Origin of the sequence: Amycolatopsis sp. CB00013 (genome assembly GCF_001905755.1) — a bacterium.
GTDB lineage: Bacteria > Actinomycetota > Actinomycetes > Mycobacteriales > Pseudonocardiaceae > Amycolatopsis > Amycolatopsis japonica.
This window is the reverse complement of the sequence record NZ_LIWC01000006.1, coordinates 618,070-675,512: the sequence shown is the minus strand read 5'-3', so window position 1 is coordinate 675,512 and position 57,443 is coordinate 618,070. Positions and strand designations below refer to the sequence as shown.

The window sequence follows — 57,443 nt, the reverse complement described above, 5'->3', positions numbered from 1 at the left end:
ACTGTCCTTTTGGTTCGGCCTTTTTCGAATTCCGGTCTTCGCGGTGCTGCGGGCGCTCGCGTTCCTGCTGCTGCGGCGCACCGGCGAGGCGAGCGCGGAACTCGCGGCCGCCTGGCACCTGCTGCGTGGTCGCGCCGGACTGCGCGCCGCCCGCGCGGAACGCCGGAAGACCGGTCGGCCCGGCAAGGTCGGCGGTCTGTTCACCGGACGGATGACGCGGGTGCGCAACGCCGTGCGCGCCGGTGTCGTCGGCCTCGTACGGCGTGGTGTGGAACGGGATTTCGCCCTCGGGACGGTGCCGGAGGGCGTGGATCAGGAAGGCGCCTGGATCCCGCCGGAGGCGTTGAAGGCCGGGCAAGATCGTCCGGTCGGTCCCGGCGCGCTTCCCGCGGGGGCGATGCGCGGTGTCGGCTCGCGCGGCACGGGCCTTCGGCGGCCCAGCGCGGTCGTCGCGGTCGCGGTTCCCGAAAAGCCCGCGACCGAGGGGCCGAAGCCGTCGCCGGTGCCGCGGGACGGCGGGCAGGAACCGGAACTCGTCTTCGTCGAGGTCGACCGGAAGCGGGTACTCGGCGCGACCGTGTTCGCCCCGCCGGTGATCGTGCTCGTCGTGCTGACGGCGCTCGCGTTCGTGGTCAACGGATCCCGGCTCGGGCTCGATCTCTTCGGCGGGAAACTGCTGCCGGTCGGCGGGCTCGGCGAGATCTGGTCGTCCTATCTCGCGCCGTGGCACGCGATCGCCGGCGGGACGGCGAGCCCCGCACCCGCGACGCTGCCGGTGCTGGGCACGATCGGCGCGATCTTCACACCGATCGGCGGTCCCGCGGCGCTCGTCGCGATCCTGCTGATCGGCGACATCCCGCTCGCCGCCCTGAGCGCGTACGTGGCCACTCGGCACCTTCGCGTGCGTCGCTGGGTGCGCGCCGTCGCGGCGGCTGCGTACGGCGTGCTTCCCGCGGCCACGGCTTCGGTCGCGCAGGGACGGCTCGACGTCGTCGTCGTGCATCTGCTGCTGCCTTTGGTGATCGCGGGGATCGTGGGGCTGCTGGTCCGCGCGGACTCGCGCTGGCTGCACGTTTCCGCGCTGAGCGCGATCGGGCTGGCGCTGATCGGCGCCTTCTCCCCGCTGGCGCACGCGCTGGCGTTGGTCGGGCTGGTGATCGGGTTCGTGGTGCTGCCTTCGCCGACCGGGCTCGCGCGGCGGATCGCGTCGGTCGGCATCGTGGTCTTCCTGCCGCTGGCGTTGTTGCTGCCGTGGCCGAGTGTGCTGCTGCGGCATCCGGAACTGCTGCTGCACGGGCTCGGCGGTGGCGCCACGGCCGCGTCCGGCGCCGATCTCGCCGGGCTGGACCCGGGCGGCCCCGGCGCTTGGCCGATCGGGGTGGCGCTGGTCGCGGCCGCGATCGTCGCGCTGGTGGTGCGGCCGACGAAGAGCGCGGGCGCCGGTGTGGCGGTCGTCGTGCTGGGCGCGCTCGGGCTCGCCGCGGTGCGGTTCGTGGCGGTGACGCCGATGTCGGGCGGCGCGCACGCGACCGGGTACGCCGGGGTGCCGCTGCTGGTGATCGGCGCGGGTCTGTTGTGGACGGTGCTGGCGACCTGGCAGCGGGGTGGATCCGGGGTCGAGCCCGCGCCGTGGCTGGCGAAGGTCACGGCCGTGGCCGGGGTGCTCGTGCTGCTGGCGCTGGCGACCGGCGCGGTCGTCGCCGGGCGGGAAGGGCCTCTGCGGGCGGGCGAGCGTCCCTCGCTGGCGCCGGAGATCTCGGCGGAACTGGCTGCGAGTGGCCGCTCGGTGCTGGTGATCGGTGACGTCGCCCGGCAGACCGGCGGTCGGTTGCCGAGTTTCGGCGACGACGAGTTCGCGCCGACGCCGGGGAGCGCAGACCGGCTGGCTTCGTGGCGCCGGGACCTCCTGCAAGGCTCACCGGATGCGGTGAAGCAGGCCTTCGCGGCGGCTCTGGCGTCGGGTGTCTCGTATGTGGTGTTGCCGAGCGGTGCCGACGGCGGCGCTTTCGTCGAACTCGCGCGAGACCTCGTGGTTTTAGCCGCGCCGACCTCGGACGGGCGTCCGGTGCTGCGGCTGCTGCCCGCCGGTGGGCAGGTGGCGCTGATCTCGCCGGAACTGGCGCAGGCCGCCGTGACCGGGAAGGGCGCGCCGGGGGCTTCACCCGGCGTCGCGCCGGTGCAGGCCGGGCTGCCGGACGTGCGGGTGCGCGTCTCGGAAGGCCCGACCGGGCGGCTGCTCGTGCTGGCCGCGGAGTTCGAGGCGGGCTGGCAGGCGAGCGTGGACGGGAAGGCCGTGCCGATCGTGCGGGCTTGGGGGCACCAGGTGGCGGTCTCGGTGCCGGCCACGCCTTCGGAGGTCGTGGTGGAGCATCAGGGGACGACGCGGAATCTGCTGCTGCTGGCGCAGGTGGCGGCGGTGCTGTTCACGCTGCTGACGGCTGTTCCCACGCGGCGGCGTCCCTCGGCTTCTTGAGCTTGGTCCTGAAGGCCCCCTTCCCTGCGGCGGGGTGCCCCCAATGTGGCATTGGGGACGCTCGGTGACCCCAATGCCACATTGGGGGCGACTCCGGGGTTCGCTTTGGGGGCCTTTCGTCGCATGTGACGTGGTGAAAGCTCCCTTCGCTGCATGGCATGCGGTGAAGGGCCCCTTCAGCCCTCATAGGACCTGTGCCGCATCGAGAGGTGTCGCGAAAGCCACTTTCGGGGCGTCAGATGTCCTGAAAGTGGCTTTCGCACACGATCTGGGAGGGCAAGGGCTCAGCGGTTCCCAATGTCGCATTTGAGACGCTGAGCGACCCAAATGCGACATTGGGAACCGTCGAACCCCACCCGGACCTAGCGTCCCTTGAGTTGTCCACAGCCCCTTCCCCTTGTGGACAACTTCGCCCTCCGACGTCGTTTCCGCAGGTCCCGTCGGTACCTCGCGATACGCTGGGCTGGGGACGCCCCCCGGGGAAGGGCGGGGGCTGGGTACGGAGTGGAGGGGTGCGGAGAGGGGTTAGTCGCCTTCGATGACGTCGGGTTCGACGCCCAGGTAGCCCGCCACCTGTTCCACGAGGACGTCGTGGACGAGTTCCGCGAGTTCGCCGGGGTCCTTCGCGCGGGCTTCGAGGGGGCGCCGGTAGAGGACGATGCGGGCGCGCGTCGGGAGGCCGGCGCGGTCGACGCCGGCCGGTACGAGCCGCGAGAGCGGGACGGCGCCGTCGTGCAGCACGCCGTCGACTCCGGCCGGTGCGCCATCCGAGCGAACTTCGGGAACGTCGTCGACGGCGACGTCGAGCTTCGTCAGCTCGTGCCGCCACCGCGCTTCGATCGGTTCGAGCGCGTCCAAAACCAGCGCGTCGAACCTTTCCGCCCTGCTAGCGGCGGCGGGAAGGGTCGACGGATACAGCGCTCCGCGCAGGCCCCGGCCGTGCCGGTCCCGTCGCATCCGCCGTCGCTGTCGGGAATCACGAGCCGTCGCCACGAACCGAAGGGTACGCGCTCGGCGATTCAAAGCGCGTGTCGCCGGTACGCCGGGCTCGTGACGCGCTATCGTTCTCGATCGTGCGGAGCGTACGAAAGTGTTCGCGAACGGGTTGTCTCGAACCCGCTGTCGCCACGCTCACGTATGCCTACAGCGATTCGACGGCCGTGGTGGGCCCGTTGGCCACCGCGAGCGAGCCGCACTCCTATGACCTCTGCGAGGCCCACGCCCTCCGGCTGACCGTGCCCAAGGGCTGGGAAGTCGTCCGGCACGAAGGCGCCTTCGCCGCCCCGGATCCCTCCGCCGACGAGCTGACCGCGCTGGCCGAGGCCGTGCGCGAAGCAGGCCGCTCCGACAAGCCCGCACCCGAGCCCGAACCCGAGGGACCCTCGGGCAGGCGCGGCCACCTGCGCGTCCTGCCCGGCCGCGCCTGACGCGAGGGCTCGCCGGTAGGCTTTCGAGCGCGCCAGAGGGCGTTGTAACGAGACTATTGGCGGGGAGCAGGCGTGCCAGACCTTTCGGGCATCGTGAAGGCCTACGACATTCGCGGCGTGGTCGGTGAGCAGCTGGACGCGGCACTCGTCCGCGACCTCGGATCGGCGTTCGCCCTGTTGATCAAGCCGGAGTCCGACTCCGTGGTGATCGGCCACGACATGCGCGACTCCTCGCCCGAGCTCGCCACCGCCTTCGCCGACGGCGTGACCTCGCAGGGCCTCGACGTCGTGTCGATCGGCCTCGCCAGCACCGACCAGCTGTACTTCGCGTCCGGCTCGCTCAACCTGCCGGGCGCCATGTTCACGGCCAGCCACAACCCGGCGAAGTACAACGGCATCAAGCTGTGCCGTTCCGGCGCCGCCCCCGTCGGCCAGGACTCCGGTCTCGCGGAGATCCGCGACACCGTCGAGCAGGGCGTACCCGCCTTCGCGGGCCAGCGCGGTTCGGTGACCGAGCAGGACGTCCTCGCGGACTACGCGGCGTACCTGCGCAAGCTCGTCGACCTGTCGGGCAGCCGTCCGCTGAAGGTCGTCGTCGACGCGGGCAACGGCATGGGCGGCTACACCGTCCCCACGGTCTTCGCGGGCCTGCCCCTCGAGGTCGTCCCGATGTACTTCGAACTCGACGGCAACTTCCCGAACCACGAGGCCAACCCGCTCGACCCGAAGAACATCGTCGACCTCCAGGCGAAGGTGCGCGAGGAAGGCGCCGACGCGGGTCTCGCCTTCGACGGCGACGCCGACCGGTGCTTCGTCGTCGACGAGCGCGGCGAGCCCGTCTCGCCGAGCGCCATCACCGCCCTGGTCGCCATCCGCGAGCTGGAGAAGGAGCCGGGCGGCACCATCATCCACAACCTGATCACGTCGAAGGGGGTCCCGGAGATCGTCGCCGAGCACGGCGGCAAGCCGGTGCGCACCCGGGTCGGGCACTCGTTCATCAAGGCCGAGATGGCCAAGACCGGCGCGATCTTCGGCGGCGAGCACTCCGCGCACTACTACTTCCGCGACTTCTGGCGCGCCGACACCGGCATGCTGGCCGCGCTGCACGTCCTCGCCGCCCTCGGCGAGCAGGCGGGCCCGCTGTCCGAGCTGACGGCGGAGTACTCGCGCTACGCGGCGTCCGGTGAGATCAACTCGACCGTCGACGACCAGGTCGCCCGCATGATCGCGGTCAAGGACGCCTTCGGCGCGCGTGACGGCGTCGAGATCGACGAACTGGACGGGCTCACCGTGCAGCTCCCCGGCGGTGGCTGGTTCAACCTGCGCCCGTCCAACACCGAGCCGCTGCTCCGCCTGAACGTCGAGGCCGCCGACGCCGAGGCCGTCCGGGCGCTGACCGAAGACGTATTGACGATAGTCCGTGGGTAACGAATGTGTCGTGAAAACACACATAGAGATGTCCCACAGGTAGGGAGTAACCATGGCCGTCACGTTCGACGCACAGTTGCTGGAGATCCTGGCCTGCCCGTCCCCCGATCACGCGCCGCTGCGGCCGGGGACGCCGGCCGATCCGGAGGCCGATTCGCTGACCTGCACGGAATGCGGTCGCGTGTATCCGGTCCGTGATGGAATCCCGGTACTGTTGCTGGACGAAGCCACCGAGCCGACGACCCCGGATGGCGCCCATGCCGACGGTCCCTGACGATTCCCTGCTCGACGATCCCGCGAGGCTGGCCGAGGCCGACACCGCGGGGCTTCTCCGTGCCGCCGCGATGGCGGGCGCCCAGGTCCGGGCGACCGCCGAAGCAGCGGCAGAACTCGAGCTGAGCGATCGCCTGGACGTCGGGCGCCCGCGCTCGCTCGTGCTGATCGACCGGCCGGGGGTCAGCCGGACACTGACCCGGCTGGTCGCCGCGCTCCTGACCCCGTCGTGCCCGGTGCCGGTCGTCGTCGCCGAGGTGGTGCCGAGCTGGATCGGCGCGCTCGACGTGGTCTTCGCGCACACCGATGACGCCGGTGACCGCGAGCTGGCCGCGTCACTGGAACGCGCCGCCCGGTTCGGCGCGACCGTCGTGCTGTCCGCGCCCGCCGAAGGCCCGGTCGCGGCCTCCGTCGCGGGCAAGGGGCTGCTGCTCGCGCCGAGGCTCCCGGTTCCGCCGGAGATGGCCTTCCCGCGCGGGCTCGCCGCCGCCCTGCTCACCGCGAACGCCCTTGGCCTGCTGGTGGCCGACCTCGAGCAGCTCGCGGACCACCTCGACGCGGAAGCCGAGAAGGATTACCTGGCCAGGGACTCGTTCGCGAACCCGGCCAAGGCGATGGCGCTGAAGCTGGCCGAGCGCCAGCCGCTGTTGTGGGGGCTGGACCCGGTCGCGGTCGCCGTCGGCGAGCACGCGGCCCACGCGTTCGCCGCGCACGCCGCCGTCGTCTGTGACGTGGAGGACTACCGCCAGGCACTGGCCAGGCCCGCTTTGCGGCGGGCGGCGTTGTCCGGCGGCGTGGATCGCGATATCTTCGCGGACCCTGAGGAGGGGGCAGGCGCGACGCCGAGGGTGCTGCTCCTCTCGGTCCGGACCGGGCCCGCCGCGGAGGCGGCCCGCTATCAGGCGGAAGACCTGCTGCCCGGCGGCGACGTGATCGCCCCGGCCGAAGAGATCGAAACGGACGAGATCGTGCGTGCGGCCGTTCTCGCCCTGCGTTTCGAGCTGGCCGCGGTGTACCTGGGGCTGGCCGTCGGCAGCATCGGCGGCGCCGGGAGGTACACGCCTGCAACGGCGTGAGTCCCGAGCGCGACGTAAGCAATGAGGGCCGGCACCACCCGTGCCCGGCGAGGAGTTGAGGTGACAGTGGAGCTGCTGCGCAATGCCGTGCGGCCCTACGCGTGGGGGTCCAGAACGACGATCCCCGAGCTGCTGGGGCGTCCGGTGCCGGCGCCGCATCCGGAGGCGGAACTGTGGATGGGCGCCCACCCCGGTGACCCGTCCCACGTCATCGGCCCGGACGGCGCCGAGCGGAGCCTGCTGGAGCTCGTCGAAGCCGATCCCGTCGGCCAGCTCGGCACGACCTGCGCCGGCCGCTGGGGCGGCAGGCTGCCGTTCCTGCTGAAGATCCTCGCCGCCGAAGAGCCGCTTTCGATGCAGGCGCACCCGTCGGCCGCGCAGGCGGCGGAAGGGTACGCGCGCGAGGAGTCGGCGGGCATCCCGCGCGACGCCTCGAACCGCAACTACCCGGACCCGACGGCCAAACCGGAACTGGTCTGCGCGCTGACGGAGTTCCACGCGCTGGCGGGCTTCCGCGACCCGGAACGCACGATCGCGCTGCTGAAGGCGATCGAGACGCCCGGGCTGGCGAAGTACGCGGTGCTGCTGGAGGCCCAGCCGGATCCGGCCGGGCTGCGCGCGCTGTTCACCACGTGGATCACGCTGCCGCAGGCCGCGCTCGACGAACTGCTGCCCGAGGTCCTCGATTCGTGCGTGAAGCACGTCCAGGAACGCGGTGAGTTCGACGTCGAATGCCGGACCATCCTCGAACTCGGCGAAGCGCATCCACGCGACGCGGGGGTGCTCGCGGCGCTGCTGCTCAACCGGCTCACCCTCAGCGCGGGCGAGGCGATCTACCTACCCGCCGGCAACCTGCACCTGTACCTGCACGGCACCGCCGTCGAGATCCTGGCGAACTCGGACAACATCCTGCGCTGCGGGCTGACCCCGAAGCACGTCGACGTGCCGGAGCTGCTGCGCGTCGTCGACTTCGCGTGCGGGGAGATGCCTGTCCAGAGCGGAGAGCGCGAAGAGCGGCTGTCGGTGTACCGCACCGACGCGCCGGAGTTCGAGCTGTCGCGGATCGAATGGGAGGCCGGGGACGACGGCGAGGTCGCCGTCCACGACGTCGGCCCCCAGATCCTGCTGTGCACCGCCGGTGGCCTGCTGGTGACGGCCGACGACGGCGAGCAGGTCGAACTCCGCCGCGGCCAGTCGGTGTGGCTCCCGGCCGCCGACCCGGCGGTCCGCGTGCGGCCGTTGTCCGGTGAACGCACCCAGGTGTTCCGCGCCACCGCCGGCACCTGCTGATCCTCCTCCCGCGTTTCGTCCTCTGAATGCGGTCCTTGCGCGCGCAAGGACCGCATTCAGAGGACGAAACGCGGGCTTGGCCGAAGTGTGTGCGTTCCGTGTGGCGGCTTCCGCGACCATCGACCGAAGGGGTGACCCGGCGCTTGGCGTCGGCTCGTCCCGGACATCGACGGCCAAGGAGCGACAGCAGTGACTTCCCATCCCGGCGCGGCGAGCGGACGTGCCTTCCGGGTGCCGGTTCCCGTGCGCCCCACCGTCCTGCTCGCCGCGCTCGGATTCGCTGTCGTCACCGCGCTCGTCCCGGTCGTCGACCTGGTCCTCCCGGTACCGAGCGGCCAGGAGCTGGTCGGCTCGGCGCAGGCGATGGCGGGGCTCGCCGGTGACGCGATCGAGTCGGTCAAGGCCGCGGGGAGCGGCCTGCAGGAGCTCGCGGCGGGCGCGGAGAGCAGGCTGAACCTCCCGCTGGTCGTGCTCGTCTCGCTCGGCGCGCAGGTGCTGCTCACCGCCGCACTGGTGGTGACGGGCACCCAGCCCGTCCGCGTGATGCTGACCGTCGCCGGGTTGATCACCATGTTCGCGGTCTCGCGGCTCGGGGCCGCTTCGCCGCCGGTGTGGGACGCCGTGGCCAACGGCGTGCTGGCGATCACGCTGGCCTGGTTCTCCGCCGGACGGCGGGAACCACGGCACGCCGCCCTGTGAAGTGCGGGTGACTTCCGGGTGGTGCCCGTCTGAGGGGTCGGGCACCACTCGGTCAGGCCGGGGCGGGTTCGGTGAGCGACAACAGCAACCGGACGAGGGTCGAAGCGTTGGCGTCGTGGGGGACTTCCAATCGCTTCGCCTCTTCACCCGCCGCCTCGGCCGCTTCTGTTTCCCCGACGGCCTCGTACGCCCTGCGCAGCACGTGCAGGGTGAGGCCCGTCGCCGGTTTCCCGCCCATGGCGCGGAATTCGTCGAGACATCGGCGCAGTACGGGGATCGCGCGGTCGGCCCGGCCGTCGCCGATCCAGCTCGCCGCGATCGCGCGGGTGCAGGAAAGCTCTCGCGGTCGTTCTTCGAGTGCTCCGGCCAGGCGCCGCGCGTTCTCGTAGGCCTTCACCGCACCTTCGCGCCGCCCGGCGCCCGCGAGGATCGCGCCCTGGGTGCGCAAAGACTTCGCCAACGCCGATTTCGCCGTCGTCCGGCGAAGGACGCGGACCGATTCCTCGATCGTCGACAGGGCCTCCTCCTGGCGGCCGTCGAGCATCAGCGACCACGAAAGCCCTTGCAGGGCAACGCCGAGCTGCCGGTCGTCGGCGGATTCCCGCGCCTGGGAGAGGATCCGGCGATCGATTTCCAGCGCTTCGGAGATCTTGCCCAGCCGGTGCAGGGCGGCGGATTCCGCCCGTCTCGCGTGTGTCCCGGAATCCTCCACAGTGGACATTTCGCGGGCCTGGGTGGCGGCGTGCAGCGATTCCCCGGCCCGGCCGAGCCCGACCAGGCAATGCGCCAGATTGGTCTCCACCCACGCCCGGGTGGCGAGGTCGCCCAGCTCCGCCAATTCCTTCGAGCACGCGCGATAACCCTCGGCCGCGCGTTCGTACTCGCCGCGAACATGCAGCAGTACCGCCAAATTCGCGTCCGCGATGACGGCGATGTGCCGGTCTTCCGCCTCGCGGGCGGCGTCGCGCAACGTCTCGTACGACGTCCGCATGTCGGTGTAATGACTGTGCAGGTACAGGTACGCGCTCAGTCTTTCCAGTATCCGCAACGCTTTCCGCCGCCAGCCCACGGCGCACAGCGACGAGACGGCGGAGACCAGGTTCGCCCGCTCCACGGAGAACCAGGTGCCGGGATCACTCAGCAGCCGCTCGACCAGCTCGGCTTCCAGCGGCTGCGCGGGGATGTCGTGATCCGACAACGGCATCGGCACCGTCCTCGGCAGGCGGCGGGCCGCCGTGTCGGCGAGGCACAGCGCCGCGTCCGACACCTTCGCGACGGTGGCCACCCGCTCGGCGCGGGTTTCCAGCTCCCGGCCGAGCTCCGTGGCGTACACGCGGACGAGGTCGTGCACGCGGAATCTCTGCTCGCCCGTCGCATCGAGTCCGGTGGCTTCGAGCAGGCTGGCTTCGACGAGTTCGTCGATGGCCTCGTCCGCGTCTTCGTCATCGATCAGCGTCGTCACCGCCCACGCCGGCAGGTCGAGGGTGCGGCAGCGGCCGATCAGCCGGAACGCGCGCCGAGCCGCCGGGCTCAGCGCCTGATAGCTCAACGCGATGCTGCCGCGGACCTGGAGATCGCTGACCTGGAGCTCGTCGAGGCGCGAGACCTCGTCCTCCAGCCGCCCGGCGAGCTTCCCCAGCGGCAGGCCCGGCCGCATCGCGAGCCTGCTGCCCGCGATCCGCAACGCCAGCGGGAGATTGCCGCAGGCCTTGGCGATCCGTTCCGCGTCCGCACGTTCGGCACCCACGCGATCCGGTCCGGCGAGGCGGGCGAGCAGGGTCATCGCCTCGGTGCCCGACAGCGGCGCGAGGGGGAGACGATCCGCCCCGGCGAGCCCGGAAAGCCGCCGCCTGCTGGTGATCAGGACGGCGGTGCCCGGCGTGCCCGGCAGCAGTGCGCGGACCTGTTCGGGGCTGGCGGCGTCGTCGAGCACCACGAGGACCCGGCGATCGGCGAGACGGCCCCGATAGACCGCCGCCCTGGCTTCGACGTCGTCCGGGATGGCGGGCCCGGTGACGCCCAGAGCGCGCAACAGGTCGCCGAGGACGTCGGAGAGGTCGCGAGGGTCGGAAGCGCCAGCCAGCGGGACGAACAGCTGTCCGTCCGGAAAGGACCGGCGGAGCCTGTGCGCGGTGGCGACCGCGAGCGTGGACTTGCCCGCGCCCGGCTCGCCGGTGATCACCGCGACCGGGACGCCCGTGCCGTCGCCGAGCAGCCCGGAGAGCTTCGCGATCTCGCTCTCGCGGCCCGCGAGATCCGCGATGTCCGGCGGCAGCTGGCAGATCGGGAAGATCGGCGTGGCCTTCGCCGAGGGCACCGGATCCTCACCGCGCAGCACGGCGGCGTGCACCCGGCGGACCTCGGCGCCGGGCTCCACACCGAGCTCCTCGACGAGCGTGGCGCGCAGCTCGCGGTGGACGGCCAGCGAATCGGCCTGCCGTCCGGCGCGGTGCAACGCGATCATCAGCTGCGCGGCCAGCCGCTCGCGCAACGGATGTTCGGTGATCATCGCCTGGAGTTCACCGGTGAGCTCGCCGTGCCTGCCGTCGGACAGCTCGGCGTCGACACAGTCTTCGAAGGCGGCCAGGCGCTCCGACTCGAGCCGGGCGACGTCGGCGTCGAGCCGGGGGACGTGCAGCCCGGACAGGACCGGCCCGCGCCATTCCGCCAGGGCCCGGCGGTAATGCCCCGCGGCCGACGCCGGATCGCCCGCCCGCGCCGCGGCCTTTCCCGCCGCGGCGGCTTCGCGGAAAGACAGCAGATCGAGGTCGGCGGGCGCGACGACCAGCCGGTAGCCGTGCGGATCCCGCTCGATCTCCAGCCCCTCGAACCTGGCCCGCAGACGGGAGACGTACGTGTGCAGATTCGAGGAGTACGACTTCGGCGGCGTATCCGGCCAGAGCGTCTCGACCAGGGCGTCGACCGGGACGGACGAGTTCGCGTTCAGCAGCAGGACGGCGAGGAGGGCACGCTGATGATCGCCGCGCGGCGTCGTGCGCCGCCCGGGCGGGTCCTCGATCGTCAACGGTCCGAGCACGCCGAATCGCGGCACGGGCACCTCCCCAGGTCATGAGAGGGGCGAGACTAGCGAGGGGCCCCGACAATTCTGTGACCTGTCCCGCCCGGCGCGTACCGGCTCATCTGCGCTGCTAGCCTTCGAACCCGGCATATCGGGACACCATTTGGGGAGTTGCAAGTGTCTGCAGGTGGCGGAACCAAGGCGATCATCGCCGCGCTCGTGGCGAACGCCGGAATCGCGGCCGCGAAGTTCACCGGCTTCCTCATCACGGGGTCGTCCTCGATGCTGGCCGAGTCCGTGCACTCGCTCGCGGACACCTCGAACCAGGGCCTCCTGCTGCTCGGCCAGAAGACCTCGCAGCGGAAGGCGACCCGCGCCCACCCGTTCGGCTTCGGGCGGGACCGGTACTTCTACTCGTTCATCGTCGCGCTGATGCTCTTCAGCCTCGGCTCGGTGTTCGCGCTGTACGAGGGCATCCACAAGATCTCGCATCCCGAGGACCTGACCTCGCCGCTGGTGGCGGTCGGCATCCTCGTGGTCGCGATCGGGCTGGAGTCGTACTCCTTCTACACCGCGATCCAGGAGTCGAAGAAGATCAAGGGCGACGCGGGCTGGTGGGCCTTCATCCGCCAGGCCAAGACCCCCGAACTCCCGGTGGTGCTGCTCGAAGACGCGGGTGCGCTGCTCGGCCTCGTGTTCGCGCTCGCGGGCGTCGGGCTCTCCGTCGTCACCGGCGACCCGGTGTGGGACGGCATCGGCACCGTGACGATCGGCCTGCTGCTCGGCGTCATCGCGATCATCCTGATCATCGAGATGAAGAGCCTGCTGATCGGCGAGGGCGCCTCCGAGGCCGACCTCGACGTGATCGTCGACGAACTCGCCGCGGGCAAGGTCGAGCGGGTCATCCACATCCGGACGCTGTACATCGGGCCGGACGAGATGCTGGTGGCCGCGAAGCTCGCGCTGGTGCCGGGGCTGGAGACCGCTGATATCGCGCAGGCCATCGACGACGCCGAAGCGCGTGTGCGGGCGAAGGTGCCGACGGCGAAGCTGATCTACCTGGAGCCGGACCTGGACCGCGCGCTGGCGTGAGCCGGTCTCCGCTCGCTTCACGGATGCCATGAAAGGTCCTTTCCTTGCGAAATTTGCGAGGAAAGGACCTTTCATGGCGTCGGCGGGGGCGCGACCGCCATCCGGAGCAACTCTCCGTACTCCGCCGATTACCGCCGCGACCTCCGGGTACTTCGTTGCTCTCCCACCGCGCTGCCGTCACGACCGGGCGATAGGGTCCGTTGAACCGCAGTCAGGTGTAGGAGGTCAAGGGTGCCCGGAAACGGTCTGTGGCGTACGAAATCCATCGAGCAGTCCATCGCTGACACCGACGAACCGGGGACGAAGCTCAGGCGGAACCTGAGCGCGTGGGACCTGACCGTCTTCGGCGTCGCCGTCGTCATCGGTGCCGGTATCTTCACGCTCACCGCGCGCACGGCCGGCGACTACGCGGGCCCGTCGGTGTCGCTTTCGTTCGTCTTCGCCGCCATCGCCTGCGCGCTGGCGGCTCTCTGTTACGCGGAATTCGCGTCGACCGTCCCGGTGGCCGGGAGTGCGTACACGTTCTCCTACGCCACCTTCGGCGAGTTCATGGCGTGGATCATCGGCTGGGACCTCATCCTGGAACTCGCGGTCGGTGCGGCCGCGGTGTCGAAGGGCTGGTCCGCCTACCTCGAAACCGTGCTCTCCTACATCTTCGGCAAGGGCACGAAGACGACGTTCGAGATCGGCGGTGTCCCCGTCGACTGGGGCGCCCTGATCGTGGTGCTGGTGCTGGCGACCTTGCTCGCCCTCGGCACGAAGCTGTCTTCACGGTTCTCGATGGTGATCACCGGGATCAAGGTCGCGGTGGTGCTGTTCGTGATCGTGCTCGGCATCTTCTACATCAAGGGCTCCAACTACAGCCCGTTCATCCCGGAGGCCCAGTCCGGCGCCGAATCGTCGGCCACCGGGGTCGACCAGTCGCTGTTCTCGGTGTTCGCGGGCAGCAGCAGTAGCTCGTTCGGCGTCTTCGGTCTGCTGGCCGCGGCGTCGCTGGTGTTCTTCGCGTTCATCGGTTTCGACATCGTCGCGACCACCGCCGAGGAGACCCGCAACCCGCAGAAGGCCGTGCCCCGCGGCATCTTCGGCTCGCTCGCCATCGTCACGGTGCTCTACGTCGCCGTGTCGCTCGTGGTCGTCGGCATGGTGAACTACAAGGAACTCGCCACCTCGGCGGGTGACGGCGGCAAGAAGACGCTCGCGTCCGCGTTCGCGGCCAACGGCGTCGACTGGGCGGCCAACATCATCTCGGTCGGCGCCCTCGCCGGTCTGACGACCGTCGTCATGGTGCTGATGCTGGGCCAGATCCGGATCATCTTCGCGATGTCGCGCGACGGCCTCATGCCGCGTTCGCTGGCGAAGACCGGCGCGAACGGTACGCCGAAGCGGGCGACCATCGTCGTCGGCGGCTTGGTCGCCGTCGCCGCGACCTTCTTCCCGGCCGACAAGCTGGAAGAGATGGTCAACGTCGGCACGCTGTTCGCCTTCATCCTCGTTTCCGCGGGTGTCATGGTGCTGCGCAAGACGCGACCGGATCTGCCCCGCGCCTTCCGGGTGCCGTGGGTGCCGGTGGTCCCGATCCTGGCGATCCTCGCCTGCCTGTGGCTGATGCTGAACCTGACCGTTTTGACCTGGTTGCGGTTCATCGCGTGGATGGTGCTGGGCGTCCTCATCTACTTCGTCTACAGCCGCCGTCATTCGCTGCTCGGCAAGCAGAAGAAGGACGAGGTCCCGACGTCCGTTTCGGACTGATCATTCTCGTTTCGACGGCCCACCATTCCTTTGTGGATGGTGGGCCGTTTTCGTGCGCGGGCAGTCCGGTCTCGGAGCGATAACACCTGGGGGTCCCGATGTCGCCGTAAAATCCGTGTGCGATACCGTCCGGGACCTGCTTCCCCCTGACGGGTTAACGCGACTCCTGCAGAAGTACCGCGAGTTGACCGCGTTCCCTCGGAGGTGGCACCACGCTTTGCTCGTTTGTCCCCCGATCGGTACAGGAGAGCTCTGAATGCAGATCATTTCCGCGCGGCGTGTCCGCTCCGCCGCCACCGTCGTCGCGCTGGCGACGGCCGCCCTGCTCGGCGTCACGGGCACCGCGCTCGCGTGCCACACCGACGACCCCCGCGCCATCCCGACCCCGAAGAACGTCAGCACCTGTGAGAAGGCGAAGCTGCCGGGCACCGAGATCTCGACGAAGGACCTGACCTTCACCGGTGGCCCGGAGAACGACAAGTACCTCAACATCACCGCGGTCGGTGAAGGCGTCACCGTCACCGCGATCGTGGTGAAGGGCGGCGACGGCTACAACATCTACGAGCCCGGCAAGCGCGGCCTCGCGGAAACCCCGCCGTGGGAGAAGCTGCGTTCGCCGATGAACGGCGGCGGCAAGCAGGCCGACATCAGCCACTGGTTCGCCTGTGGCGAGAAGAAGACCAAGCCGACCGAGCCGACGAAGCCGAGCGAGCCGACGAAGACGACGACGGCCAAGCCGCCGACGAGCGCGCCGACCACCACGGACAAGCCGTCCGAGACCTCCGCGCCGTCGAGCACCGCGGTTCCCGCCCCGAACGTCGGCGGTAACGGCGGCAACGGTGGCGGCCTCGCGGACACCGGTTTCGACAACGCCTGGCTGCTGTGGGCCGGTGGCCTGCTGGTCCTGGCCGGTGCCGGCGTCCTGGTCCTGCTGCGCGTGCGCCGCGGGAAGACCGACTGAAAACCAGCTGACGCCTGAAGGCCCTCTTCCTCGCGAAGGGGGCCTTCAGCGCATCTGCGGGAAGTCCCCGAACAGCGAACCCTGCTCGCCCCAAGGATTCGTCGGGCGGGGGCGGCCGAGACCGGCGGCCATCGCGACGGCGTTGTCCCATTCGGCGTCGACGACGTAGTCCGTGTGCTTGAGGACGCCGGGCGCCCAGCGGTGCCGTCCGGTGGGCCCGCGCATCGGGTCGGGCAGCCAGTGATCGCCGCCGAGCACGAGGACACCCTGCTCGTCGGGTTCGGCGGCCAGCGGTCCGGTGCCGCCGCCGGGCAGGTAGCCGTCGCCCAGCAGCTTCCCGGCCACCACGCGATGCCGCCACGTCGTGACGCCGCCGCCGAAGATGTCCGTGCCGCGGCACAGCGCGCGCCAGCGGCCGTCGAGACCTTCGTAGAGCCCGGCCAGCTGCGTCTGCGGCAGCATCGCGGGGAACGCGCGCTGATAGCCCCATTGCAGTGGTGAGCCCGCGGTCAGCAGCCCGACGCGGTCACGGTCCTCCGGCGGGAGGTCCGCGATGACGCGCGCGGCGGCGAGCACGGTCAGCAGGCTGCCGAGGTTGTAGCCGGACAGCACGACCCGCGTGCCGGGGTCGGCCAGATGTTCCTTGACACGGTCCGCGAGTTCCGGGACGACCCTGAGCGCGTAACTCGGCGGCACGGTCGGATGGGCGGCACGCGGCCAGAAGCACACGAGATCCGCCAGCGCGCCGAGGTGACGGCTGCGTTTCGGGGTCGTCGCGGCGGCGAACACGACACGCAGCAGCCCCGCCGCCATGGCGCCGAGCGCGAACACGCCGATCGCGGAGATCGGCTTGGACCAGGCGCCCAGCGGGCCGAAACCGAAGCGCAGCACCAAGAGCACGCCGCCACCCGCCGCCATCGCGAGCGCCACCGTGAGCGCGAGATGGTGCAGATGCTTGCGTTCCCACGAGGCGCGGGCCCACACCCGGGCGGCCTCCTCTTCCTGCGCCTTGCTGATCTCCATGAGCGCGACGATCTTCGGGATGCCCCGGCGCAGCCGTCGCAACGGGACGGCGACCGCGAAGCCCAGCACGCCGAGCACGACGGCGAGCGCGAGACCGGCACCCCACAGCACGGTCACCAGGGAGTAGGTGTCGGGCAGCCGGAGTTCGCTCGCGCCGACCAGTTGCCGCAGCGCGACCGCGAGCCCCGCGCCGAACCCGCCGCCGAGCAGCCCGGCCAGCGCGACGACCGGCGCCGCGGCCCAGCCGCCGAGCCACGGCCGCAGCCGGTGCGGCAGGTGTTTCCACGTCGATCGGCCGAGCAGGGCCGCCGGGACGAGCATCAGCGCGAACAGCACGGTCACCGTGACCATCGCCGCACCCAGTGCTTCGACCGTCCCGTCCGCTCCGCCGAGCCCGCCGCCCGGAAGTCCCGCGGGCAGCGGTGTCCGGCGCACGACGGCGATCCCGACCAGCACGACGGCGAATGCGATCAGCCCGCCCCGGATCACCGGCCCGGCCGAGAAACCGACCGTCGAGGCCACCAGCGCGGCGAGGACGAGTGCCAGCGCGCAGATCCAGACCACCAGGTCGAAGGTCGCGGACGGCAGCCGGAACGGCCCGCCGAGCAACGGAAGCGCGACACAGGTCAAGGCGGCGACGGTGTGCAGCGTGCGCAGCCCCGGCGTCCGCGGCAGGTCCTGTGGCTGCAGGGGGCTCGAACTGTGCTCGCGGTGGACCCGGTTCCGCGAGCGCCAGTCCGACGACGGGATCCGGTCGAGCACGAAGATCAGCGCCAGCAACGGCACCACGCCGATCGCCGTCCGCAGTGGCGCGAAGTCGCGCAGGAACGACGGCGCTCCTTCGAGACAGGTCGAACCCGGCGCGAGGCACTGCGCGGCGAACAGGTCGAGCGAGACCACCGCGAGCTGGCTGATCAGCAACATCGTCAGCAGCAGCGAGGCCACCCGCAGCAGCCCCCGGCAGGCGCCGCCGAGCAGCGCCGCGGACCGCCTGCCTTCCGGGACCGGCGGCAGCATCCAATGCGCGACGTTCGCCAGCGAGAACGGGAACAGCAGCGCCCAGGTCGCCTTCGCCGCGCCACCGGAGGTCATGCCGCTCCACAGGTAGCCTTCGAGGATGCGCGGGATCGAACGGCCGAGCGCGGGCAGCACCGGACCGGGAGCGGGACGGCGCAGCCGGTCCGACGGCCGGATCAACCTGCCGACGCCGTCGCCCGCGACGTCGACCACCGACGTCGAATCCAGCAGGCTTTCACCGCTCGTGCCCACTAGCCCGGGTACGCGTATTTCGACGACGCGGGTATCGGGACCCGGCATGACCACGGTGAAGCCTCCAAACCGTTCCAGTGGGGACTGAACCGACAACGGTACTGTTCAGATGTCATCCAACCTTGGAGGAAGCGCGCATATGACCCCCGAAAGCGTTGCCAAGCGGCACGACACCCGCAACGGCATCGAGTTCGCCGTCGCCGATCTCGAGGCCGCCGAGTTCGGCCGCAAGGAGATCCGCCTCGCCGAGCACGAGATGCCGGGCCTGATGGCGCTGCGCCGCGAATACGCCGAGGTGTATCCCTTGCGGGGAGCCCGCGTTTCGGGCTCGCTGCACATGACCGTACAGACCGCGGTGCTGATCGAGACCCTCGTCGCGCTGGGTGCCGAGGTGCGCTGGGCCTCCTGCAACATCTTCTCCACCCAGGACCACGCCGCCGCGGCGATCGTCGTCGGCCCGCACGGCACCCCCGAGGAACCCAAGGGTGTCCCGGTGTTCGCCTGGAAGGGCGAGTCGCTGGAGGAGTACTGGTGGTGCACCGAGCGGATGCTGACCTGGGACGGCGAAGGTCCCAACATGATCCTCGACGACGGCGGCGACGCCACCATGCTGGTGCACAAGGGAACCGAGTTCGAGAAGGCGGGCGTCGTCCCCTCGCCGGACGAGGACACTTCCGACGAGTTCCGCGTGTTCCTCGAACTGCTTCGGGCCTCGGTCGCGGCGGACACCGGCAAGTGGACCAAGATCGGCGAAGGCGTCCGCGGGGTCACCGAGGAGACCACCACCGGCGTGTTGCGGCTCTACCAGCTCGCCGCCGCCGGTGAGCTGCTGTTCCCGGCGATCAACGTGAACGACGCGGTGACCAAGTCGAAGTTCGACAACCGCTACGGCATCCGGCATTCGCTGATCGACGGCATCAACCGCGGCACCGACGTCCTCATCGGCGGCAAGGTCGCGGTCGTCTGCGGTTACGGCGACGTCGGCAAGGGCGCCGCGGAATCGCTGCGCGGCCAGGGCGCGCGGGTGATCGTCACCGAGATCGACCCGATCTGCGCGCTGCAGGCGGCGATGGACGGCTACCAGGTCAAGAAGCTGGAGAACGTCCTCGGCGAGGCCGACATCATCATCACGACCACCGGGAACAAGGACGTCGTGCTCGTCGAGCACATGGCGCGCATGAAGCACCAGGCGATCCTGGGCAACATCGGCCACTTCGACAACGAGCTCGACATGGCGGGCCTGCAGCGTTACCCGGGCATCCGGCGCATCACCATCAAGCCGCAGGTCGACGAGTGGGTCTTCCCTGACGGCAAGAGCATCATCGTGCTGTCCGAGGGCCGCCTGCTGAACCTGGGCAACGCGACCGGGCACCCGTCGTTCGTGATGTCGAACAGCTTCTCCAACCAGGTGATCGCGCAGATCGAGCTGTTCACCAAGCACGAGGAGTACGACAAGGAGGTCTTCCGCCTCCCGAAGAAGCTCGACGAGAAGGTCGCGAAGATCCACCTCGACGCGCTCGGCGGTGAGCTCACGAAGCTGACCAAGGAGCAGGCGGAGTACATCGACGTGGACGTCGAAGGTCCGTTCAAGACCGACCACTACCGGTACTGACCGCTGCAATGAAAGGTCCTTTCCTCGCAAATTTTGCGAGGAAAGGACCTTTCATTGCATGGGGACGCTACTGCCACTCCACCTCGATGCCGGCCAGGCCCGGACCGGCGTCGCTGAAGAAACCGCTGGTCACGCCGCCCATGTCGAGCGGCAGCTCCTCGGACTCGACGGGCACGGCGTCGTCGCGGGTGCGGAACTGCCGGGTGCAGCGGGCGGGCAGCGCGCCGAGCGCGAACTTCAGCTGCACCAGGTAGCTGGCGCACTGGTCCCGCAGCATCCGGAAGTAGCCGGGCGAAGCGGTGCCGGAGTCGTCGCGGACCTCGAAGCAGAACACGTGGATCTCGCCCTCGGCGAGCTTCCGGTCGAAGAGCAGCTCGGTGGCCATCGTCTCGGCTTCGGCGTTGCGCCGGATCCGGCCGACGCGGCAGCCCTCGGCGGTGATCAGCTCGACGTCGCCGATGTTGCAGCCGGGGTCGCCGTTGTAGACGGTGACGTACCGGTCCGGGCCGTGCCGCCGGGCCCGGCACACCAGCCGGGTCTGGAGGCCGACCTGCCGGTGCGCGGCGTCGAAGGTGATCGTGTCGTGCACCGCGAGCATCTCGAGGTCGGCGTTGTACCGGTTGGAAGACGGGTACGCGCCCAGTTCGGCCAGCAGCTGGTCGACGATCGAGCCCATGTCACCGGAACGGATGTCGTGGAACGACGCGGCCATCTGGTGCCCGCGCGCCCGCGCCGTCCGCGGTCCGATCAGCACCACCAGCGCGTCCGCGGGCAGCTGCAGCACCGATTCCAGCGCACGTACGGCCGGGAGCGCCTTGGGTACCTCCGGCTGGCGCAATCCGCGCTGCCAGTAGCTCAACGTCGACTGTCCGATTTGGACACCGCGGAGCCCGAGGTGGGCGCGGAGCCGGGCGAGGGACAGGCCGCGATAGGCGATCGCCTGGCGGAGCGCGTGGTGAAATTCGCCGCTGCGGAGTGCCTCGACGAGCTCCTTGGGCAAGGCTTCGAGCGGTTGACGGCGCGTGCCGTCGATGATCGTCGGGGTGTCCCCGTCTCGTGTCACCGCTCGTCCCTTCACCAGACCAGTGTGTGCGCTGAGCGTGAACACCGCGGAACGTTCACGTTAGCAGCGCACTGTGAACACTACGTCCCCCGTTCGGGGTTGTTGACCCCGGAAGAGTGACCGTTCCGGGGTGTGGAAACGCCCCGGAACGGTCCGTTCCGCCGAGTGCCCATCTTGCTCTGTGTGAGCCTGCTGTTCACCGTTGTGACCACATTGGTTCGCCATGGTGACCAGGAGGCCCGTCGTGCCTGTGTTCTCGAGGAGGGTTTGCGCCGCCGGCGCCGCGAGTCTCGTGGCGTGGCTGGCGATCCAGACCCCGGCGAGCGCGCTGCCGTCGGCGCCTGCCCGCCAGCACCCCATCGCCATGCAGGCGCAGGAAAAGTCCCAGTGGTGCTGGGTGGCTTCCGGCAACACCATCGCGGCACACCACGGCGTGGCCGTCACCCAGAACGAATTCTGCCGGATCGCCCACGACGAGCGACGCCGGGAGTGCGCCGACAAGCCCGGAACGCTGGGCGACGTCCGGCGCGCGTTCGGCAAGCTCGGCTTCTCGGCCCCGGGGAACTACCTCAAGGGCCGCATCCCCTTCGCCGCCGTCCAGGCGCAGACCGGCGACGGCAAGCCCGTCCAGACGCGGGTCGGCTGGGCCTCGGGCGGCGGCCACATGCACGTCCTCTACGGGGCGGACGCCGGCCGGAAGTGGGTCTCGTGGGGGGATCCACTGCCCACCGGCAACCGGTACAACTGGTCGACCTACGACTTCTACTCGGCAAACAAGTCCTTCACCTGGACCCACACCCTCACCGGGATCCGGCGATGAGCGCCCGGCGGTTCCTCGGGCTGGCCGGGCTGGTCGCGGTCGCGCTGCTGATCTCGGCGCCCGGAGCGCGCGCGGATCAGCTGTCGGGTGAAGATCTCGCGGCCGCGAAGGCGGCTGCCGACGACCCCACGCTCCGTGCGGAGCTCGGCCGCTTCTTCACACAGATGGGTGGCTCGAGCCACGCGCCGTCGGTGAGCGTCATCGACGAATCCTTCCCGGTTTACGAGCTTTCGAGGGATTTCGTCGCCGGTGACGGTGCGATCGCCGGACGGCTCGCCTACGTGGCGGTGCCGGTGACGGCGTCCGACGGGCAGACCGCGACCGTGTGGTCGGTCCGCGGTGACGACGGTGCCTGGCGCGTCGGCAACATCGCGTCGGGCGACCGGGAAAGCGTGCTGGCGCGGCGGTTGCCCGCCGGTGCGACGCTGCTCCACGAACCCCAGGTCGACGCCTGGTACGCGCTGCGCGACGGTCAGGTGACGATGCTCGACGCGGGCGCCAGTGGCTCGGCGACCGGTGCTTCGGCCACCCTCGCGGAGTATCAGAAGACCGTCTCCGGCCGCTACGGCGACATGCTCGCGAGCTCGCCGTACGCCCAAGAGGGCAAGGCCGGCGGCTACAACGCCCAAGTGATGCCCCGCGGCGACGGCGGCCCCGCACCCGACGCGCAGGACACCGGCTTCGTCCCGCTGCTGATCTTCGGCGGCTTGCTCCTCATCGGTGTCGCCGGCTTCTTCCTGCACTCGAAGAGGCGCGTCCCCTAGCGGACCGGTGGGCCGGACGTGAGCTGACCCGTCTGGCCCGCCGGTCGACCACGGCACTCTAAAGTAGGCCCGTGGGACGTCTCGTGGTGATCGAAGGTCTGGACGGCGCGGGCAAGCGCACGCTCGCCGACGCGCTGACCGGCGCGCTGAACGCGGCCGGGGCGAGCGTCACGTCCATCGCGTTCCCACGTTACGGCGAAAGCGTGCACGCCGACCTCGTGAAGGAAGCGCTGCACCGCGGGCACGGCGACCTCGCCGACTCCGTCTACGGCATGGCGATGCTCTACGCGCTCGACCGACGGGGCGCGGCCGACGAGATCCGCGCGCGTCTCGGCGATCACGACGTCGTGCTGCTCGACCGGTACGTCGCGTCGAACGCCGCGTACGGCGCCGCGCGCCTCCACCAGGGCGCGGACGGCGAGTTCGTGCGCTGGCTCAAGGAACTGGAGATCGACCGGTTCGGCCTGCCGGTGCCCGTCGCGCATCTGCTGCTCCGGGTCACCGCCGACGTCGCCGCCGACCGCGCGCAGCGCCGCGCGGAGAGCGACGCGGACCGCGCGCGGGATTCCTTCGAGACCGACGACGCGCTCCAGAAGCGGTGCTCGGTGGTCTACGACGAACTCGCCGCGACGGGCTGGCTCGCGCCCTGGCACGTTCTCGACGGCGTCGCCGGTGTCGACACCCCGGCCCTCGCGACCTCCCTCCTCCGCACTTAGTCCTCTGGATGCGGTCCTTGCGCGTGCAACTACCGCGTTTCGTCCTCTAAATGCGTGAGCAGCCAGGTGTGGAACTCGCCGATGTGGTGTTCCGAGGGCATGAGCACGCCGCCCCCGCGGTAGGCACGGGACGCCATCGCGGGCTGGCAGCGTTCGCAGGCGTCGAAGTCCTGCTCGTTGACGCGGTGGAACAACTCCACCGACCGTGACACGTCCCGTCCCGACGCCACGACCTCCTCCGAATAGAGCCAGTCGCATTCGACGACCGTCCGGTCCGGCGCGAGCGGGTACATCCGGTGGAAGATCACGTGGTCCGGCACCAGGTTCACGAACACCTGCGGCCGGATGGTGATCGCGTAGTACCGCCTGTCCTGGTCGTTCGCGACGCCGTCCAGCCGGTCGAAACCCGAACCGCCGTCGATGGTGAACCCCTCCACGTCCTCGCCGAATTCGGCGCCGTGCCCGACGTAGTACTGCGCCGCGTACCCGTCGGCGAACTCCGGCAGCACCTCGGTCAGCTCCGGATGGATGGTCGCGCAGTGGTAGCACTCCATGAAGTTCTCGACGATGAGCTTCCAGTTCGCCTTGACGTCGTAGGTGATCCGGCGCCCGACCGACAGTTTGTCGAGGCGGTACCGCTCGATCGACTCCAGATCGCCCAGCCGTTCGCGCACCGCGCCTTCGACGTCGGCCTCGAACGACGGCGGGTTCGCGGCGAGGCAGACCCACGCGTAACCCAGCCACTCCCGAAGGTGCACGGTGTGCAGCCCGTACTCGGCCCGGTCGATGTCGGGGAGGTTCGCCAGGTTCGGCGCCGCGATCAGCTTGCCGTCGAGCCCGTACGTCCACGCGTGGTACGGACACTGGAACGCGCGTTTCACCGTGCCCGATTCCTCCGTGCACAACCGGGCGCCGCGATGGCGGCAGACGTTGAGGAACGCCCGCAGCCCGCCGTCCCGGCCCCGGCTGACGAGCACGCTCTCCCGTCCTATTCGGACAGTGCGGAAGTCGCCGGCCGACGGCAGGTCCGCCGACCGGACCGCGCAGAACCACCGGCGCTCGAAGATCTTCTCCTGCTCGGCCGCGAAGATGGCGGCGTCGGTGTAGTAGCCGCCGCCCAGCGTGGGGATGAGACTCGTCATCTCGCGACTCCGGCGAACCGGGCGGGGTCGAACAGGCCGATCGGATGCGCGGTGCTGCCGTCCACGACCAGGTCGGCGAGTATCTCACCGACCACCGGGACGAATTTGAAGCCGTGCCCGGAGAAACCGCAGGCGACCACCACCCGCTCGTGCTCGGGATGGCGGGAGATGACGAAATGCTCGTCGGGCGTGTTCGTGTACATGCAGGTCGCCCCGCGCAGGAACGTGCCGGGCAGCGCCGGCATCTTCCGCCCGACGAACTCCGAGATCTCGGCGACCTCTTCGGCGTGCACCGTCCGGTCGATGGTCTCGGGCGTGCAGGGCCTGCCGCCGCGGAAGAACGCGACCTTCACGCTTCCGGCGTCGTCGTGGGAGGGGAAACCGTAGAACTGGCGGCCGCCCTCGCCTTCCCAGACGTAGATCGGATGCCGTTCGGCACGGAACGGCGTCACTCCGCCCGACGGTGCGAACCAGTACTGGACCTGCCGTTCGATGGTGAACTCGATCCCGAGTTCGGTGAGCAGGCCGGGAGCCCAGGCGCCGGGGCAGATCACCAGCTGTTCGGCGGTGTAGAAGTTCTGCGACGTGCCCACCCGGACTCCGGTGGACGTCTCCCGCCAGGAAAGGACCTCCTCCTCGTGGTGCAGCTCCGCCCCGGCCCGCGCGGCGAGCTGGAGATGCGCCGCCACACTGCCTTCCGGCACCACGAAGCCGGCGTTCTCCTCGTACAGCGCGATTTCGTGGTCCGCCGGGTTCATCGTCGGGAACCGGCGGCGGATCTCGGCCGCGTCGAGGAGTTCGTGCGGCAGATCCCAGGTCCGCGCGCTCGCCAGGCTGCCCGACACCGTGCGCGAATCGGGACCGCCGAGCATGATCCCGCCGCAGCGGGTGAAGATCGTCCGCCCGGAATCGCGTTCGACGCCCTCCCACAGTTCGTGCGCCCGCAGCAGGAGCGGGACGTACGCGGGATCCTCGAAGTACGCCTGCCGGGTGATCCGCGAGCCGCCGTGGCTGGACCCGAGGTTGTGCACGGGTGCGAAGCGGTCGATGCCCAGCACGCGGCGTCCTCGCCGGGCGAGCCGGTACGCCGCGGCACTGCCCATCCCGCCGAGGCCGATGACGATGACGTCGTAATGACTCATGCGGCGCTCCTGATCCGGGCCATGGCGGGGTCGAACAACGGCTCGGTCGCGACGACGGCGGGGATCCGCTCGCCGAAGTACTCGATCTCCAGCGGCCTTCCCGGCCGGCTGAACTCGACCGGAAGCCAGGCGTAGGCGATGTTCTTGCCGACGGTGTAGCCGTACGCGGCACTCGTGACGTACCCGGCGGGACGGCCGTCGGCGTACACCGGTTCCTTGCCGAGCACGACGGAGTACGGATCGTCGACGGTGAGACAGGTCAGCTTCCTGGTCACCGTTTCCTCCGAGCGACCGGCCAGCGCGTCCCGGCCGACGAAGTAGCCCTTGTCCATCCGCACGGCGAACCCGAGACCGGCCTCGTACGGATCGTGCTCGGTGGTGACGTCCGTGCCCCACAGCCGATACCCCTTCTCCAGCCGCATACTGGAGAAGGCGTCCCGTCCGGCGGCGATGATCCCGTGCGCCTGCCCCGCCTCCCAGATCGTGTCCCAGAGTTCGCGGCCGAGGTCGGCGCTCGTGTACAGCTCCCAGCCGAGCTCGCCCACATAGGACAGTCGCATCGCGGTCACCGGAACATGGCCGATGTACGCCTGTTTCGTCTTGAAGTAGCCCATGGCCTGATGCGAGAAGTCCGTTGTGGACAGTGGCTGCAGTACGGCTCTCGCGAGCGGGCCCCAGAGCCCGATACAGCAGGTGCCCGGGGTGGTCTCGTGGATCTGCGCGGCGCCGTCGCCGGGGAGATGCCGCCGGAGCCAGTCGATGTCGATGGCGCTGTTGACGCCGACCTGGAACCGTTCGGGCCCGAGCCGGGCGACGGTCAGGTCGCTGCGCACGCCGCCGTCCTCGTCGAGCAGCAGGGTGTAGGTGACCGAGCCGGGTTTCTTGCCGAGCTGGTTCGTGGTCATCGTCTGCAGGAACGGCAGCGCGCCGGGGCCGGTGACCTCCACCCGTTTCAACGACGTCATGTCGAACATCGCGACCCGCTGCCGCGCGACCAGTGCCTCGGCGCCGCCGATCGGCGACCAGTACCGGGCGGCCCAGTCGTTGCGCGCGGGGACGCGGTCGACCTCGGGAAGGTTCGCGTTCGCCTCGTACCAGTGCGGACGTTCCCAGCCGCCCGCTTCGAGGAAGAAGGCGCCGAGCTCGGCTTGCCGTTCGTAGAAGGGACTCGTCCGCAGCGGCCGTGGTTCTTCCATGGGCTGCAAGGGATGGACGATGTCGTAGACCTCGACGAAGCTCTGGCAGCTGCGAGCCATGACGTGGTCCGGGGCCAGCTGCACCCGCTCGAACCGGGCGAGATCGCAGCCGTGCAGATCCGTTTCGGGCCTGCCGTCGACCAGCCACTGCGCCATGGCGCGCGCGACCCCGGCCGAATGCGTGATCCAGACCGCTTCGGCGACCCAGAACCCGTCGAGACCGGGGTGTTCGCCCAGCAGCGGCATGCCGTCCGGGGTGAAGGAGAACAGGCCGTTGATGCCCTCCTCGACCTTGGTCTCGCCGAGTGTGGGCAGCAGGTCGACGGCGGCGGTCCACGACGCTTCGAAGTCCGCGGGGGTGAACGTGAGCTCCGAGGGCATTCCCTCGCCGGAGCCGATCTCCTTGGCGGGCAACGGCATCGGCCGGTGACCGTACGCGCCGATACCGATCCGGTCGACGTGTTCGCGGAAGTAGAGGTCGGCGTCCTGATGTCGCAGGATCGGCCTCGTGGCCTCCTCGGTCACGCCGGCGAGTGACGGCAGGGGACTGGTGCGCGCGTACTGATGCGCCATCGGGACCAGCGGGATCGTGAGGTCCACCAGTTCGCCGAGCACCGGCCCCCACATCCCGGCGCACGAGAGCACGATGTCCGCGCGGAAGCTCCCGGTCTCGGTGGTCACGCCGGTGACCCGGCCGGCCGACCGTTCGACGCCGACGACCTTCTGCCGCGCGATGAACCTCGCGCCGCGTCCGATCGCGCGGCGGGCCTGTGCCTCGGCCGCCCGGAGGGGATGGGCCAGACCGTCGGAGGGGATGTGGAATCCGCCGAGCACCTTGGCCGGATCGAGCAACGGATGCAGCGCCGCGCATTCGCCGGGATCGATCAGCCTGCTTTCGACCCCCGACGCGGTGGCCCAGCCGTGCCGCCGCGCCAGGTCGGCGTGCCGTTCCGGGGTGGTGGCCACCTCCAGCCCGCCGACCGGGCGGAAACAAGGGTTCCCGTCGAGGTCGAGCGTGCCGTATTTGGCGACGGTGTAGCGGGCGAACTCGGTCATCGTGCGGCAGGCGTTGGTCTGGAAGACCAGACCGGGCGCGTGCGACGTCGACCCGCCGGTGGCGAACAGGTCGCCCTGTTCCAGCACGGTGACGTCGGTCCAGCCGCGTTCGGTGAGTTCGTCGGCGAGCGCGCAGCCGACGATGCCGGCGCCGATCACGACGACGCGGGGTACGGGGGGCATGGTGAGGGGTACCTCCTGCCTGCCCGAAAAGTCCACAAAGGACCATCGGGCATCGGGGTGACAGGCGCTGTTGCGAATGAGGCACGTTGTTCCGTCTTCAGCAACAAAGTGCGGCACCGGCGGGCGCGCTGTCAAGAGCCCGAAGAGGTCGGCCTCTTCACTCGGCGAAGTACCCCAGCTGTGCCGAAAGATCAGCCGACGCCTCGGTCAGCGGCCGGACGATCTGCCGCACCCGCTGTTTCGAAAGCCGGTACGACGGGCCCGAAGCGCTCATCGCCGCGACGACGTCGCCGCCGGGTCCGTGCACCGGCACCGCGACCGCGTGCATCCCCAGCTCCAGCTCCTCGAAACAGGACGCGTACCCGTCCTCGGCGACCCGCTCCAGCTCCGCGGTCAGCTCGTCCGGATCGACCGTGGTCCGCGGCGTGAACTGTTCGAGTTTCCGCCGGAGCAAGCGTTTGCGCTCGACGTCGCCCATGTACGCGAGCAGCACCTTCCCGCTGGACGTCGCGTGCAGGGGCGTGCGCTGCCCGGTCCAGTTCTGCGTGGTGATCGCGGCCGAGCCGCGGGCCTGGCTGACGTTGATCGCGACACCGTCGTCGGCGATCGCGATGTTGACCGTCTCGCCGAGCGTCTCCGCCAGGCCCTGGCAGGTCTGCCTGCCCAGTTTCGCCAGGTCCATCCGGCCGGTGGCGGCGCCGGCGAGCCGGACGATGCCGAAGCCGATCGCGTATTTGCCGCGTTCGCCGAGCTGCTCGACGAGGCCGCGGTTCTCCAGGACGCTCAGCAGACGGGAGGCCGTCGACTTGTGCACGCCGAGCTCGCCCGCGATCTCGGTGATCCCCGTTTCCCCGTTGCGTGCCAGCAGTTCCAGCACGCTGATCGCGCGGTCGACGGACTGCACCTGGCTGGATGTTGCGTTCCCCGCGTCCTGGTTCCGCATGACGCAACAGTAGCCGTTTCGCCCGGATCCGCTCGGCTGAGTGGGCGAATCCCTTGACGCACCGGCCCCTCGGGGGTGATTGTTGCGCAGAGCACGTCCCGTCTCGTAATACGCAACATCAACAACCGTCGGTCCTTTCCCCGGAGGCCCCGATGATCCGTGCCTGCTCCGTCTCCGAACTGCCCGAAGGCGAAGCCGTCCGCTTGGCGGGCCCCGTGCCCGTCTCGGTCTTCCATTCCGAGGGCGCGTATTACGCGCTCGACGACACCTGCAGCCATCAGGACGCGTCGCTCGCCGACGGCTGGATCGAAGGCTGCTACGTCGAATGCCCGCTGCACGCCGCGCGGTTCGATCTGCGGACCGGCGCGCCGGACTGCCTGCCTGCCAAGAACGCCGTGCGCACGTACCCGGTCGTGGTCGCCGACGGGGTGATCTACGTGGACACCGAGGTGCGGCAGGACGTCGCTTGAGAACCGTCGCCGTCGTCGGCACCTCCCTGGCGGGGCTCCGCGCGGCACAGGAATTGCGCGCACAAGGCTTCGACGGGCGGCTGGTGATGATCGGCGCCGAGCCGCCGTACGACCGGCCGCCGTTGTCGAAGGATTTCTTGCTGGGCAAGGTTTCCGCCGACGACATCGCGCTCGCCGGGCAGGACGACCTCGACGCGCTGGCCGCCGAATGGCACCTCGGCGTCCGTGCCGAAAAACTCGGCCGCGAGGGCGTGACCCTCGGCGACGGCACCACGATCGCCGCCGACGGTTACGTCATCGCGACCGGTGCGGTGGCCAGAACCCTCGACACGGCAAGGAATCTGGCCGGCGTGCACACCTTGCGGACGCTCGAAGACGCGGTCGCCCTGAAGCAGGCTCTCGCGGCCGGGCCTTCCGCGGTCGTCGTCATCGGTGCGGGATTCATCGGCGCGGAGGTCGCGTCCGCGTGCCGACTGCTCGGCCACGAGGTGAGCGTGGTCGAGGCGATGCCCGTGCCGCTCGGCCCCGTCCTCGGCGCGCGGATGGGCGCGGTGTGCGGGGAACTGCACGCGGAGAACGACGTCCGGCTGATCGCGGGCGTCCCCGTCGCCGGATTCACCGGGACCGGCCGGGTCACCGGTGTACGGCTCGCCGACGGCAGGGAGATCCGCGCCGATCTCGTCGTCGCCGGAGTGGGGGCGCGGCCCGCCACCGAATGGCTGACCGGCTCCGGGCTCGCCGTCGACGACGGGGTGCTGGTCGATTCCGGCTGTGTCACAGCGAATCCCCGAGTGATCGCGGTGGGTGACGTCGCGCGGTACCGCTGCCCGCTGCGCGGCGTACGGGTCCGCGCCGAGCATTGGACGGCGGCCGGGGAACAGCCGGGCGTCGCGGTCGCGAACCTGCTCGCCGGCTCGACCGTCACGCATTTCGCACGACACGGTTACTTTTGGTCCGATCAGTACGGACGGCGGCTCCAATTCGCCGGAGTGGCCACGGAAGACGTGCGGATCGCCGAAGGTGACGTGGCTTCGAAGCGCTTCGTCGCGACCTATCACCGCGGCGATGTGCTGACCGGTGTCTTCGCGATCGACTCCCCGAGGCCGTTCACCAGGCTCCGACGTGCTCTCTAGGGGCAGAAGACCCTACTCGGATGGAGCAATTTGCCCGATTCGATGATCTTTCTGGTGGTCACATCGCCGGGTCGCGCGCCCGCACGGGGAAACTAGTGCGAACATAGGTTTATGAAGGCACGTGTTCTGGTCGTCGACGACGACCCTGCTCTCGCGGAGATGCTCACCATCGTGCTGCGTGGGGAGGGGTTCGACACAGCCGTCGTGGCCGACGGCTCACGGGCGCTGCCCGCGCTTCGTGAGCTGAAACCGGACCTGGTCCTCCTCGACCTCATGCTGCCCGGCATGAACGGCATCGACGTCTGCAAGGCGATCCGGGCCGAATCCGGCGTGCCGATCGTGATGCTCACCGCCAAGAGCGACACCGTGGACATCGTCCTCGGGCTCGAGTCGGGGGCCGACGACTACGTGGTCAAGCCCTTCAAGCCGAAGGAGCTCGTGGCCCGCGTCCGCGCCCGGATGCGCCGCACCGAGGCCGAGCCCGCCGAGTCGCTGACGATCGGCGACCTCGCCATCGACGTCCCCGGCCACGAGGTGACGCGGGAGGGCAAGGCCATCCCGCTGACCCCGCTCGAGTTCGACCTCCTGGTCGCGCTCGCCCGCAAGCCGCGGCAGGTGTTCACCCGCGAGGTGCTCCTCGAGCAGGTGTGGGGCTACCGCCACGCCGCCGACACCCGGCTGGTGAACGTCCACGTCCAGCGGCTGCGGTCGAAGGTCGAGAAGGACCCGGAGCACCCCGAGGTGGTGTTGACCGTTCGCGGTGTCGGGTACAAGGCCGGCCCGCCGTGATCACCCCATGACCGGACGCTTGCGAAGGCTCGCCCAGACCACGATGCGCCAGTTCCGGCGCATCGTGGTTTTCGTGCGCCGCAAGATCGTGTCGTTCAACGAACTGTGGCGGTATTCGCTGCAGTTCCGGGTCACCGTGTCCACCCTGGCGCTGTCGTCGGCCGTGGTGTTCGTGCTGGGCATGGTGCTGCAGAACCAGATCACCGATCGGCTGGTCGAGACCAAGCAGAACGCGGCGATCGCCCAGACCAGGGCGGTCGTCGAGACCGCGGCCGCCGAGCTGGTCGGTGTCGGCACCGAAAGCCCGGAAGCGCTCACCGCGCGGATGAGCAACGCGCTGAAGAAGATCTCCAGCACGACGTCCTCGCAGGACGGCGCGGGATCGACGGCGGGCACCTTCGAACCGGTGCTGGCCGCGGGCGGCCGCGACCAGTCCAGCAAACCGGTGGCCGCCGGTCCCTACGACCGGGTGCCGGTACGGCTGCGCCAGTTCGTCGAGACCGAGCAGCTCAGCTACCTGACCCACACGGTCACCGAGGCCGACGGCGGCAAGACGACATACCTGATCGTCGGCGCGCCGGTGAGCACGATGATCAACCCGCTCCAGCTCTACCTGCTGTACCCGCTGACCAGTGAGCAGAACACCGTCTCGACGGTGCAGAACACGCTGCTCGTCGGCGGGCTCGTCCTGCTGCTCCTGCTCGCCGGGATCACGAACCTGGTCACCAGACAGGTGGTCCGGCCGGTCCGGCAGGCCGCCGCGGCGGCCGAACAGTTCGCGGGCGGGGAACTCGACCAGCGGCTCGCCGTGCTCGGCGAGGACGATCTGGCCAAACTCGCCGTGTCCTACAACGAGATGGCCGCGAGTATCCAGCGGCAGATCCGCCAGCTGGAGGAGTTCGGCGGGCTGCAGCGCCGGTTCACCTCCGACGTCTCGCACGAACTGCGCACCCCGCTGACCACCGTCCGGATGGCTGCCGACGTGCTGCACGCGTCGCGCGAGCAGTTCCCGGCCGGGCTCGCCCGCTCCACCGAGCTGCTGGTCGACGAACTCGACCGGTTCGAGGCACTGCTCGGCGATCTGCTGGAGATCAGCAGGCTGGACGCCGGTGTCGAGGAGCTCTCGGCCGAGCTGATCGACGTCCGCCCGATCGCGACCAGGGCCGTCGAACAGGTCCGGGTGATCGCGGGCAACGCGGGAAGCTCGGTCGAACTGGTCCTCCCGGACGAGGAGGCGCCCGCCGAAGTCGACGCGCGCCGCGTCGAGCGGATCCTGCGCAACCTGCTGGCGAACGCGGTGGACCACAGCGAAGGGAACCCGGTGGTGCTGACGCTGGCGGTCAACGAGACCGCGGTCGCCATCACCGTGCGGGACCGCGGCGTCGGGCTCCGGCCCGGCGAGGCGGAACTGGTGTTCAACCGGTTCTGGCGCGCCGACCCGTCCCGTAACCGCCGGACCGGCGGCACCGGCCTCGGCCTCGCGATCAGCCAGGAGGACGCCCGGTTGCACGGCGGCGTGCTCGACGCCTGGGGCGAGACCGGCCACGGTGCCTGCTTCCGGCTCGTGCTGCCGCGGCGGCAGGACACGCCGATGGGGGAGAGCCCGCTGCTCCTGCCCCCGCCCGATCACAAGGCGACCGACACGCACGGGTCGTCCGGACTGCTCGAAGTCCGGCCCGCGCCCGACGCGATCCTCGCCGAGCCCGAGGAGGTCGGCCGGTGAAACGGCTGCTGGCCCTGCTCGCGGTGTTCCTGCTGGTCGCAGGCTGCGCGAACATCCCGCTCGAATCCCAGCCCGTCGTCGTCTCCGGGGACAAACCCGGCCAGGCGCCGGCGGACGTCCCCGAACCGGCGGCCGGGATCGACCCGCTGACCGTCACCCGCCAGTTCATCCGCAACTCGGCGGCGCCGGGCACGGCGAGCGCCGCCGCGCGCGTCTACCTCGACGACGACGCCCGGCGTAACTGGAAGCCGTCGCCGGGGCTGACGATCATCGACGACACCTTCGGCACCGTCTACGACACTTCGTCGTCGTCGGGGAACCCGGACGAGCAGGTCGTGAACGTCCGCGGGTTCAAACTCGGGACCCTCAGCCCCGACAGCGCGTTCCTCCCGGTGAAGGCGGAGTACTCGCAGCAGTTCAAGCTGCGGAAGCAGCAGAACGGCCAGTGGCGGATCGTGGACCCGCCGCAGGAACTCGCCGTCACCGACGAGGACTTCGCGCTCAACTACTTCCGGGTGCCGATCAGCTTCTACTCGCCGGACTCCGGCGCCTTCGTCCCCGACCTCCGGTACGTCGCGGCGAAACCGCAGGCCGGATTGCCCGGCCGGGTGATGGACCTGGTGCTGCAGGGCCCGTCGGAGGGGTTGAAGGGCGCGGTCAAGGATCTGCTCGGCGACCAGGTCACCATCGAAAGCAACGTGCGCAGCACGGACGACGGGACACTGGACATCAACCTGACCGGTGTCGGCGGGGCCAGCCTCGTGGACCGGAACCTGATCGCCGCGCAGATCGTCCTGTCGCTGCAGACGGTGACGCTGAGCCGGGTCCGGCTGCTGGCCGACGGCACCGCGCTGGTGCCGGAACACGAATACTGGCGCTCCAGCGAACTGCCCAACTACAACGTGGACATCGCGCCCAACTCGGAACTGCTGGGGCTGATGACCGTGAACGGGCGGGTCCGGTCGCTCGGCGACGGGCAGCCGGTCGGCGGGCCAGCGGGCAACGGCGGGTACAAGGTCGTCAGCGCCGCGCAGTCCGTCGACGGCAAACGCCTCGCGGTGGTCGAAGAACGCGACGGCAGGCAATGGCTCCGGGTCGGCGATCTCGGACACGACCTCGCGTCGGTGGACCTGTTCGGCGGCAGCCTGAGCCGCCCCACCTGGCGTCCGGTCGCCCGTGGTGGTGGCGGGGTCTCCGGTGAGGTCTGGACGGTGGTCGACCACAACACCGTCGCCAGGGTCACCCTGGCCGCGGACGGCCGCTGGGTGAAGGCCGGCGTCGACGCGACCATGCTCACCGGGCTGGGGCAGATCACCGAATTGCGCCTTTCGCGCGACGGGTCCCGGCTGGCCGCGGTGGTCAACGGGCAGCTGGTGGTCGCCTCGATCGTGCGGACGGCGGACTCGGTGGCGCTGCGGGCGCCGCGGAAACTGCAGGAACGCGACCTCAAGGACGTCGTCGACGTCGACTGGGCGACCCAGGACCACCTGATCGCCGCGACGTCGTCGAATTCGCTGCCGGTGGTCAAGGTGCCGCTGGACGGACAGCGGATGGACACCTTCAGCGGCTCGAACCTGACCCCGCCCGTGCACGGCGTCACCGCGGCGCCGAGCAGGCAGAACCTGGTCGCGGACGCGGGCGGGCTGTGGGTCGCCTCCGAACTGGGCGAGGTCTGGCGGCCGCAGGCGCACACCGTCACCGATGCGGACCCGTTCTACCCGGGCTGAGTTTCGCCGAAGTACATAAAGGCCCCCTTCCTTGCGCTCAGGTACAGGAAGGGGGCCTTCATGTACTTGGGGCTCGGGAGGGAGATGCGCCCAATGTGGCATTGGGGACGTTGGGTGGCCCCAATGCCACATCGGGCGCGCAGGTCCATGTCCTGAAGGCCACCGTTGAGACGTTCAGCGTCCTAAAGGTGGCCTTCAGGACATCGCCGAGGGGAGCAAGGGACCTTTAGTACCGCTAGCATTCCTAGCGCTGCTAGCGAAGCGGAAAGTCCGTGAAGGCCTCCTTGAGGGACCCTGAGTCCCTCAAGGAGGCCTTCACGGACCGGGACCCCCGTGCGAAGGAGCCCCGAAGCCCCAAAGCGCCCTTCTCCTCGATTGACTTTTTCAACGACGCCCAGCCATGACCGGCCCCCTCGCGACGCGAAGTGTCCAAAGCGGACCGGTCACGCCCCGGCGGCGTCCGGAACTGTCGGAGCCCCGGCCGACACTCGCCTCATGCCCAAACTCCTGGATCTCCTCATCCCCGCCCGTTGCGCGTCCTGCGGAGCGCCGGGCGCGCCCTGTTGCGCGACCTGTCAGACCGCTTGGGGTTCGCTCAGCGAGATCATCCGAGGCCCGACGGCCGGCCTCGTCCCCGTCTACGCACTGGCTCCCTACGCCGACGACGCCCGTCGCCTGATCCTCGCCTACAAGGAACGCGGCCGCCGCGACCTCGCCCCCTCCTTCGGCCGCGCTGTCGCCGAAGCCCTCGCCCACCTGCCCGAGCCAGTGTCGGAACCCTGCCTCGTCCCGGTCCCTTCGCGACGGTCCGCCTCGCGTGTCCGGGGTGGACCGCACGTCCGGCGCATCGCCGAGGAATGCGTGAAAGTACTGGAGGACAAGGGAAAGTCGGCGATGGTGGCACCCGTCCTCAAGCTCGGGGCCGGTGTCCGTGATGCGGTGGGGCTCACGCGCGTCCAGCGGTCGGCGAACCTCGACGGCCGTATTCGCCTGGTCCCGGGAGCCTGCCGGGAGAAGGTCGTTCTTCTTGACGACGTGATCACAACCGGAGCGACCGCCGCCGCTTGTACGCGCTTTTTGGACATAAGCGGAATTCACGTTTCCGCGGTGGTAGCGCTGGCCGCCGCCGGGTGATCGGGGCGTCACCTACAAGAGTGATGAATGATCGGGAACGGGAATGGGTACATGGGCGTTGACGGGATATGAGGGACCTTCTGGGGAACACTCCGACGGCCCGCCACTCCACCGGGGTGGCGGCGGATTCCCCCGGGCACGGCCCACTGGGCACCCTCCGCATTTTCCTGTCCGAAGGCTTGCGCCGTCCGCGTGAAAACAAATCACGGGGACGACGCCCGACAAGCCGGATTGTCCCGCTGGCCACAGGGTCGTCGTCGCGTGCGGTGACGAGGTCTCACGTCCTGATATCCCCCGGCTCGGGGGCTGTTGCTCGCGGCGTGATGCAGCTAACGTGCAGCGCTATCAGCAATCCCGGCAGGCAGGGAGGTGACCAGCCCATGTCCCTGGCGCCGGAGCCGCGCTGAGTCCGCGCTCGGACATCCGACACGAGACGTCGTGGCCGTATGCCGAGTTCCCTCACCGCCCGCGATCCGGGCTTCGTCCCCGCATTACCGGCGCCCTAGTGAACACATCTACAGCTCGCAGTCATTTCAGCGAGGGAGGTCGTGTATGGACATCGTCGTTAAGGGCCGCAACGTGGAGGTGCCCGACCACTATCGGGCACTCGTCAGCGAAAAGCTGGCCCGGCTAGAGCGCTACGACAAGAAGGTCATCCGTTACGACGTGGAGCTCTTCCACGAGCCCAATCGCAGGCAGTCGAAGAACTGCCAGCGCGTCGAAATCACCGGTAAGGGCCGTGGCCCCGCCGTACGCGCCGAAGCGTGTGCCGGCGACTTCTACGCAGCGCTGGATTCCGCACTGAACAAGCTCGAAAACAGGTTGCGGAAGACACACGACCGCCGGCGCGTGCACTACGGCCGCAGCCGCCCGGAATCCGTCGCCGAGGCGACTTCGATGGCGGCCGCCGGTGGAATGACCACCGACACCCGACATCTGGCGGGTACCGCTGTGCTCGAAGCGCCGGAGGCCGAACCCATGGCCAACGGTTTCGCTGTCGAGAGCGGTGACTTCGAGATGCCCCAGCAGCAGCGCTGGGATGACGGGGTGACCGAACACCAGCCCGGTCGCGTCGTCCGCGAGAAGAAGCATGACGCGGAGCCCATGACGGTCGACCAAGCTCTCTACGAGATGGAACTGGTCGGTCACGACTTCTACCTGTTCAACGACTCCGACGCCGGGTGCCCGAGCGTCGTCTACCGGAGGCGAGGCTTCGACTACGGCGTCATCCGGCTCAGCTAGCCGGCCACTACTGCCCTGACGGCGGCCCGCACGCGTCCCGTGCGGGCCGCCGTCATGTCCGGATCAGGCAGGACCCGCCCCCGTCTCGTCAGGTACCGACAGACGGTGCGTGCGCGAACACCGAGGTGTTCCCTACGATGGGGGCGGACGGTGGTGCGTTACCAGGCACCGCCGCGGACGAGATTGCCCGGGACCGGCTCGGGTGCGATCACAATCAGCTAGTGAGGTCGACCGGATGGTGCTGAACCGCCTGCTCCGCGCGGGCGAGGGCAAAATGGTGAAGCGGCTGCGACACATCGCCGATCACATCAACACCCTCGAAGACGACGTCAAGGAACTTTCGGACACCGCGCTGCGGGCCAAGACCGAGGAGTTCCGTAAACGGCACGCGGACGGCGAGTCACTCGACGACCTCCTGCCGGAGGCGTTCGCGGTGGCGAGGGAAGCGGCTTGGCGCGTGCTCGGCCAGCGTCCCTACGACGTCCAGCTGATGGGCGGCGCCGCGCTGCACCTCGGCCAGGTCTCGGAGATGAAGACCGGTGAGGGCAAGACCCTGACCCAGGTCCTCCCCGCGTACCTGAACGCCGTGTCCGGCAAGGGCGTGCACGTCATCACGGTGAACGACTACCTCGCCAAACGTGACGCCGAGTGGATGGGCCGCATCCACCGCTTCCTCGGCCTCGAGGTCGGGGTCATCCTGGCCGACCAGACGCCCGAGGTCCGCCGCCAGCAGTACGCCGCCGACATCACGCACGGCACGAACAACGAGTTCGGCTTCGACTACCTCCGCGACAACATGGCGTGGAGCCTCGAGGACTGCGTGCAGCGTGGCCACAACTTCGCGATCGTCGACGAGGTGGACTCCATCCTCATCGACGAGGCCCGGACGCCGCTGATCATCTCCGGCCCGGCGGACCAGTCCTCGCGCTGGTACGTCGAGTTCGCCCGGATGACGCCGCTGATGAAGGCGGACATCCACTACGAGGTGGACATCCGCAAGCGCACCGTCGGTGTCACCGAAAAGGGTGTCGCCTTCGTCGAGGACCAGCTCGGCATCGACAACCTCTACGAGGCCGCGAACACGCCGCTGGTCGGCTACCTGAACAACGCGCTGAAGGTCAAGGAGCTCTACAAGCGCGACAAGGACTACATCGTCCGCGACGGCGAGGTCCTCATCGTCGACGAGTTCACCGGTCGCATCCTGCACGGCCGCCGCTACAACGAGGGCATGCACCAGGCGATCGAGGCCAAGGAAGGCGTCGAGATCAAGGCCGAGAACCAGACGCTCGCCACGATCACGCTGCAGAACTACTTCCGGCTCTACGACAAGCTGTCGGGGATGACCGGTACCGCCGAGACCGAGGCGGCCGAGTTCCACCAGACCTACAAGCTGGGTGTGGTGCCGATCCCGACGAACAAGCCGATGGTCCGCGCCGACCAGGCCGACCTGATCTACAAGACCGAGCAGGCCAAGTTCGAGGCCGTCGCCGAGGACATCGCCGAGCGGCATGAGAAGGGCCAGCCGGTGCTGGTCGGCACCACGAGTGTCGAGAAGTCCGAGCACCTGTCGAAGCTGCTGCTCAAGCTGGGTGTCCCGCACGAGGTCCTCAACGCCAAGCACCACGACCGGGAGGCGCTGATCGTCGCCCGCGCCGGGCGCAAGGGCGCGGTCACGGTCGCCACCAACATGGCGGGCCGCGGTACCGACATCGTGCTCGGCGGCAACCCGGACATCATCGCCGACGAGGTGCTGCGCGACCGCGGCCTCGACCCGGTGGAGCACTCCGAGGAGTACGAGGCCGCGTGGCCGAAGGTGCTCGAAGAGGTGCAGGCCGACACGAAGGCCGAGGCCGAGGAGGTCCGCGAGGCCGGCGGGCTCTACGTGCTCGGCACCGAGCGGCACGAGTCGCGCCGGATCGACAACCAGCTCCGCGGTCGTTCCGGCCGTCAGGGCGACCCGGGCGAGTCCCGGTTCTACCTGTCGCTCGGTGACGAGCTCATGCGCCGCTTCAACGCGACGATGGTCGAGCGGGTCATGACCACCATGCGGCTGCCGGACGACGTGCCGATCGAGCACAAGATGGTCTCCAAGGCGATCAAGAGCGCTCAGACGCAGGTCGAGCAGCAGAACATGGAGATCCGCAAGAACGTCCTCAAGTACGACGAGGTCATGAACGAGCAGCGCAAGGTGATCTACGCCGAGCGTCTGCGCGTCCTCGAAGGCGAAGATCTGCGCGAGCAGATCGAGCACATGCTGGTCGACGTCATCAACGCGTACGTCACCGAGGAGACCTCCTCGGGCTACGCGGAGGACTGGGACCACGAGAAGCTGTGGACGGCGCTGAAGCAGCTGTACCCGGTCAAGGTCACCTGGGAAGAGCTCACCGAGGACGACGACCTCGACGCCGACAGGCTGCGTGAGGCGCTGCTCGAAGACGCCCATCGCGCGTACGACGAGCGCGAGGCCGAGATCGACGGCAAGGTCGGCGAAGGCGCGATGCGGAGCCTGGAGCGTCAGGTGATGCTCACCGTGCTCGACCGCAAGTGGCGTGAGCACCTCTACGAGATGGACTATCTCAAGGAGGGCATCGGCATGCGTGCCCTGGCGCAGCGCGACCCGGTCATCGAGTACCAGCGCGAGGGCTACGACATGTTCCGCGCGATGCTGGAGTCGCTGAAGGAGGAGGCCGTCGGCTTCCTGTTCAACCTCCAGGTCGAGCAGGCCGAGCCCACCACCCCGGCGCCCGAGTCCGCGTCCGCGCTGCCCGCCGGTGTCGGCTCCGGGAACGGCCAGGCCGCGAACGGCGACGGCAGGCACGCCCGCCCGACGCCTCCGCAGGGTCCGGCGACCGACACCGAATCCGTGCCTTCCGCCTTGCGGGGCAAGGGACTCGGCGGTGGTTCGCAGACCGGGCTGACCATGTCGGGCCCGTCCGAAGACGGCGGCGTCGAGTCGCATTCGGACAGTGCCGGCAGCGCCGGTGGCGACCAGAGCGGAACCCGCCGGGAGCGTCGCGCCGCGCAGCGCGCCTCCCAGAAGAAGGGCAAGAAGGGCCCGCGCCGCTAAAGGCCCCAAGCGCGTGAAGGCCTCCTTCCCCCGGCTGAACCGAGGGAAGGAGGCCTTCACGCGCATCAGGCCGCGAGAGCGGAGACCCGTCGCGGAGGCTTCAGCAGATGGAAGCGGGTGCACACCCAGCCCGACGGCGTCCGCTCGAAGCGGGCCGCCAAGGCGAGGCAGCGTCCGTTCTGTTCGACGGTCGCGCAGGCTTCGACGACGCCGTCCGCCGGGTGACCCAAGTGGACCGACTTCGGCCGGTAGCCGCCCGCCGGACGACGAAGGCCGCTTTCGAGCAGTGCGTGGTGGAGCGCCGGGTCGAGGATCGGCCGCACCTGGACCGCCGGACGGCGGCCGTCACAGGCTTCGAGGATGGTGGTCAGCAGCCTGCCGATCTGCCTGCCGTCCGGGGTGTCCGGTGACGGCAGCGGTTCCTCCACGACGCTTTCCCCGGCCAGCGGCAGATCCAGCACGAGCTGGTTGTCCGGCGACGCCGCCCGGTGCACCAGGCCGTCCGGCCGGTCGGCGACCCGGTACGGCGGTTCGTACGGTTCGAGCCGTCTCAGTACGTACGACTTCATCGAGCAGTCCCCCTCCGCGGCCCCTCGGCCACGCCCAGCAACTAAGGGGCAGGCGGCGGGCGAAGCCGCGACAAGGACCGCCCGAGAGGATGAACCGGGCGGTGATCGCTTGTGTACGGTGAGCGCGTGCTGAAAGGGCTGGTCGTCGACTACGCCGGGGTGCTCACGGACGTGGGCGCGGACGAGCTGTACGCCTTCCTGCGCTCGGCCAGGGAGCGCGGCATCAAAACGGCCTTGCTCTCGAACGCCCCCGGCGCGTCGGACGAGGCCAAGCGGTCACTCGGCCCGTTCTTCGACGCACTCGTCTTCTCCGGCGAGGTCGGCGTGGCCAAACCCGAACGCGAGGTCTACCTGCTCACCGCGGGTCTGCTCGACCTGCCCGCCGACCGGTGCGTGTTCGTCGACGACGCCGCGCACAACGTCCGCGCGGCGATCGCGGCCGGGATGGCGGGAGTGCACCACACGTCGGTCGAGGAGACCCTGACCGAGCTCAGCGCGTTGTTCCCGAAGCCTTAGTGGCCGCCCGGCGCACCAGCTCGAACGACAGCACCGCGGCGGCGGCCGAGACGTTCAGCGACTCGACTTCGCCGGGCATCGGGATCGACACCCACTCCGTCACCAGTTCGCCGACCTCGGCGCCGACGCCGTTCGTCTCCCCGCCCAGTACGAACGCCGCGCGCTGCGGCAGTTCGACGTCGAACACCGAACTGCGTGCCGAAGCGCCCAGCGCGTAGATCCCGTAGCCGGCTTCGGTGAGCATCTCGGCCGCCTCGCGCGCGCTGCCGCATCGCAGCACCGGCGCGCGGAACGCGACCCCGGCCGAAGCCTTGACCACCATCGGGTCGAGGGCGGCGACCCCGCGCCGCGGCACCACGACCCCCTCCAGTCCGGCGGCGGTCGCCGTGCGCAGGATCATCCCGACGTTCGCCGGGGTGGTGATGCCGTCGAGCAGCAGCACCCGCGACGGCGGCCTGCCATCGGACAGCGCCGCGTGCAACGAACGCATACGCGGGGCGACGACGTCGGCCAGCACGCCCTGGTCCTGCTTGCCGTTGCCCGCCAGCACCTTGACGCGATGCGCGCTCGCCCGCTGCACCGGCACCCCGGCGGCTTTCGCGGCACGCTGGATCTCGGCGGCGTTCGGCCCGCGCACGGTGTCGGCGAGGATCACCTTGTCCACCTCGAGCGCCGCGTCGTCCAATGCCTCGAGCACCGGTTTGCGGCCGTACACCGTCAGGAACCGGTCCTTCGGCGAGATCACCGACTCATCACCCACACCGGCGAGTGTCCCACTATGTAAGGATCGGCCCATGCCCGACCGCCTCTCCGCGCTGGACGCCTCGTTCCTGTACGTGGAAGACCACTCGACCCCGATGCACGTCGGCGGCGTGGCGATCTTCGAGCGACCGCGCGAGGGCTTCACCCACGAGCGGCTGCTCGACCTGATCGGGCAGCGCCTGGCGTTCCTGCCGCGTTACCGGCAGCGGGTGCTGGAGGTGCCCGGTCACCTCGCCCGGCCGGTGTGGGTCGACGACGTCGACTTCGACCTGAACTACCACGTCCGGCGGTCCGCGCTGCCCCAGCCGGGCTCCGACGGCCAGCTGTTCGACCTCGTGGCGCGGCTGATGTCGCGGCGGCTCGACCCGGGAAGGCCGCTCTGGGAGGCGTACTTCGTCGAGGGGCTCGCGGGCGACCGCGTCGCGCTGGTGACCAAGACGCATCAGTCGGTCGTGGACGGGATCGGCACCATCGAGATCGGGCAGCTGATCCTCGACGCCACCCCGCAGGAGCCGGAACCGTTCGACGACACCTGGCATCCGCGCCGGGAACCGAGCCGCACGCAGCTGATCCTCGACGCGGTCGCCGAGACCGTGCAGCGGCCGACGGAGCTGGTGGAGAACGTCCGCTCCATCGCCCACGACGCCACCGCGATGGCGGGCAAGGTCACCGAAACGGTCGGAGACGTCGCTTCGGCGCTGAAGACCATGGTGAATCCGGCGCCGTCCGGACCGCTCAACGTCCGCACCTCCGGCGGCCGCATGTTCGCCGGGGTCCGCACGCGGCTGGAGGATCTCCGCAAGGTCCGCGCCGCGCACGGCGGCACGGTCAACGACGTCGTGGTCGCGGTGATCACCGGCGCGCTGCGGGAATGGCTGCTCTCCCGCGGCTCGAACCTGACCGCGACGACCACCGTGCGCGCGCTCGTGCCGATGGCCGTCCGCGACGCCGAGACGGCCGAGTACTCGACGCCGGCGCTGGTCGGCAATCAGGTCGACGCCTACCTGGTCGATCTCCCGGTCGGGGAGCCGAACGCGGTCCTGCGGCTGCAGCACATCGGCCACGCGATGGCGGATCACCTCGACTCTGGCCGTTCGGTCGCCGCGCGCGGGCTGCTGACGGTCGGCGGTTTCGCCCCGCCGACGCTGCATTCGCTCGGCGCGCGGGTGGCCGGGTCGATGTCGGGACGTATTTTCAACGTGCTGATCACGAACTCGCCGGGCCCGCAGGTGCCGCTCTACGCGGGACAGGCGAAGATGGTGGAGATGTTCCCGGTCATGCCGCTGGTGCGCAATCAGGCGCTGGCGATCGGGGTCACCTCGTATCACGGCGGTGTCTACTTCGGACTGAACGGCGATCGCAAGGCCGTGTCCGATGTGGACCTGCTCGCCGGGATGATCGAGGAATCGTTGGAAGAGCTGAAGGGTGCGCACTGGTGAGGGTCTATCTACCCGGGACGATCGCGATGCTCCGTGAGCTCGAAACCGCCGGAGAGCTCCGGGCGCGCAGCGGCACGGGATTCGCGCTGACCCCGGCGCTGCGGGAGTCCTACGCCAGCGGATCCGACGAAGAACTCGAGTACGCCGCGCTGCTCGACGCCGCCAGGGCGTCGCTCCGGCTGATCGCGGCCGAGGAGAAGCCAGAGCCGCGGCGGGTGGTGATCTCGGCCGACATCGACGAGGTCACGCTGCGCCCGGATCTCGACGCCGCCGTCGTCCGGCTGGCCGGGCCGGTGAAGATCGCCGACGTCGCCGCGATCCACGTCGACGCGGCCGAAGCCGCCGAGTCCGTCCAGGCCGCCGCCGCGGTGATCGACCAGGCCGACCTCGGCGATCCGGACGCCGAGTTCACCCTCGGCGACGCCGAAGACCACGAACTCGCCTGGTACGCGCCCCAAGAGCTCCCTTTCCTGCTGGAACTCCTCTAGCCCCTCTCGCGTTTCGTCCTCTGAATGCGGTCCTTGCACGCGCAAGGACCGCATTCAGAGGACGAAACGCGTCAGAACCAGGACGGGCCGGGCGCCGGGCGTTCGGGGCGCCAGCCGGTCGCCTCGGTGAGCCGGGTCGAGACGACGCGCTGCGAGCGCGCCAGCACCGACATCAGGCCGAGCCGGTTCGCCAGCCATTTCGGCAGCGCACGCGGCCGCCGGACCCCGGCCGCGGCGGCCATCGCCTCGCCGAGTTCCTGTTTCCGCACCGGATCCGCAGCCAGGTTGTAGACGCCGCTCGGTGCCCGCAACGCCGCGATCGCGCCCGCCGCCGCGTCGTCCGGATGGATCGCCGCGGTCCAGTCGGTCCGGCGGCCGAAGATGAGCGGCGAGCCTCGCCGCGCGGCCGCCAGCATCGTCCTGGTCATCGGGTCGTCGCCGACCAGCAGCCCGATCCTCAGCCGGATCGCGGTGCGTCCCTCGTCCGCCAGCTCCGCGATGTTCGCGTGCGCCACCGTCGAAGACGCGATGTTGCCGCGCAGCGCGAGCGGCGCGTCCTCGTCCAGTTCCTCGTCGCCGCCGTCGGCGTAGACGAACGAAATCCCTTCCTGCACCACGATTCCCAGCTCGCCGACCCGCCGCACGGCGGCCGCCAGGGTCCGGCTGCCGGTGATCCGCACGCGGTCGTTCTCGGCCCAGCCGGACAGCTTCATCGCCCGCCGCGCGTCCGGGATCCGGGTCGCGACGTTCACCACCGCGTCGTGCCCCCGCAGCGCGCCTGCCAGCGAATCGACGTCGAACAGCGAACCCCGCACCGGTTCCGCGCCGGTCGCGCGCACCGCGGCGACCCTGTCCACGTCGCGGGCAAGGCCGCTCACCTCGTGGCCTTCCGCCAGCAGACGCCGCACCAGCGGACGCCCCAGCATTCCGGTCGCCCCGATCACCATCACGCGCATGTTCGCTCCTCGAATCCGGCCTTCACGAACCCGACGAGACGGGGGAGCGGAACGTGACGGATCAGCCCGCCGGGATCTCCCCGATCTCCTCCGGCGGAGGCGCTTGGATGTCGGCCTGCGTTCCCCACTCGCTGTAGCGCGTGACGATCTTGGCGGTCGCGCTGTCCGGGGCCCCGGAAGCGGCGAGGACGGGGGCGAGGTCGAGCACGATCTGCAGCGGCAAGCGCGCGTCGTCGAGCCAGACCTCCATGGGGAGCTTCCCGACCTTGCCCCGCAGTTCGGCGACGGCCTCGGCCGACAAACCGGCGGGCAGGTCGCCGCCCAGCGCGGCCAGGTCGACGTCCAGCCGATAGCGCTCGGCGGACATCCCGTCGAGTTCGCCGTGCTCGGATCCGGTGACCGTGCCCGCCTTCCGTACCTGGTCGAGCGCGCGGGCGGGGTCGTTCTGCTTCGCCAGCTGGTCGATGCTGCCCCCGGCGACCTGCGAGAACGGGTCGGCGCCGTCGGGGGAGACCTTGACCCACGGTTTCCCGCCGGGCACCTCCTCGCGGGCGGTCTCGGGCACCTTGGCGAAGACGATCTTGTCGACCAATCGGAGTTCGATCGGCTCGCCGAGGAAGTCCGTGGTCATGGCCAGCGCGGTACCCGTCCCCGCGACCTTGGCCTGCCCCTGGCTCTTCGACCGCATCGTCCCCGCCGTGACATCGGTGGTGAACTTCGCGGCCTTGCCGTTCATGGCGGACGAGGCCCCGTCGGCGAGCGCGCGGGCGTCGGCGAACGAGACGGAGTCGCTGTCACAGGCGGCGAGCAGCACACCGAGTACGAGCACGACGGTGGACAGGGCCGTTCTCCGCATGAGGACCTGCTTTCGATCGCGGGCACCCAAGCGAAACACAGCCGCGGGCCACGCCCCGATCGGGGGAACGGCTCAGCGGCTGTCGCCGACCGCCTCGGGCGGCGGCGCGATGATGACCACATCCGAAGCCCAGCTGTCGTATTTGACCGTGGCCTTGCCCATGCTGACCTGCACCGGGCGCTGCTCGGCGTCCAGCCACACCTCGGCGGGCGCGCCATCGAGGTCGAGGACGTACCGCGTGGCGGCCGTGCCGTTCACGTCGGCCTGTTCGGATTTGGTGACCTTGCCCGACTTCGAGATCCGTTCGATCGTCCGGGTCGGATCCATCGTCTCGACGACGTTCGTCATCAGCGCGCCGTTGTCGGTGGAGAGCGCGTCCTTGCCGTCGGCGGTGATCTTGACCCATTCCTTGTCGGTCTTGAGCTCCTGGACCTGCGTGTCCGACAGGTGGTAGTAGAGGACGCCGTCGGCGAAGATCAGGTCCCGTTTCTCGCCCGCGACCTCGGCGACCATGGAGAACTTGCTGTTCGGCCCCTCGTAGAGCCCGGAACTGGTGACCACGACCTTGCGGCCGTCCTCCGCGGTGGTTTCGAGCGAGATCTTGGACGAACGGGCCTTTTGCGTGCCCGCGGCGGCGACCGTGGCCAGTTGCGCCGCGTCGTTCACCGGTCGCGCCGCCGGTTTCTCTTCGCCGGAACAGCCGCCCACGAGCAGGAGAGCGCTACAGACGACGGCGAATCCGGTGGCACGCATGGGACTCCCTCGGGTGAATGGTCTGTACCACCACCGTAGTGCCTGTCGCGTGAATTTCCACCGTCCGATGGTTCGGAAGCGCGTGAAGGCCCCCTTCCCTCGGCTCAGCCGAGAGAAGGAGGCCTTCACGCGCGGGCAGGGGTTAGTTGCCCGCCTTCTTCAGCAATTCGGTGTAGTCGGCCACCTCGGCGGCCGGCGGTGCGGTGACGTTCACCGGCGTGCCCCAGTCGCTGTAGGTGTAGGTCGACTTGACCTCGCCGGCTTCAGATGCTCCGGCCGACTTCATGACCGAGGTCAGATCCATGGTCAGCTTCAGCGGGAGCTGCTCGGCGTTGAACCACAATTCGGCCGGAACCCGCAGATCTTTGTCCCCGAGTCGCTTCTCGATCTCGGCCCGCTGGTCGGCGGGGACATCGCCGCCGAGGAACAGTTCGATCTGCTTCTTGACGTCGTACTCGACGAAGTAGTGGTTCACCGGGACGCCGTCCAGCTGGGTCTGCTCGGACCGGATGATCCGCCCGGCCTTCTCGATCAACTCCAGCTGTTTCGCCGGGTCGCCCATCTCGAACGACCGCAGCAAGGCCTTCCCCATGGCCTTCGCCCGGGGATCCGCGCTGTTCAGCTCGATCTTCCCCCAGGCCTTGTCCGTCTTGAGTTCGGCCTGTTCCGACGGGGGCAGCTTGAGGTACAGCGTCTGGTCGACCAGACGCAGGACGCCTGCTTCGCCCGCGATGGTCATGTTCGCCTCGATCTTCGAGGCCGGGCCGTCGTAGTACGCCAGCAGAGTGCCCGTGACCTTGGCGTCTTTGGTGATGGCGTCGATGGTCGTCTTGGACGACTTCGTCTTCCGCGTCCCCTGCTTCGCGGCCTCGACGAGGCCGAACGCGTCGGTGAACGGGTTGGCCAGCGCGAGCTCGCCGCCCTTGTTCTCGGCCGTCGCGCCAGGGCGGGTGCCGCAGCCCGTGACCACGAGGGTCAGGGCCGCGGCCACCGCGATCAGCCTGTGGGTGGCGCGCATCTACCGGCCGCCGGCCTTCTTCATGATCTCGGCCAGGTCGCCGACCTGGTCGGCGGGCGGGGCGGTGACCTCCACCGGGGTACCCCAGTCGGAGTACTTGACCGTGGTCTTGGCGACGCCGTCACCGGCGACGCCCATGGCCTTCATGAACGCCGTCTGGTCCGACACGACCTGCACCGGCAGCTGGTCGGCGTTGAGCCACAGCTCGGTCGGGATGGTGACGTTCTTGCCCTTCAGCTTCGCGTCGAGCTGCTTTTGGACCTCCGCCGGGAACGGCACGCCCACTTCGCCCGCGATGAGGGCGATGGCCTTCTCGACCTCGATTTCGACGACGTAGTGGTTGGTGAGCTCACCGTTCAGCTCGACCTGGTCCGACTTCGTGATCTTGCCGGCCTTCGAGACCTGCTCGAGGGTGCGCGACGGGTCACTGTCCTTGATGGCCTTCGACATCACCTTGCCGAGCATCTGCGAGATGGGGTCCTGGCCGTCGGCGGAGATCTTCACGTACGACTTGTCCGTCTGCATCTCGGCCTTGTCGGACGCGTCGAGCTTGAAGTACAGCGCGCTGTCGACGAAGAGGATCTCCAGCTTCTTGCCGTCGCTGTCCATGGACATCGAGAACTTGGTGTTCTCTCCGTCGTACATGCCCTGTCCGGTCGCCGTCTGCTTCTGGCTGCCGGCGACGCTCTCCATCGTCACCTTGGACGACTTGGCCTTCTTGGTGCTCTCGCGGGTCAGCGCCGCGAGCTGGATCGGGTCGCCGAGCGGCGACGAAAGCAGGCTCTTCCCCTCGGAAGGAGCAGGAGCGGGAGCAGCCGCGCCGGGCTGCGTCTCGCCACCGCAAGCGGACAGCGCCAGGACGGCGGCCGTGGTGATGGCGGCGAGCATGGTTACGCGCTTCAAGTGGGACCCCTCAGAAAGTTGATCTAATCCGAACGGGGTATCGCGCAAGATCGGATTTAGTTACCGATCGTCGTCATGCCCGGCTCGGGAACCCAGAAGGCGGCGCAAAGACTCCAGTCGTTCGTGACTGGCGTCACCATCCGTGACCACGTCGTCGAGCGCGCAGTCCGGGTCCGAAGGCGGTCCGAGATGACCGCAGCCGGACGGACACTCTTCGGCGGCCGCGGCGAATTCCTCGAACGCGAGCACGATGTCGTCGGCGGTCACATGCGCCAGCCCGAACGAGCGGACGCCGGGGGTGTCGACCACCCAGCCGCCGCCGGGCAGGGGGAGCGCGACGGCCGCGACGGACGTGTGCCTGCCCTTGCCGACCGCGCTGACCACGCCGGTCGCCAGTCCGGCGTCGGGAACCAGGCGATTGACCAAAGTGGACTTGCCGACTCCGGAATGCCCGACCAGCGCGGTGAGCCTGCCCTTGAGCCGCCCGGTCAGCTCTTCCGGATGTTCGTCGTGCCGGGTGACCACGGCCGGGATGTCGAGGCCCGCGTAGCCGGCGAGGAGTTCGTCCGGGCTCGCGAGGTCGGCCTTCGTCAGGCAGAGGACCGGTTCGAGACCGCCCGCGTAACAGGCGACGAGACACCGGTCGATGAATCCGGTGCGCGGCGGGGGATCGGCCAGCGCGGTCACGATCAGCAGTTGCTCGGCGTTGGCGACCACCACGCGTTCGAAGGGGTCGGTGTCGTCCGCGGTCCGGCGCAGCACACTGGAGCGCTCGTCCACCCGGATGATGCGGGCGAGGGTGTCCGGTTTCCCGCTCACGTCGCCGACGATGCCGACGGTGTCGCCGACGACGACCGGAACCCGGCCCAGCTCACGGGCGCGCATCGCGGTGACGACGCGGTCCGGATCGGAGTCGATCGCGCAGGTCCAGCGGCCGCGGTCCTTGCCGATGACCATCGCCGTGGAGGCGTCCGCGTGCTCGGGACGGCGTTTGCTGCGCGGCCTGGTGCCCTTGCCGGGACGGATCCGCACGTCGGATTCGTCCAGCCTGCGCCAGTCCTTGCCCGCCAAACCGCCTCCTGCTCTTCGAACACCGCGGAACAATGATCCCATGCTGCTCGCCATCGTCTGGCCGGCGTGTAACGATGGCTGTCGATTAGGGAGGTTTTCGCATGTGCGGGCGTTATGCCGCCACCAAGGACCCGGCGGCGCTGATCGACGAGTTCGCCGCGGTTGACCTGACCGAAGGCCGGATCCGGACCGATCACAACGTGGCGCCGACCAAGGACGTGCCCACCGTCGTGCAACGGCATCCGCGTGACGCCGACGGCGCGGTGCTCGAAGACGAACCCGCCGTCCGGTCGCTGCGGATGATGCGCTGGGGCCTGGTCCCGTTCTGGGCGAAGGACCCCGGTGTCGGCTCGAAGATGATCAACACGCGCGCCGAGACGGCGAAGGAGAAGCCGTCCTTCAAGAAGGCGGTTTCGGCGAGGCGCTGCCTGGTCCCCGCCGACGGCTGGTACGAGTGGCGGCGTGACGGCAAGGAGAAGCAGCCCTTCTTCATGACCGGACCGGGTGACGGCTCGCTCGCGTTCGCCGGGATCTGGGAGACCTGGCGGCCGAAGGACGCCAAGGACGCCGATCCGCTGATCACCTTCTCCGTGATCACCACGGACTCGGTCGGCAGGCTCACCGACATCCACCACCGCATGCCGCTGCTGATGCCGCGCGAGAAGTGGGACACCTGGCTCGATCCGGACCGGCCCGACGTCACCGACCTGCTCGTCCCGCCCCCGGTGGACCTGGTCGACACGATCGAGCTGCGGCCGGTGTCCAGCCTGGTCAACAACGTCCGCAACAACGGCCCGCAGCTGCTGGATCGCGTCGAACCCGCCGCCGACAGCGCGCTCTTCGAGCTGCCGAACCCATGACGAAACTCGAGATCGACACCGCCTACGGCCCCGCGCGGGCCGAGCTGCACTGTGCTGAAGAAGGGGTCGCGGTCCTGATGCTCGGGCACGGCGCGGGCGGCGGGATCGGGGCGAAAGACCTGGTCGCGGTCACCCGCGCGGCGCAGGCCGCCGGTGTCCACGTCGCGCTCGTCGAGCAGCCGTACCGCGTGGCGGGCCGCCGGGCGCCCGCTCCCGCCACTCAGCTCGACACCGCCTGGCTCACCGTGGCCGACGAGATCTCCGAGCGCTTCGACGACCTCCCGATCGTGTTCGGCGGCCGGTCGTCCGGGGCCCGCGTCGCCTGCCGGACCGCCGCGGCGGGGCAGGCGGTGGCGGTGCTCTGCCTGGCCTTCCCCGAGCATCCGCCGGGAAAGCCGGAGAAGAGCCGGCAGGGTGAATTGGACGCCGTCGAGGTCCCGACCCTGGTGGTGCAGGGCGAACGGGACCCGTTCGGCCTGCCCAAGGCCGGGCCGCATCACGAGATCGTGGTGCTCCAGGGGGATCACAACCTCAGCGCCGACCTCGAAGGCGTGTCACGCGCGGCCGCCGAGTGGCTGGAGCGTGTGCTGCGGCCGCTGACCTGAGAACCGTCGCCGGGCGTAGTGCACGGTGACCACGGCCAGCAGCGGGCCCCAGAGCAGGAGCGGCGCGTAACAGGCCGCCATGACGATGTCGTAGACCGGCGAGTCCTCCCTGGTTCCCGGCGGCACCGAAGACCCGGCCTGAGTCCAGCGGAACAGCCATTGGACGCTCAGCCCGATCAGGACGATCGCCCCCGCGGCGGCCGGGAGGATCGCCGCGAGCGGCGGGATCCGGCGGCCGCGCAGCCCCGGGATCCAGCGCGGCCAGACCTCACCCCACGGCCGGACCAGCCCGAGGGTGAGGAACGCGAGCGCTTCGGAGAGCAGGCTCAGGCCGAAGACGTAGGCCGTGCCCCAGCCGGGGATCCCGAACTCGGCCAGTCCCCGCGCGGTGAACCCGACCGGGAGGCCGAGGCCCATCGCGATCCGCCACAGCCCGGACGGCACCGTCACCAGCGCCGCCGCGTGGGCGGCGAGGTTCGCCCATCTCGGTACGCCGGGCAAGGTCTCGGTCATTTCGTCGCTCCCGGGAGTCGTCGTTCGTTCGCCGACGACGATTCCCTGGCGCGGCCGCGCGATCTTCCCGCTGGGGACCGACCGCGCTCCCTCTCGCGGGTGAGCCCCTACCCCCGCGTTTCGTCCTCTGAATGCGGTTCTTGCACGCGCAACTACCGCATTCAGAGGACGAAACGCGGGGAGTGGTCAGCCGGCGATCGGGGCCACCACGGCGCCCGTGAGCCGCGCCAGATCGCCGGGCGCGAGTTCGACCTCCAGCCCGCGCCGTCCCGCCGAGCAGTGCACGGTCTCGAACTTCTCCGCCGACGAGTCGATCACCACCGGCAGCCTGCTGCGGTGCCCGAGCGGCGAGATCCCGCCGAGCACGTACCCCGTCGCGCGCTGCGCGGCGGCGGGGTCGGCCATCTTCGCCTTCTTCCCGCCCGCGGCGGCCGCCAGCGCCTTCAGATCCAGCTGGCCGGTGACCGGGACCACACCGACGGTCAGTTTCCCGTCGACCTCGGCGACCAGTGTCTTGAACACGCGCGCGGGGTCGAGCCCCAGCGCTTCGACGGCTTCGAGGCCGTACGACTCGGCCCGCGGGTCGTGGTCGTAGGCGTGCAGAACATGCGCCACTTTCTGCTTCACCAGCAGCGCCGTCGCCGGGGTTCCCTTGCCTGCCATGGGCGGAGTCTACGAGCGGCCCGGGAATGCCCGGCCGGGCGTCACTGTTGAAAGGCACGTGTCCACCACACTCGAAGCCCCCCGAATCCTGATCCCGCGCACGCCGGGCGGCCAGGTGATCCGTCCGCGCGTAAACTCGGCGACGTCTCATGCGCACAAGCGCATCGACGCCGATCGGGAAGGGAACGGTTTGCCGAGCACGCAGAATCCCGCGCCGGACACGGGCACGGACGCCGAAGAGGCGGCCGCGCGGGCCGAGCGCTTCGAGCGGGACGCGATGCCCCTGCTCGACCAGTTGTACTCGGCCGCCATGCGGATGACCCGGAATCCCGCCGACGCGGAGGACCTCGTCCAGGAGACGTACCTGAAGGCGTACGCGGCCTTCGCGTCTTTCAAGGCGGGTACGAACCTCAAGGCGTGGATGTACCGCATCCTCACGAACACCTACATCAACGGCTATCGCAAGCGTCAGCGCCAGCCGGTGCAGCAGCCCACCGAGGAGATCACCGACTGGCAGATCGCCAAGGCGGAGAGCCACACCTCCAGCGGGTTGCGTTCGGCCGAGGTCGAGGCGATGGACAACCTGCCCGACGCCGACGTCAAGGAAGCGCTGCAGAAGCTGCCCGAGGAGTTCCGCCTCGCGGTCTACCTCGCCGATGTCGAAGGTTTCGCGTACAAGGAGATCGCCGAGATCATGGACACGCCCATCGGCACCGTGATGTCCCGGCTGCACCGCGGCCGCGCCCAGCTCCGTGACCTGCTCGCCGACGTCGCGCGCGAGCGCGGCTTCATCCGCGCGGGCAAACAGCAGGAGGTGGCGGGGCGATGAGCGAGGACTACTGCGCCGGAGCGGACGACAAGGTCAGGTGCGAGGAGGCCCTCGCCGACATCTACCTGCTCCTGGACAAGGAGTGCAGCGCCGAGCGCGACGCCGCCCTCCGCAAGCACATCGAAGACTGCCCGCCGTGCCTCGAGGAATACGGCATCGACGAGCACATCAAGCAGTTGCTCGCCCGCAAGTGCGGTGGCGACCACGCGCCGGACGACCTGAAGTCCCGGCTGCGGGCCTCCATCCGCCAGACCGTGCAGACCAAGGGCTCGATCACCATCGAGCGCACCGAGGTCAAGATCGAGCAGACGTTCGAGTAACCACGGCCCAGGACACACGAAGGCCCCCGTACCGGATCGGTGCGGGGGCCTTCGTCGTCTGATCGATGATCAGGAGTTGGGCTTCTTGCCGTGGTTCGCGCCGTTCTTCTTACGGTCGCGACGCTTGCGGGCGCGCTTCGACATGTTTCACTCCTCGTCCGAGTGGCCCGCGCGGGGTGATACGACACCGCTGGGCCAGGGTCAACCTCTCCAGTGTGTCATGCGGCCCTCACCCTGCTTGGATGGGGACGTGTCCACCCTTTCCGATCTCCTCGCGGAGAACACCGGCCTGTCCGGTCAAGCCGCGGACCATCTCCAGACCGTGGTCGCCGAATGGCAGCTGCTGGCCGACCTGTCCTTCGCCGACTTCCTGCTCTGGGTCGCCGTGTCGGAGGAGCTACAGCCCGATGGCGGCGACTTCGTCTGCGTCGCGCACGCGCGCCCGACGACGGCGCCGACCGCCCATCCGGAGGACGTCGTCGGCTCCCGGTTCACCGAGGACGAGCATCCGCAGCTGGCCAAGGCGAGCCGCGAGGTGCGGATCTGCCGCGAAGAGGATCCGCATTGGTACCGCGACCTGCCGATGCGGCGTGAGGCCATCCCGGTGGTGTTCGGCGGCTCGGTGATCGCCGTCCTCAGCCGCGAGACCAACCTGGCCGCCTCGCGCGTGCCGAGCCCGCTCGAGATCGCCTACCTCGGCAGCGCGGGCGACCTGTGCCAGATGATCGTCGACGGCACCTTCCCCAGCCCGGGTAATCAGACGGACACCCACACCAGCCCGCGGGTCGGCGATGGCCTCATCCGCCTCGACCCGACCGGCACCGTGGTCTTCGCCAGCCCGAACGGGTTGTCGGCCTACCACCGGATGGGGCACGAATCGGATCTCGTCGGCCAGCGTCTCGCGCCGCTGACCAGGTCGCTCATCCGTGACCCGTTCGACGCGACCGAGGTGTCGCACCGGATCATCGAGGCGCTCGACGGCAAGCCCAGCAGCCGCACGGAGGCGGATTCCCGGCGCGGCGCCGTCGTGCTCTTCCGTGCGCTGCCGCTGCGCCCCGCCGGGCAGGCCGCGGGCGCGCTCGTGCTGGTGCGCGACGTCACCGAGGTGAAGCGCCGTGACCGCGCTCTCCTTTCGAAGGACGCGACCATCCGCGAGATCCACCATCGCGTGAAGAACAACCTGCAGACCGTCGCCGCGCTGCTGCGGCTCCAGTCGCGCCGGACCTCCAGCGAGGAGGCGCGGCTCGCGCTCGGCGAATCCGTGCGCCGGGTCTCGTCGATCGCGATGGTGCACGAGGCGTTGTCCATTTCGGTGGACGAGCGGGTCGATCTCGACAAGCTGCTCGACAACGTCCTCCCGATGGTCGGCGAGGTCGCGACGGCCGAATCGCAGGTCGGGCTTTCGCGCACGGGCTCGTTCGGCGTCGTCGTCGCCGAGATCGCGACGCCGTTGGTGATGGTGCTGGCCGAGCTGGTCCAGAACGCCATCGAGCACGCCTTCCCCGACGGACGGCCGGGCAAGGTCGAGCTCGTGGTGGAACGCTCGGCGCGCTGGCTCGACGTCGTCATCCGCGACAACGGGCGCGGGCTGCCTTCGGGGTTCTCGCTGGAACGCAGCGACGGCCTCGGGCTCCAGATCGTGCGGACCCTGGTTGAGTCGGAACTGCGCGGATCGCTGTCGATCCGGGGATTGCGCGGGGATTCCGAAGAGACGGCCGGTCGCAGGCTGGGCACCGAAGCCGCCTTGCGCATCCCGCTGTCGCGACGTCTGTAGTGGACTGTCGCGTTTGATCGTCCTCAATGGACAGTCTCACCCGGACACGTTTTAGGGCCGGCGCCCGAAGAGAAGTGGCGCCGGCCCTGTAACGGTTCCGCGGGAGGACTTGTGAAAAGTCCGCTGAAGCCACACCCCCTCGGGGGCGTGTCGGCCTCGCTTGTTAAGCTCAAGTCGGGTAGGTGTCACCTCGCGGCGCAGGGCCATAGCGCCACTGCACCGCGGGATTACCCGAGGCTTGGGGTTGTTACTCAGTTTTTGGTGATGCGATGAAGCGTGCGTGAGTTGAAAAACTCAGGCGGAGGTACGCGTGCCGATGTGCGTACGACGGCGCTTCAGGGCCCGTCGCTCGTCCTCGCTCATCCCGCCCCAGACGCCTGCGTCCTGCCCGCTGGCCAATGCCCAGGCCAAGCAGTCGGAAGCGACGGTGCAGCGGTGGCACACGGCCTTCGCCTGCGCTACCTGCGACAGAGCAGGACCGCTGGTTCCCACCGGGAAGAACAGCTCGGGGTCCTCGTCTCGGCAGGCCGCGTCGTGGCGCCAGTCCATGTTTCTGAGCTCCTTCATAACGGCGCGGTACTCCGCGCCATAGTCGTCATGGCGGTCGTTTTTTTGGGTGCTTGTGAATGCTTTCACGAAGCACCCGTTTCGACAAGGGTTTTCTGAAGATCGGTGAGTCAGCTCACCCGGCCGAGCGACGCTTCTGACCTGCGGTTTCGTTCCGAAACGGCCTTCCGATGGGAAGGCCGATGCGGTGAGCGGAGGTTCTGCGTCGATGAGCGGCAGTTCGTACTTTGCCGCAGGCGATCAGCGGTCCGGTCGTCAGACGATTACCGTCAGTGCTCCCGGGACGCTGAAGAACTCCACCCTCTTCCGCTGGCCGACGAGGTCGCCGTCCACCTGGAAGTTTACCGGTTCAGCAGCGTCTATGCGGATCATCGGCAGGTCATCGTGACGAAGGAGACGTCGCCCGCGTTGGTCGCTCTTCGTGAGCAATGCCTGCCGTACATGCTTGAACACGGTGGGCAATCCCAGACCGCTCAACGCGAAAAGGCCCAGTCCGGTGTCGAACGAGCTGTCCGGGTTCAGGTGGACGGGACGGTCGCCCAGGTAGCTCCACGGATCGGTGTTCGACACGAAAGCGGTCAGCACTTCGGTGGGCTCTTCACCCGGGATGCGGACCGTGAGGGGCGGACGACCGAGCGGAGGCCGCAGATGCGACGCCACCGCGGCCCTCAGATAGAGCCCCGCGGTGGTCTGCTTGCCCCGGCGCTTGGCCACGCGGCCGACGACGTCGGCGTCCCAGCCCAGGCCGGCGTTGAAGGTGAACCAGTGGCCGTCGGCGATCCCGAGGCCGACTGTGCGGCTTCGGTCGTTCTCGATGGCGTTGAGGAGCTGATGGGTCGCTTCGACGGGATCGTGCGCGATCCCCAGCGCGCGGGCGAAGACGTTCGCCGAACCGCCCGGTACGACACCGAGCATGGGGACGTCGCCGACCTTCGCCGGATCGCCGTCGGCGTCCGCGAGGAGACCGTTGACCACCTCGTTGACCGTGCCGTCGCCGCCGTGGGCGACCACCAGGTCGATCCCGTCGCGGGCGGCGGACCGCGCCACGGCCATCGCGTGGCCGCGGTAGTCGGTCTCCACCACGTCGAGTTTGACTTGGCTGGCCAGTGCGTGCGCCAGCACGTCACGGCCACCGGCGGTGGTCGAGGTGGCCTGGGGATTCACGACGAGGATGGCACGCACATACCGCAGGGTAAGTGACTTCGGCCCGAAGAGGGGAGCGTCAGGTGACGCGAAGCTCAGTGGCCGGTGCGTCCTCGAAGCAGCACCTTGTGACCCTGTGGCGGGCGTTCCTCCTCATCGCCGGCGGCTCTCGCGCGTCGTGACAAGTGCACCCGGGCCGACCGCCCGCTCATCGACGACACCGCCAATTCTTCCCCTGCGGCGGCGAGGGGAAACCGGCCGACCGGGTGGCATACGATCGAAAGTGCTCACGTACGGTGACCCGCCCTGGTGGAGCACCGTGTCCGGAAGCCTGGAAGGCTGTTTCGCCGTGTCCATCGCCGACAAGCTCTCGCCCGCGCCCCGTGAAGTCCGCCTCGCCGGCGCCGTCACCGCGCTGCCGGGGCTCGCCCTGATCGTGTTCGCGATCCTGCTCCTGGTCAACGGCCGGGCCGGACCCGAGAACCTCCTGGCCGAAGTCGCCTACTACCTCGTCCTCGCCGCCGGGACGCTGGCCTGCGCGGCCGGGCTGATGATGGGGAAGACGTGGGCGAGGTCGCCCGGCGTGGTCGTCGCGCTGATCCTGGTGGGCGTCGGCTGGTACGGCGCGGGGCCGTCCGGGCAGCCGTTGTGGGGTGTGCCGCTGGGGCTGGTCGGCGTCGCCGTCATCGTGCTGCTGTTCCGCCGCCCTTCGCGCGCGTGGGCGCTCGGGATGCAGGAGGGCGAGACCGAGGAAGAGGCCGCCGAGCGGGACGGTGCCGCGGGCCGTGCGGCGCGTCGTGAACGCGAGGAACGCGACTCCTGACGCCGCACTCGCGTGATCGAGGCCGTACCTTCGAGTGCGGCCTCCAGACACGCGAGTTACGTGTCTGATCACGCGAGTCACGCCTTGGCTAGACCTGGGCGGCGAGTGCCTTCAGGGGTTCGTCGGTGAGGCGGTCGACGGTCCATTCGTCCATCGGCACCGCGCCGAGCGACTTGTAGAACCCCTGTGCCGGGTTCCAGTTGAGCACCGACCACTCCAGACGGGCGTAGCCGCGCTCGACGCAGACCGCCGCGAGGGTGGCCAGGAGCGCCTTGCCGAGGCCGGAGCCGCGCTGCTCGGGGCGGACGTAG

The 57,443-nt window shown here is 69.6% G+C and carries 53 protein-coding genes (2 of these 53 only partly in view); 31 read left to right on the top strand and 22 right to left on the bottom strand.

What is annotated here, in order from left to right:
* Positions 1–2,473 carry the 3' portion of a glycosyltransferase family 2 protein gene (locus AMK34_RS36730; RefSeq protein WP_073848392.1) on the top strand. It extends 794 nt beyond the left edge of the window, so 2,473 of the gene's 3,267 nt are visible here — the last part of the coding sequence; its start codon lies beyond the left edge, outside the window; it ends in the stop codon at positions 2,471–2,473.
* Positions 2,474–2,998: 525 nt separating this feature from the next.
* Here the strand turns inward: AMK34_RS36730 and AMK34_RS36725 are convergent.
* Positions 2,999–3,430: a metallopeptidase family protein gene (locus tag AMK34_RS36725; protein ID WP_005150818.1), complete on the bottom strand. Its 432-nt coding sequence runs from the start codon at positions 3,428–3,430 to the stop codon at positions 2,999–3,001.
* A 116-nt stretch (positions 3,431–3,546) separates the two neighbouring features.
* Here AMK34_RS36725 and AMK34_RS36720 point away from each other — a divergent pair, with 116 nt between their 5' ends.
* The 6 genes from AMK34_RS36720 to AMK34_RS36695 all read left to right on the top strand — a co-directional run bounded on the left by AMK34_RS36720 (position 3,547) and on the right by AMK34_RS36695 (position 8,666).
* The gene (locus tag AMK34_RS36720) at positions 3,547–3,900 is read left to right on the top strand and encodes a DUF3499 domain-containing protein (protein WP_073848429.1); all 354 of its coding nucleotides are present in this window, start codon (positions 3,547–3,549) and stop codon (positions 3,898–3,900) included.
* 72 nt (positions 3,901–3,972) lie between these two features.
* Positions 3,973–5,328 carry a phosphomannomutase/phosphoglucomutase gene (locus tag AMK34_RS36715; protein ID WP_073848391.1) on the top strand — a complete coding sequence of 452 codons (1,356 nt, stop codon included), beginning with the start codon at positions 3,973–3,975 and terminating at the stop codon, positions 5,326–5,328.
* A gap of 52 nt (positions 5,329–5,380) precedes the next feature.
* Positions 5,381–5,602 (top strand): Trm112 family protein, encoded by a 222-nt coding sequence (locus AMK34_RS36710; RefSeq protein WP_038508557.1) that lies wholly within the window; start codon positions 5,381–5,383, stop codon positions 5,600–5,602.
* A complete protein-coding gene (locus tag AMK34_RS36705) occupies positions 5,586–6,677 on the top strand; it encodes a hypothetical protein (RefSeq protein ID WP_073848390.1) in 1,092 nt (363 codons plus the stop codon). The genes AMK34_RS36710 and AMK34_RS36705 overlap by 17 nt, the downstream gene beginning before the upstream one ends.
* A 66-nt stretch (positions 6,678–6,743) precedes the next feature.
* Entirely contained in the window at positions 6,744–7,967 is a 1,224-nt protein-coding gene (manA, locus tag AMK34_RS36700) for a mannose-6-phosphate isomerase, class I (protein ID WP_038508563.1), read from the top strand.
* A gap of 189 nt (positions 7,968–8,156) precedes the next feature.
* Positions 8,157–8,666, top strand: a complete 510-nt coding sequence (locus AMK34_RS36695; RefSeq protein WP_073848389.1) for a hypothetical protein — start codon at positions 8,157–8,159, stop codon at positions 8,664–8,666.
* A 52-nt stretch (positions 8,667–8,718) separates the two neighbouring features.
* On the opposite strand, the gene AMK34_RS36690 is transcribed toward AMK34_RS36695, so the two are convergent.
* Positions 8,719–11,718, bottom strand: a complete 3,000-nt coding sequence (locus AMK34_RS36690) for an AfsR/SARP family transcriptional regulator (protein WP_073848388.1) — start codon at positions 11,716–11,718, stop codon at positions 8,719–8,721.
* A 144-nt stretch (positions 11,719–11,862) separates the two neighbouring features.
* Between AMK34_RS36690 and AMK34_RS36685 the strand changes: the two genes are divergently transcribed.
* The 3 genes from AMK34_RS36685 to AMK34_RS36675 all read left to right on the top strand — a co-directional run bounded on the left by AMK34_RS36685 (position 11,863) and on the right by AMK34_RS36675 (position 15,490).
* Entirely contained in the window at positions 11,863–12,777 is a 915-nt protein-coding gene (locus AMK34_RS36685; protein WP_073848387.1) for a cation diffusion facilitator family transporter, read from the top strand.
* A gap of 231 nt (positions 12,778–13,008) precedes the next feature.
* Positions 13,009–14,529, top strand: a complete 1,521-nt coding sequence (locus AMK34_RS36680) for an amino acid permease (RefSeq protein WP_073848386.1) — start codon at positions 13,009–13,011, stop codon at positions 14,527–14,529.
* 256 nt (positions 14,530–14,785) lie between these two features.
* On the top strand, positions 14,786–15,490 hold the full coding sequence (locus AMK34_RS36675) for an LPXTG cell wall anchor domain-containing protein (RefSeq protein ID WP_073848385.1): 705 nt from the start codon (positions 14,786–14,788) through the stop codon (positions 15,488–15,490).
* 45 nt (positions 15,491–15,535) lie between these two features.
* Here AMK34_RS36675 and AMK34_RS36670 read toward each other — a convergent pair whose 3' ends face one another.
* Positions 15,536–17,830, bottom strand: a complete 2,295-nt coding sequence (locus tag AMK34_RS36670; protein WP_073848384.1) for a hypothetical protein — start codon at positions 17,828–17,830, stop codon at positions 15,536–15,538.
* Between the two features lie 91 nt (positions 17,831–17,921).
* Here AMK34_RS36670 and ahcY point away from each other — a divergent pair, with 91 nt between their 5' ends.
* Complete coding sequence (ahcY, locus tag AMK34_RS36665) at positions 17,922–19,394, top strand: adenosylhomocysteinase (RefSeq protein ID WP_038508580.1); 1,473 nt, start codon at positions 17,922–17,924, stop codon at positions 19,392–19,394.
* Between the two features lie 67 nt (positions 19,395–19,461).
* Here the strand turns inward: ahcY and AMK34_RS36660 are convergent, their stop codons facing one another.
* Complete coding sequence (locus tag AMK34_RS36660) at positions 19,462–20,457, bottom strand: hypothetical protein (protein WP_038508582.1); 996 nt, start codon at positions 20,455–20,457, stop codon at positions 19,462–19,464.
* Between the two features lie 250 nt (positions 20,458–20,707).
* On the opposite strand from AMK34_RS36660, the gene AMK34_RS36655 reads away from it, so the two are divergent.
* The 3 genes from AMK34_RS36655 (at position 20,708) to AMK34_RS36645 (ending at position 22,757) form a co-directional block, all read left to right on the top strand.
* The gene (locus tag AMK34_RS36655; protein ID WP_038508585.1) at positions 20,708–21,277 is read left to right on the top strand and encodes a papain-like cysteine protease family protein; all 570 of its coding nucleotides are present in this window, start codon (positions 20,708–20,710) and stop codon (positions 21,275–21,277) included.
* Positions 21,274–22,041 (top strand): hypothetical protein, encoded by a 768-nt coding sequence (locus tag AMK34_RS36650; RefSeq protein WP_073848383.1) that lies wholly within the window; start codon positions 21,274–21,276, stop codon positions 22,039–22,041. The genes AMK34_RS36655 and AMK34_RS36650 overlap by 4 nt, the downstream gene beginning before the upstream one ends.
* 83 nt (positions 22,042–22,124) lie before the next feature.
* Positions 22,125–22,757 (top strand): dTMP kinase, encoded by a 633-nt coding sequence (locus tag AMK34_RS36645; protein ID WP_083650100.1) that lies wholly within the window; start codon positions 22,125–22,127, stop codon positions 22,755–22,757.
* Positions 22,758–22,786: 29 nt separating this feature from the next.
* Here the strand turns inward: AMK34_RS36645 and AMK34_RS36640 are convergent, their stop codons facing one another.
* From AMK34_RS36640 to AMK34_RS36625, 4 genes are all read right to left on the bottom strand, one after another.
* Positions 22,787–23,899, bottom strand: a complete 1,113-nt coding sequence (locus tag AMK34_RS36640) for an aromatic ring-hydroxylating oxygenase subunit alpha (protein WP_073848381.1) — start codon at positions 23,897–23,899, stop codon at positions 22,787–22,789.
* Complete coding sequence (gene solA / locus AMK34_RS36635) at positions 23,896–25,041, bottom strand: N-methyl-L-tryptophan oxidase (protein WP_073848380.1); 1,146 nt, start codon at positions 25,039–25,041, stop codon at positions 23,896–23,898. Before solA ends, AMK34_RS36640 begins: the two co-directional genes overlap by 4 nt.
* The gene (locus AMK34_RS36630; RefSeq protein ID WP_073848379.1) at positions 25,038–27,476 is read right to left on the bottom strand and encodes a GcvT family protein; all 2,439 of its coding nucleotides are present in this window, start codon (positions 27,474–27,476) and stop codon (positions 25,038–25,040) included. Before AMK34_RS36630 ends, solA begins: the two co-directional genes overlap by 4 nt.
* 157 nt (positions 27,477–27,633) lie before the next feature.
* Positions 27,634–28,419 carry an IclR family transcriptional regulator gene (locus tag AMK34_RS36625; protein ID WP_038508605.1) on the bottom strand — a complete coding sequence of 262 codons (786 nt, stop codon included), beginning with the start codon at positions 28,417–28,419 and terminating at the stop codon, positions 27,634–27,636.
* A gap of 152 nt (positions 28,420–28,571) precedes the next feature.
* Between AMK34_RS36625 and AMK34_RS36620 the strand changes: the two genes are divergently transcribed.
* From AMK34_RS36620 to secA, 8 genes are all read left to right on the top strand, one after another.
* The gene (locus tag AMK34_RS36620; protein ID WP_037341010.1) at positions 28,572–28,889 is read left to right on the top strand and encodes a bifunctional 3-phenylpropionate/cinnamic acid dioxygenase ferredoxin subunit; all 318 of its coding nucleotides are present in this window, start codon (positions 28,572–28,574) and stop codon (positions 28,887–28,889) included.
* The gene (locus AMK34_RS36615) at positions 28,886–30,022 is read left to right on the top strand and encodes an NAD(P)/FAD-dependent oxidoreductase (RefSeq protein WP_073848378.1); all 1,137 of its coding nucleotides are present in this window, start codon (positions 28,886–28,888) and stop codon (positions 30,020–30,022) included. The genes AMK34_RS36620 and AMK34_RS36615 overlap by 4 nt, the downstream gene beginning before the upstream one ends.
* A gap of 111 nt (positions 30,023–30,133) precedes the next feature.
* On the top strand, positions 30,134–30,811 hold the full coding sequence (gene mtrA / locus AMK34_RS36610; RefSeq protein ID WP_005150760.1) for an MtrAB system response regulator MtrA: 678 nt from the start codon (positions 30,134–30,136) through the stop codon (positions 30,809–30,811).
* A 43-nt stretch (positions 30,812–30,854) separates the two neighbouring features.
* Positions 30,855–32,534 (top strand): MtrAB system histidine kinase MtrB, encoded by a 1,680-nt coding sequence (gene mtrB, locus AMK34_RS36605; RefSeq protein ID WP_435826540.1) that lies wholly within the window; start codon positions 30,855–30,857, stop codon positions 32,532–32,534.
* Entirely contained in the window at positions 32,531–34,261 is a 1,731-nt protein-coding gene (locus AMK34_RS36600; RefSeq protein WP_073848377.1) for an LpqB family beta-propeller domain-containing protein, read from the top strand. Before mtrB ends, AMK34_RS36600 begins: the two co-directional genes overlap by 4 nt.
* A 495-nt stretch (positions 34,262–34,756) precedes the next feature.
* Entirely contained in the window at positions 34,757–35,395 is a 639-nt protein-coding gene (locus AMK34_RS36595; protein WP_073848376.1) for a ComF family protein, read from the top strand.
* Positions 35,396–35,947: 552 nt separating this feature from the next.
* Entirely contained in the window at positions 35,948–36,637 is a 690-nt protein-coding gene (gene hpf, locus AMK34_RS36590) for a ribosome hibernation-promoting factor, HPF/YfiA family (protein ID WP_007028981.1), read from the top strand.
* 235 nt (positions 36,638–36,872) lie between these two features.
* On the top strand, positions 36,873–39,704 hold the full coding sequence (gene secA / locus AMK34_RS36585) for a preprotein translocase subunit SecA (protein ID WP_038508620.1): 2,832 nt from the start codon (positions 36,873–36,875) through the stop codon (positions 39,702–39,704).
* Positions 39,705–39,769: 65 nt separating this feature from the next.
* Here the strand turns inward: secA and AMK34_RS36580 are convergent, their stop codons facing one another.
* Positions 39,770–40,273, bottom strand: coding sequence for an Rv3235 family protein (locus AMK34_RS36580; RefSeq protein WP_038508623.1), 504 nt, complete (start codon positions 40,271–40,273; stop codon positions 39,770–39,772).
* A 111-nt stretch (positions 40,274–40,384) separates the two neighbouring features.
* Here AMK34_RS36580 and AMK34_RS36575 point away from each other — a divergent pair, with 111 nt between their 5' ends.
* A complete protein-coding gene (locus AMK34_RS36575) occupies positions 40,385–40,789 on the top strand; it encodes an HAD-IA family hydrolase (RefSeq protein ID WP_073848375.1) in 405 nt (134 codons plus the stop codon).
* Here AMK34_RS36575 and AMK34_RS36570 read toward each other — a convergent pair.
* A complete protein-coding gene (locus AMK34_RS36570) occupies positions 40,764–41,549 on the bottom strand; it encodes a TrmH family RNA methyltransferase (protein ID WP_038508629.1) in 786 nt (261 codons plus the stop codon). The genes AMK34_RS36575 and AMK34_RS36570 overlap by 26 nt on opposite strands.
* 34 nt (positions 41,550–41,583) lie before the next feature.
* On the opposite strand from AMK34_RS36570, the gene AMK34_RS36565 reads away from it, so the two are divergent.
* Positions 41,584–42,990, top strand: coding sequence for a WS/DGAT/MGAT family O-acyltransferase (locus AMK34_RS36565; RefSeq protein WP_038508632.1), 1,407 nt, complete (start codon positions 41,584–41,586; stop codon positions 42,988–42,990).
* Positions 42,987–43,478: a DUF6912 family protein gene (locus AMK34_RS36560; protein WP_125733624.1), complete on the top strand. Its 492-nt coding sequence runs from the start codon at positions 42,987–42,989 to the stop codon at positions 43,476–43,478. Before AMK34_RS36565 ends, AMK34_RS36560 begins: the two co-directional genes overlap by 4 nt.
* 71 nt (positions 43,479–43,549) lie before the next feature.
* On the opposite strand, the gene AMK34_RS36555 is transcribed toward AMK34_RS36560, so the two are convergent.
* From AMK34_RS36555 to rsgA, 6 genes are all read right to left on the bottom strand, one after another.
* The gene (locus tag AMK34_RS36555) at positions 43,550–44,434 is read right to left on the bottom strand and encodes an NAD-dependent epimerase/dehydratase family protein (RefSeq protein ID WP_073848374.1); all 885 of its coding nucleotides are present in this window, start codon (positions 44,432–44,434) and stop codon (positions 43,550–43,552) included.
* A gap of 61 nt (positions 44,435–44,495) precedes the next feature.
* Complete coding sequence (locus AMK34_RS36550) at positions 44,496–45,290, bottom strand: hypothetical protein (RefSeq protein ID WP_073848373.1); 795 nt, start codon at positions 45,288–45,290, stop codon at positions 44,496–44,498.
* 72 nt (positions 45,291–45,362) lie between these two features.
* Positions 45,363–46,043 carry a hypothetical protein gene (locus tag AMK34_RS36545; protein WP_073848372.1) on the bottom strand — a complete coding sequence of 227 codons (681 nt, stop codon included), beginning with the start codon at positions 46,041–46,043 and terminating at the stop codon, positions 45,363–45,365.
* A 142-nt stretch (positions 46,044–46,185) separates the two neighbouring features.
* Complete coding sequence (locus tag AMK34_RS36540) at positions 46,186–47,061, bottom strand: hypothetical protein (protein WP_038508643.1); 876 nt, start codon at positions 47,059–47,061, stop codon at positions 46,186–46,188.
* Complete coding sequence (locus AMK34_RS36535) at positions 47,062–47,964, bottom strand: hypothetical protein (protein ID WP_051972345.1); 903 nt, start codon at positions 47,962–47,964, stop codon at positions 47,062–47,064.
* A 60-nt stretch (positions 47,965–48,024) separates the two neighbouring features.
* Positions 48,025–49,035 carry a ribosome small subunit-dependent GTPase A gene (gene rsgA, locus AMK34_RS36530; RefSeq protein WP_038508649.1) on the bottom strand — a complete coding sequence of 337 codons (1,011 nt, stop codon included), beginning with the start codon at positions 49,033–49,035 and terminating at the stop codon, positions 48,025–48,027.
* Positions 49,036–49,136: 101 nt separating this feature from the next.
* Here rsgA and AMK34_RS36525 point away from each other — a divergent pair, with 101 nt between their 5' ends.
* The gene (locus tag AMK34_RS36525) at positions 49,137–49,895 is read left to right on the top strand and encodes an SOS response-associated peptidase (RefSeq protein ID WP_073848371.1); all 759 of its coding nucleotides are present in this window, start codon (positions 49,137–49,139) and stop codon (positions 49,893–49,895) included.
* Positions 49,892–50,500 carry an alpha/beta hydrolase family protein gene (locus AMK34_RS36520; protein WP_038508654.1) on the top strand — a complete coding sequence of 203 codons (609 nt, stop codon included), beginning with the start codon at positions 49,892–49,894 and terminating at the stop codon, positions 50,498–50,500. Before AMK34_RS36525 ends, AMK34_RS36520 begins: the two co-directional genes overlap by 4 nt.
* On the opposite strand, the gene AMK34_RS36515 is transcribed toward AMK34_RS36520, so the two are convergent.
* A complete protein-coding gene (locus tag AMK34_RS36515) occupies positions 50,450–51,013 on the bottom strand; it encodes a hypothetical protein (protein ID WP_038522409.1) in 564 nt (187 codons plus the stop codon). The two genes, AMK34_RS36520 and AMK34_RS36515, sit on opposite strands and share 51 nt — an antisense overlap.
* A 186-nt stretch (positions 51,014–51,199) precedes the next feature.
* Positions 51,200–51,676, bottom strand: a complete 477-nt coding sequence (gene ybaK, locus AMK34_RS36510) for a Cys-tRNA(Pro) deacylase (RefSeq protein WP_038508656.1) — start codon at positions 51,674–51,676, stop codon at positions 51,200–51,202.
* A gap of 190 nt (positions 51,677–51,866) precedes the next feature.
* On the opposite strand from ybaK, the gene AMK34_RS36505 reads away from it, so the two are divergent.
* Together AMK34_RS36505 and rsrA are read left to right on the top strand one after the other, a co-directional pair.
* Positions 51,867–52,505 (top strand): sigma-70 family RNA polymerase sigma factor, encoded by a 639-nt coding sequence (locus AMK34_RS36505; RefSeq protein WP_026466946.1) that lies wholly within the window; start codon positions 51,867–51,869, stop codon positions 52,503–52,505.
* Positions 52,502–52,825, top strand: coding sequence for a mycothiol system anti-sigma-R factor (gene rsrA / locus AMK34_RS36500; RefSeq protein ID WP_037341057.1), 324 nt, complete (start codon positions 52,502–52,504; stop codon positions 52,823–52,825). Before AMK34_RS36505 ends, rsrA begins: the two co-directional genes overlap by 4 nt.
* Positions 52,826–52,894: 69 nt before the next feature.
* On the opposite strand, the gene AMK34_RS43990 is transcribed toward rsrA, so the two are convergent.
* Positions 52,895–52,969, bottom strand: coding sequence for a 50S ribosomal protein bL37 (locus AMK34_RS43990; RefSeq protein ID WP_369299112.1), 75 nt, complete (start codon positions 52,967–52,969; stop codon positions 52,895–52,897).
* Positions 52,970–53,075: 106 nt separating this feature from the next.
* On the opposite strand from AMK34_RS43990, the gene AMK34_RS36495 reads away from it, so the two are divergent.
* Positions 53,076–54,599, top strand: a complete 1,524-nt coding sequence (locus AMK34_RS36495) for a sensor histidine kinase (protein WP_073848370.1) — start codon at positions 53,076–53,078, stop codon at positions 54,597–54,599.
* A 294-nt stretch (positions 54,600–54,893) separates the two neighbouring features.
* On the opposite strand, the gene AMK34_RS36490 is transcribed toward AMK34_RS36495, so the two are convergent.
* Both AMK34_RS36490 and AMK34_RS36485 read right to left on the bottom strand, forming a co-directional pair.
* Positions 54,894–55,148, bottom strand: a complete 255-nt coding sequence (locus AMK34_RS36490; protein ID WP_007028999.1) for a WhiB family transcriptional regulator — start codon at positions 55,146–55,148, stop codon at positions 54,894–54,896.
* A gap of 273 nt (positions 55,149–55,421) precedes the next feature.
* Complete coding sequence (locus tag AMK34_RS36485; RefSeq protein ID WP_073848369.1) at positions 55,422–56,348, bottom strand: diacylglycerol/lipid kinase family protein; 927 nt, start codon at positions 56,346–56,348, stop codon at positions 55,422–55,424.
* A gap of 244 nt (positions 56,349–56,592) precedes the next feature.
* Between AMK34_RS36485 and AMK34_RS36480 the strand changes: the two genes are divergently transcribed.
* On the top strand, positions 56,593–57,132 hold the full coding sequence (locus AMK34_RS36480) for a hypothetical protein (protein WP_038508662.1): 540 nt from the start codon (positions 56,593–56,595) through the stop codon (positions 57,130–57,132).
* A gap of 88 nt (positions 57,133–57,220) precedes the next feature.
* Here the strand turns inward: AMK34_RS36480 and AMK34_RS36475 are convergent, their stop codons facing one another.
* Positions 57,221–57,443: the final stretch of a GNAT family N-acetyltransferase gene (locus AMK34_RS36475; RefSeq protein WP_037341065.1), read on the bottom strand. It continues 257 nt past the right edge of the window; only the last 223 of its 480 coding nucleotides appear in the window; its start codon lies beyond the right edge, outside the window; its stop codon occupies positions 57,221–57,223.

Coding starts and splice junctions, on each gene's coding strand:
- AMK34_RS36490 (WP_007028999.1), bottom strand. CDS start 55,148: ATGGACTGGCGCCACGACGCGGCCTGCCGAGACGAGGACCCCGAGCTG.
- mtrA (WP_005150760.1), top strand. CDS start 30,134: ATGAAGGCACGTGTTCTGGTCGTCGACGACGACCCTGCTCTCGCGGAG.
- AMK34_RS36580 (WP_038508623.1), bottom strand. CDS start 40,273: ATGAAGTCGTACGTACTGAGACGGCTCGAACCGTACGAACCGCCGTAC.
- AMK34_RS36565 (WP_038508632.1), top strand. CDS start 41,584: ATGCCCGACCGCCTCTCCGCGCTGGACGCCTCGTTCCTGTACGTGGAA.
- AMK34_RS36650 (WP_073848383.1), top strand. CDS start 21,274: ATGAGCGCCCGGCGGTTCCTCGGGCTGGCCGGGCTGGTCGCGGTCGCG.
- AMK34_RS36555 (WP_073848374.1), bottom strand. CDS start 44,434: ATGCGCGTGATGGTGATCGGGGCGACCGGAATGCTGGGGCGTCCGCTG.
- ybaK (WP_038508656.1), bottom strand. CDS start 51,676: ATGGCAGGCAAGGGAACCCCGGCGACGGCGCTGCTGGTGAAGCAGAAA.
- AMK34_RS36725 (WP_005150818.1), bottom strand. CDS start 3,430: ATGCGACGGGACCGGCACGGCCGGGGCCTGCGCGGAGCGCTGTATCCG.
- hpf (WP_007028981.1), top strand. CDS start 35,948: ATGGACATCGTCGTTAAGGGCCGCAACGTGGAGGTGCCCGACCACTAT.
- mtrB (WP_435826540.1), top strand. CDS start 30,855: ATGCGCCAGTTCCGGCGCATCGTGGTTTTCGTGCGCCGCAAGATCGTG.
- AMK34_RS36525 (WP_073848371.1), top strand. CDS start 49,137: ATGTGCGGGCGTTATGCCGCCACCAAGGACCCGGCGGCGCTGATCGAC.
- AMK34_RS36705 (WP_073848390.1), top strand. CDS start 5,586: ATGCCGACGGTCCCTGACGATTCCCTGCTCGACGATCCCGCGAGGCTG.
- AMK34_RS36595 (WP_073848376.1), top strand. CDS start 34,757: ATGCCCAAACTCCTGGATCTCCTCATCCCCGCCCGTTGCGCGTCCTGC.
- AMK34_RS36515 (WP_038522409.1), bottom strand. CDS start 51,013: ATGACCGAGACCTTGCCCGGCGTACCGAGATGGGCGAACCTCGCCGCC.
- AMK34_RS36670 (WP_073848384.1), bottom strand. CDS start 17,830: ATGCCGGGTCCCGATACCCGCGTCGTCGAAATACGCGTACCCGGGCTA.
- AMK34_RS36710 (WP_038508557.1), top strand. CDS start 5,381: ATGGCCGTCACGTTCGACGCACAGTTGCTGGAGATCCTGGCCTGCCCG.
- AMK34_RS36625 (WP_038508605.1), bottom strand. CDS start 28,419: ATGCGGAACCAGGACGCGGGGAACGCAACATCCAGCCAGGTGCAGTCC.
- rsrA (WP_037341057.1), top strand. CDS start 52,502: ATGAGCGAGGACTACTGCGCCGGAGCGGACGACAAGGTCAGGTGCGAG.
- ahcY (WP_038508580.1), top strand. CDS start 17,922: ATGACCCCCGAAAGCGTTGCCAAGCGGCACGACACCCGCAACGGCATC.
- secA (WP_038508620.1), top strand. CDS start 36,873: ATGGTGCTGAACCGCCTGCTCCGCGCGGGCGAGGGCAAAATGGTGAAG.
- AMK34_RS36520 (WP_038508654.1), top strand. CDS start 49,892: ATGACGAAACTCGAGATCGACACCGCCTACGGCCCCGCGCGGGCCGAG.
- AMK34_RS36640 (WP_073848381.1), bottom strand. CDS start 23,899: ATGACGAGTCTCATCCCCACGCTGGGCGGCGGCTACTACACCGACGCC.
- AMK34_RS36620 (WP_037341010.1), top strand. CDS start 28,572: ATGATCCGTGCCTGCTCCGTCTCCGAACTGCCCGAAGGCGAAGCCGTC.
- AMK34_RS36540 (WP_038508643.1), bottom strand. CDS start 47,061: ATGCGCGCCACCCACAGGCTGATCGCGGTGGCCGCGGCCCTGACCCTC.
- AMK34_RS36545 (WP_073848372.1), bottom strand. CDS start 46,043: ATGCGTGCCACCGGATTCGCCGTCGTCTGTAGCGCTCTCCTGCTCGTG.
- solA (WP_073848380.1), bottom strand. CDS start 25,041: ATGAGTCATTACGACGTCATCGTCATCGGCCTCGGCGGGATGGGCAGT.
- AMK34_RS36550 (WP_073848373.1), bottom strand. CDS start 45,290: ATGCGGAGAACGGCCCTGTCCACCGTCGTGCTCGTACTCGGTGTGCTG.
- AMK34_RS36675 (WP_073848385.1), top strand. CDS start 14,786: ATGCAGATCATTTCCGCGCGGCGTGTCCGCTCCGCCGCCACCGTCGTC.
- AMK34_RS36630 (WP_073848379.1), bottom strand. CDS start 27,476: ATGCCCCCCGTACCCCGCGTCGTCGTGATCGGCGCCGGCATCGTCGGC.